At 31.1% G+C, this 57,671-nt stretch carries 52 protein-coding genes and 2 riboswitches (1 of these 54 cut by a window edge); of the genes, 44 read left to right on the top strand and 8 right to left on the bottom strand.

Features of this window, described 5'->3' with window-relative positions:
* Positions 1 to 125: 125 nt before the first annotated feature.
* Positions 126 to 230: riboswitch (glycine riboswitch) on the top strand.
* A 113-nt stretch (positions 231 to 343) separates the two neighbouring features.
* Positions 344 to 453, top strand: a riboswitch (glycine riboswitch).
* Positions 454 to 550: 97 nt separating this feature from the next.
* The 10 genes from JOC70_RS15025 to JOC70_RS15070 all read left to right on the top strand — a co-directional run bounded on the left by JOC70_RS15025 (position 551) and on the right by JOC70_RS15070 (position 12,287).
* Positions 551 to 1,603 (top strand): DMT family transporter, encoded by a 1,053-nt coding sequence (locus tag JOC70_RS15025; protein WP_204599710.1) that lies wholly within the window; start codon positions 551 to 553, stop codon positions 1,601 to 1,603.
* Between the two features lie 243 nt (positions 1,604 to 1,846).
* The gene (locus tag JOC70_RS15030; RefSeq protein ID WP_204599711.1) at positions 1,847 to 2,563 is read left to right on the top strand and encodes a polyphosphate polymerase domain-containing protein; all 717 of its coding nucleotides are present in this window, start codon (positions 1,847 to 1,849) and stop codon (positions 2,561 to 2,563) included.
* 56 nt (positions 2,564 to 2,619) lie between these two features.
* The gene (locus JOC70_RS15035; protein WP_204599712.1) at positions 2,620 to 3,300 is read left to right on the top strand and encodes a DUF4956 domain-containing protein; all 681 of its coding nucleotides are present in this window, start codon (positions 2,620 to 2,622) and stop codon (positions 3,298 to 3,300) included.
* 13 nt (positions 3,301 to 3,313) lie between these two features.
* A complete protein-coding gene (locus tag JOC70_RS15040) occupies positions 3,314 to 4,906 on the top strand; it encodes a CotH kinase family protein (protein ID WP_204599713.1) in 1,593 nt (530 codons plus the stop codon).
* Positions 4,907 to 4,957: 51 nt separating this feature from the next.
* On the top strand, positions 4,958 to 5,185 hold the full coding sequence (locus JOC70_RS15045; RefSeq protein ID WP_204599714.1) for a hypothetical protein: 228 nt from the start codon (positions 4,958 to 4,960) through the stop codon (positions 5,183 to 5,185).
* Positions 5,186 to 5,212: 27 nt separating this feature from the next.
* Entirely contained in the window at positions 5,213 to 6,655 is a 1,443-nt protein-coding gene (locus tag JOC70_RS15050) for an MBOAT family O-acyltransferase (protein WP_204599715.1), read from the top strand.
* A 19-nt stretch (positions 6,656 to 6,674) separates the two neighbouring features.
* Entirely contained in the window at positions 6,675 to 7,907 is a 1,233-nt protein-coding gene (locus JOC70_RS15055) for an alginate O-acetyltransferase AlgX-related protein (protein ID WP_204599716.1), read from the top strand.
* Between the two features lie 30 nt (positions 7,908 to 7,937).
* On the top strand, positions 7,938 to 8,786 hold the full coding sequence (locus tag JOC70_RS15060; RefSeq protein ID WP_204599717.1) for an MBL fold metallo-hydrolase: 849 nt from the start codon (positions 7,938 to 7,940) through the stop codon (positions 8,784 to 8,786).
* Positions 8,787 to 8,887: 101 nt separating this feature from the next.
* Entirely contained in the window at positions 8,888 to 11,191 is a 2,304-nt protein-coding gene (locus JOC70_RS15065) for a glycosyltransferase family 2 protein (RefSeq protein WP_423880683.1), read from the top strand.
* Positions 11,094 to 12,287 (top strand): glycoside hydrolase family 5 protein, encoded by a 1,194-nt coding sequence (locus JOC70_RS15070; protein WP_204599718.1) that lies wholly within the window; start codon positions 11,094 to 11,096, stop codon positions 12,285 to 12,287. The genes JOC70_RS15065 and JOC70_RS15070 overlap by 98 nt, the downstream gene beginning before the upstream one ends.
* Positions 12,288 to 12,550: 263 nt before the next feature.
* Here the strand turns inward: JOC70_RS15070 and JOC70_RS15075 are convergent, their stop codons facing one another.
* Positions 12,551 to 13,003, bottom strand: coding sequence for a staygreen family protein (locus JOC70_RS15075; protein WP_204599719.1), 453 nt, complete (start codon positions 13,001 to 13,003; stop codon positions 12,551 to 12,553).
* 192 nt (positions 13,004 to 13,195) lie between these two features.
* On the opposite strand from JOC70_RS15075, the gene JOC70_RS15080 reads away from it, so the two are divergent.
* Positions 13,196 to 13,990 carry a site-2 protease family protein gene (locus JOC70_RS15080; RefSeq protein WP_204599720.1) on the top strand — a complete coding sequence of 265 codons (795 nt, stop codon included), beginning with the start codon at positions 13,196 to 13,198 and terminating at the stop codon, positions 13,988 to 13,990.
* Between the two features lie 82 nt (positions 13,991 to 14,072).
* On the opposite strand, the gene JOC70_RS15085 is transcribed toward JOC70_RS15080, so the two are convergent.
* Positions 14,073 to 15,425 carry a M14 family zinc carboxypeptidase gene (locus tag JOC70_RS15085; RefSeq protein ID WP_204599721.1) on the bottom strand — a complete coding sequence of 451 codons (1,353 nt, stop codon included), beginning with the start codon at positions 15,423 to 15,425 and terminating at the stop codon, positions 14,073 to 14,075.
* A 299-nt stretch (positions 15,426 to 15,724) separates the two neighbouring features.
* Here JOC70_RS15085 and JOC70_RS15090 point away from each other — a divergent pair, with 299 nt between their 5' ends.
* Positions 15,725 to 16,930 (top strand): DUF401 family protein, encoded by a 1,206-nt coding sequence (locus JOC70_RS15090; protein WP_204599722.1) that lies wholly within the window; start codon positions 15,725 to 15,727, stop codon positions 16,928 to 16,930.
* A gap of 102 nt (positions 16,931 to 17,032) precedes the next feature.
* Positions 17,033 to 17,572, top strand: a complete 540-nt coding sequence (locus tag JOC70_RS15095) for a peroxiredoxin-like family protein (RefSeq protein ID WP_204599723.1) — start codon at positions 17,033 to 17,035, stop codon at positions 17,570 to 17,572.
* An 83-nt stretch (positions 17,573 to 17,655) separates the two neighbouring features.
* On the opposite strand, the gene JOC70_RS15100 is transcribed toward JOC70_RS15095, so the two are convergent.
* A complete protein-coding gene (locus JOC70_RS15100) occupies positions 17,656 to 18,198 on the bottom strand; it encodes a MarR family winged helix-turn-helix transcriptional regulator (RefSeq protein WP_204599724.1) in 543 nt (180 codons plus the stop codon).
* Positions 18,199 to 18,474: 276 nt separating this feature from the next.
* Between JOC70_RS15100 and JOC70_RS15105 the strand changes: the two genes are divergently transcribed.
* From JOC70_RS15105 to JOC70_RS15135, 7 genes are all read left to right on the top strand, one after another.
* The gene (locus JOC70_RS15105; protein ID WP_204599725.1) at positions 18,475 to 19,662 is read left to right on the top strand and encodes a MalY/PatB family protein; all 1,188 of its coding nucleotides are present in this window, start codon (positions 18,475 to 18,477) and stop codon (positions 19,660 to 19,662) included.
* Between the two features lie 74 nt (positions 19,663 to 19,736).
* A complete protein-coding gene (locus JOC70_RS15110) occupies positions 19,737 to 21,077 on the top strand; it encodes an APC family permease (RefSeq protein ID WP_204599726.1) in 1,341 nt (446 codons plus the stop codon).
* A gap of 227 nt (positions 21,078 to 21,304) precedes the next feature.
* On the top strand, positions 21,305 to 21,772 hold the full coding sequence (locus tag JOC70_RS15115) for a hypothetical protein (RefSeq protein ID WP_204599727.1): 468 nt from the start codon (positions 21,305 to 21,307) through the stop codon (positions 21,770 to 21,772).
* Positions 21,773 to 22,063: 291 nt separating this feature from the next.
* Complete coding sequence (locus tag JOC70_RS15120) at positions 22,064 to 23,251, top strand: MalY/PatB family protein (RefSeq protein WP_204599728.1); 1,188 nt, start codon at positions 22,064 to 22,066, stop codon at positions 23,249 to 23,251.
* A 54-nt stretch (positions 23,252 to 23,305) separates the two neighbouring features.
* Positions 23,306 to 23,647 carry a hypothetical protein gene (locus JOC70_RS15125; protein ID WP_204599729.1) on the top strand — a complete coding sequence of 114 codons (342 nt, stop codon included), beginning with the start codon at positions 23,306 to 23,308 and terminating at the stop codon, positions 23,645 to 23,647.
* Positions 23,648 to 23,858: 211 nt separating this feature from the next.
* Entirely contained in the window at positions 23,859 to 24,206 is a 348-nt protein-coding gene (locus JOC70_RS15130; protein WP_204599730.1) for a PadR family transcriptional regulator, read from the top strand.
* Positions 24,190 to 24,849 carry a DUF2812 domain-containing protein gene (locus JOC70_RS15135; protein ID WP_204599731.1) on the top strand — a complete coding sequence of 220 codons (660 nt, stop codon included), beginning with the start codon at positions 24,190 to 24,192 and terminating at the stop codon, positions 24,847 to 24,849. Before JOC70_RS15130 ends, JOC70_RS15135 begins: the two co-directional genes overlap by 17 nt.
* Positions 24,850 to 24,953: 104 nt before the next feature.
* Here JOC70_RS15135 and nudC read toward each other — a convergent pair whose 3' ends face one another.
* Positions 24,954 to 25,742, bottom strand: a complete 789-nt coding sequence (gene nudC, locus JOC70_RS15140; protein ID WP_204599732.1) for an NAD(+) diphosphatase — start codon at positions 25,740 to 25,742, stop codon at positions 24,954 to 24,956.
* Between the two features lie 235 nt (positions 25,743 to 25,977).
* Entirely contained in the window at positions 25,978 to 27,411 is a 1,434-nt protein-coding gene (locus JOC70_RS15145; RefSeq protein WP_204599733.1) for a PdaC/SigV domain-containing protein, read from the bottom strand.
* Between the two features lie 254 nt (positions 27,412 to 27,665).
* Here JOC70_RS15145 and uvsE point away from each other — a divergent pair, with 254 nt between their 5' ends.
* The 6 genes from uvsE to JOC70_RS15175 all read left to right on the top strand — a co-directional run bounded on the left by uvsE (position 27,666) and on the right by JOC70_RS15175 (position 34,601).
* Positions 27,666 to 28,910 (top strand): UV DNA damage repair endonuclease UvsE, encoded by a 1,245-nt coding sequence (gene uvsE, locus JOC70_RS15150; RefSeq protein ID WP_243429151.1) that lies wholly within the window; start codon positions 27,666 to 27,668, stop codon positions 28,908 to 28,910.
* 131 nt (positions 28,911 to 29,041) lie between these two features.
* Positions 29,042 to 29,695: a YczE/YyaS/YitT family protein gene (locus tag JOC70_RS15155; RefSeq protein ID WP_204599734.1), complete on the top strand. Its 654-nt coding sequence runs from the start codon at positions 29,042 to 29,044 to the stop codon at positions 29,693 to 29,695.
* Between the two features lie 123 nt (positions 29,696 to 29,818).
* Positions 29,819 to 30,244, top strand: a complete 426-nt coding sequence (locus JOC70_RS15160; protein ID WP_204599735.1) for an N-acetyltransferase — start codon at positions 29,819 to 29,821, stop codon at positions 30,242 to 30,244.
* Positions 30,245 to 30,555: 311 nt separating this feature from the next.
* Positions 30,556 to 31,683 carry an ABC transporter substrate-binding protein gene (locus tag JOC70_RS15165; RefSeq protein WP_204599736.1) on the top strand — a complete coding sequence of 376 codons (1,128 nt, stop codon included), beginning with the start codon at positions 30,556 to 30,558 and terminating at the stop codon, positions 31,681 to 31,683.
* A 3-nt stretch (positions 31,684 to 31,686) separates the two neighbouring features.
* Positions 31,687 to 33,984 (top strand): ATP-binding protein, encoded by a 2,298-nt coding sequence (locus JOC70_RS15170; RefSeq protein WP_204599737.1) that lies wholly within the window; start codon positions 31,687 to 31,689, stop codon positions 33,982 to 33,984.
* 26 nt (positions 33,985 to 34,010) lie between these two features.
* On the top strand, positions 34,011 to 34,601 hold the full coding sequence (locus tag JOC70_RS15175) for a class I SAM-dependent methyltransferase (protein WP_243429152.1): 591 nt from the start codon (positions 34,011 to 34,013) through the stop codon (positions 34,599 to 34,601).
* 87 nt (positions 34,602 to 34,688) lie between these two features.
* Here the strand turns inward: JOC70_RS15175 and JOC70_RS15180 are convergent, their stop codons facing one another.
* The gene (locus tag JOC70_RS15180) at positions 34,689 to 36,230 is read right to left on the bottom strand and encodes a hypothetical protein (protein WP_204599738.1); all 1,542 of its coding nucleotides are present in this window, start codon (positions 36,228 to 36,230) and stop codon (positions 34,689 to 34,691) included.
* A gap of 311 nt (positions 36,231 to 36,541) precedes the next feature.
* A complete protein-coding gene (locus JOC70_RS15185) occupies positions 36,542 to 38,083 on the bottom strand; it encodes a hypothetical protein (RefSeq protein WP_204599739.1) in 1,542 nt (513 codons plus the stop codon).
* A 293-nt stretch (positions 38,084 to 38,376) separates the two neighbouring features.
* Between JOC70_RS15185 and JOC70_RS15190 the strand changes: the two genes are divergently transcribed.
* The 6 genes from JOC70_RS15190 to JOC70_RS15215 all read left to right on the top strand — a co-directional run bounded on the left by JOC70_RS15190 (position 38,377) and on the right by JOC70_RS15215 (position 42,666).
* Positions 38,377 to 38,814 carry a LytTR family DNA-binding domain-containing protein gene (locus tag JOC70_RS15190; RefSeq protein WP_204599740.1) on the top strand — a complete coding sequence of 146 codons (438 nt, stop codon included), beginning with the start codon at positions 38,377 to 38,379 and terminating at the stop codon, positions 38,812 to 38,814.
* Between the two features lie 13 nt (positions 38,815 to 38,827).
* Positions 38,828 to 39,280, top strand: a complete 453-nt coding sequence (locus JOC70_RS15195) for a DUF3021 family protein (protein WP_204599741.1) — start codon at positions 38,828 to 38,830, stop codon at positions 39,278 to 39,280.
* Positions 39,277 to 40,152, top strand: a complete 876-nt coding sequence (locus JOC70_RS15200; RefSeq protein WP_341534911.1) for an ABC transporter ATP-binding protein — start codon at positions 39,277 to 39,279, stop codon at positions 40,150 to 40,152. The genes JOC70_RS15195 and JOC70_RS15200 overlap by 4 nt, the downstream gene beginning before the upstream one ends.
* A 13-nt stretch (positions 40,153 to 40,165) precedes the next feature.
* Positions 40,166 to 40,981: an ABC transporter permease subunit gene (locus tag JOC70_RS15205; protein WP_204599742.1), complete on the top strand. Its 816-nt coding sequence runs from the start codon at positions 40,166 to 40,168 to the stop codon at positions 40,979 to 40,981.
* A 182-nt stretch (positions 40,982 to 41,163) separates the two neighbouring features.
* The gene (locus JOC70_RS15210; RefSeq protein ID WP_243429153.1) at positions 41,164 to 42,447 is read left to right on the top strand and encodes a ComEC/Rec2 family competence protein; all 1,284 of its coding nucleotides are present in this window, start codon (positions 41,164 to 41,166) and stop codon (positions 42,445 to 42,447) included.
* Between the two features lie 15 nt (positions 42,448 to 42,462).
* The gene (locus JOC70_RS15215) at positions 42,463 to 42,666 is read left to right on the top strand and encodes a DUF3006 domain-containing protein (RefSeq protein ID WP_204599743.1); all 204 of its coding nucleotides are present in this window, start codon (positions 42,463 to 42,465) and stop codon (positions 42,664 to 42,666) included.
* A gap of 86 nt (positions 42,667 to 42,752) precedes the next feature.
* On the opposite strand, the gene JOC70_RS15220 is transcribed toward JOC70_RS15215, so the two are convergent.
* On the bottom strand, positions 42,753 to 43,307 hold the full coding sequence (locus JOC70_RS15220; RefSeq protein ID WP_204599744.1) for an MORN repeat-containing protein: 555 nt from the start codon (positions 43,305 to 43,307) through the stop codon (positions 42,753 to 42,755).
* A gap of 837 nt (positions 43,308 to 44,144) precedes the next feature.
* On the opposite strand from JOC70_RS15220, the gene JOC70_RS15225 reads away from it, so the two are divergent.
* From JOC70_RS15225 to JOC70_RS15280, 12 genes are all read left to right on the top strand, one after another.
* Positions 44,145 to 45,815 carry a ribonuclease J gene (locus JOC70_RS15225; protein WP_204599745.1) on the top strand — a complete coding sequence of 557 codons (1,671 nt, stop codon included), beginning with the start codon at positions 44,145 to 44,147 and terminating at the stop codon, positions 45,813 to 45,815.
* A 315-nt stretch (positions 45,816 to 46,130) separates the two neighbouring features.
* Positions 46,131 to 46,814 carry a FadR/GntR family transcriptional regulator gene (locus tag JOC70_RS15230; protein WP_204599746.1) on the top strand — a complete coding sequence of 228 codons (684 nt, stop codon included), beginning with the start codon at positions 46,131 to 46,133 and terminating at the stop codon, positions 46,812 to 46,814.
* Between the two features lie 24 nt (positions 46,815 to 46,838).
* A complete protein-coding gene (locus tag JOC70_RS15235; protein ID WP_341534912.1) occupies positions 46,839 to 48,203 on the top strand; it encodes an acyclic terpene utilization AtuA family protein in 1,365 nt (454 codons plus the stop codon).
* On the top strand, positions 48,203 to 48,514 hold the full coding sequence (locus JOC70_RS15240) for a DUF4387 domain-containing protein (protein ID WP_207755324.1): 312 nt from the start codon (positions 48,203 to 48,205) through the stop codon (positions 48,512 to 48,514). The genes JOC70_RS15235 and JOC70_RS15240 overlap by 1 nt, the downstream gene beginning before the upstream one ends.
* Before the next feature lie 13 nt (positions 48,515 to 48,527).
* A complete protein-coding gene (locus JOC70_RS15245; protein WP_204599748.1) occupies positions 48,528 to 49,490 on the top strand; it encodes an ABC transporter permease in 963 nt (320 codons plus the stop codon).
* 3 nt (positions 49,491 to 49,493) lie between these two features.
* Positions 49,494 to 50,390 carry a carbohydrate ABC transporter permease gene (locus JOC70_RS15250; protein ID WP_204599749.1) on the top strand — a complete coding sequence of 299 codons (897 nt, stop codon included), beginning with the start codon at positions 49,494 to 49,496 and terminating at the stop codon, positions 50,388 to 50,390.
* A 22-nt stretch (positions 50,391 to 50,412) separates the two neighbouring features.
* The gene (locus tag JOC70_RS15255) at positions 50,413 to 51,912 is read left to right on the top strand and encodes an extracellular solute-binding protein (RefSeq protein ID WP_204599750.1); all 1,500 of its coding nucleotides are present in this window, start codon (positions 50,413 to 50,415) and stop codon (positions 51,910 to 51,912) included.
* 57 nt (positions 51,913 to 51,969) lie between these two features.
* Positions 51,970 to 54,072, top strand: a complete 2,103-nt coding sequence (locus tag JOC70_RS15260) for an ADP-ribosylglycohydrolase family protein (protein ID WP_207755325.1) — start codon at positions 51,970 to 51,972, stop codon at positions 54,070 to 54,072.
* Positions 54,073 to 54,085: 13 nt separating this feature from the next.
* Complete coding sequence (locus JOC70_RS15265) at positions 54,086 to 54,853, top strand: alpha/beta hydrolase (protein WP_204599751.1); 768 nt, start codon at positions 54,086 to 54,088, stop codon at positions 54,851 to 54,853.
* Positions 54,854 to 54,874: 21 nt separating this feature from the next.
* Complete coding sequence (locus tag JOC70_RS15270; RefSeq protein WP_204599752.1) at positions 54,875 to 55,861, top strand: ADP-ribosylglycohydrolase family protein; 987 nt, start codon at positions 54,875 to 54,877, stop codon at positions 55,859 to 55,861.
* Positions 55,862 to 56,088: 227 nt separating this feature from the next.
* Entirely contained in the window at positions 56,089 to 56,565 is a 477-nt protein-coding gene (locus tag JOC70_RS15275; RefSeq protein WP_204599753.1) for a hypothetical protein, read from the top strand.
* A 64-nt stretch (positions 56,566 to 56,629) separates the two neighbouring features.
* Positions 56,630 to 57,671, top strand: partial view of a sensor histidine kinase gene (locus tag JOC70_RS15280; RefSeq protein WP_204599754.1) — the 5' portion only. 824 nt of this gene lie beyond the right edge of the window; the window shows 1,042 of its 1,866 coding nt (coding positions 1-1,042); it begins with the start codon at positions 56,630 to 56,632; the stop codon falls past the right edge of the window.

Genomic DNA, 57,671 nt, shown 5'->3' on the forward strand with positions numbered 1-57,671 from the left:
ACCAATAAGAAGAGTAAAAGCTTGAAAATGAAATGTAAATATAATGAAGAACATGCAAACATTGTTGACAATTATATGTTTTTATTTTAGAATGTAAATGATATACAAAGTGAATAATTTACTAGTTGAAGGATATAAGAGACGACTTTAAAAGTGGCCGAAGGGACAAGCTTTATTTTATCCCAATGAAATAAAGTGAAATTCTCAGGCAAAAGGATTATACCTGGATAGACTCTGGATACAAACAGAGAGAGCAAACTTGGGGTTTGTTCTCTCTTTATTTTTTTATTTTTTTACGAGAATAGCTATTCCAATATATAAAACTAAATATACACTGTACTAGGTGAAGGGTATAAGAGAGAGCTTAAAGTTTTAGGCCGCCGAAGGGACAAACTTTATTTTATCCCAATGAAATAAAGTGAAATTCTCAGGCAAAAGGATTATATCTGGATAGACTCTGGACTAAACAGAGAGAGCAAACTTGGGGTTTGTTCTCTCTTCATTTTTTTTCTTAAATTACATTAAAAGACTCACAGAGAGGAGATATCTTATGGGAGATTCTAATAATATTAAAAAAGGTTATTTTTATGCATTACTTGCAGGAGCTTCTTGGGGTGCTATGGGAATTTTTCTGAAGAACTTAGCTGATTTTGGGTTTGATTCTATGACGATATCATCTTTTAGGCCCACTGTTGCAGTAATAGCTTATATTATTATCAACTTAATAAAAGATCCAAAGTGTTTTAAAACAGATTTAAAAGGACTATTGCTATTTGCTATTTACGGTGTATTTGCCTTAGATGGAATGTTTATAGCTTCTACTTATGCAGTTAAGTATACAGGAGTTGCTACTGCTTCAGTTCTATTGTTTATTAACCCTATTATTGTAGTAGTTTTATCCTACTTTATATTCAAGGAGAAATTTACAGTTAAAAAATTTATAGCTTTAATATTAGCTATAGTAGGGTGCTGCTTAGTAGTAAAAGCATATGATAGTAGTGCTTTTAAAGTAAATTTAATAGGTATTATATGGGGAGTAACTTCTGGCTTTGCAGTTGCACTTCAAAATATTTTAGGTAAAATAGGTATAAAAAAATATTCATATAAAACTCATTTAATATATTCATTTTTATTTGGAGCAATATTCTTATGGTTCTTTGCACCACCATGGACATTAGTAACATCGGTTAAGGACACATCTTCATTAGGCAACATTATTGGACTTGGGGTTGTGTCTACTCTTGTACCAAATTGTTCAATTGTTAAATCACTTCAATACATTGAATCAGGTAAAGCAAGTATTGTAGCAAGTGTAGAACCTGTAATAGCCTCAATATTAGCATTTATAATATTTGGTGAATTATTTGAAATTCCTCAGTTAATAGGTATAGTTTTGATTATGTCTTCAATAATTCTAATTCAGCTAAAGGAGAAATTGCAAAATGATGAGGAAGAAAAGATATCTTTGAGTATAAGGAATACTACAAATGATAGGACGATTGAGGATATGGATAATGAAATAAAAGATAATCCTAATACTAAGGTAAAATTAAAAAGACCAAGTGAAAAATTCAAAGGTCAAATAGTATTTACTAGAGAATGAGAGAGTTAGCACTCTTTCATTCTTTTTGTTTTTATATGGATTTAGATGATGTTTTTAATAGACAAAATAGTAAAAATGTGTTATATTATGGCGTGGTGAACAAATAAAGATATAACAATAGTAGATGACTATTAGTAAATATTAAAAAGTCAAATATTATTACGATACTGGTGTATTTGTTTTGAGAATAAGATATTAATCCCATAACTCCAAATGTATATTTAGGAAGGGTGCGTTGAGAAAATGAAGGAAATGATAGATGTATTTAGAAAGGAAAAGAAATATATTATATCCCAAATAGCATCTAGTAAGTTGTATCAATTGCTTTCGCAGGTTCTACATGAAGATGTACATAATTCTTCTAATGGTGGTTATATGGTAAGGTCATTATATTTTGATACAATAGATAATACTGATTATACAGAAAAAGAAGAAGGCTATGAATATCGAAAAAAAGTAAGGCTGCGTATTTATTCTCCAAGCGAGAATACTGCGAAACTGGAATTGAAAGAGAAAATGGGAGATAGCCAGCGCAAACGCTCACTTACAATTTCAAAGGAAGATGCATTGATGTTAATAGCAGGAAGATATGAATGCTTATTAGCTTACAAAAGTCCTTTTGCAGAAGAAATGTATTTTCTTATGGTGCAGCAGCTTTATATGGCAAAATGCATTGTTGAATACAACCGAACTGCATTTTACGTACCAGAAAATGATATACGCATTACCCTTGATGCTCGTATTGCAGCAACCGAAAATAATTTAGATTTATTTGATGAAAATATAAATTTATATCCAGTTAGCAATTTTGATGATGTAACATTAGAAGTAAAATATAATGGATTTTTATTAAGTTATGTTAGAGATTTATTGGCAACATGTAATAAAATGGCTACTTCAAACAGTAAATATTGTTTAGCTAGAAGTGTTAGCCAATGTAATGGTGGGTTATTTACGTAAAGATAGTTCTTAAGTCAATAATATAATAATTTATGCATTTAAGTATGGAGGAAACTATGAAAGAACAATTGTTTGATTACTTAGTTACAAATACCGGGGCGTTAACATTAGAAGGAGTTTTATTTAATTTTTTAATGGCAGTTGTGCTAAGTGCTGTTATATATATATCTTATCGTTTTTCACATTCCGGTGCATTATATAGTGCACGTTTTAATGTGTCTTTAGTTATGCTTACGCTAATCACAACTTTGGTTATGAACGTAATTGGAAATAATATAGCCCTATCATTAGGAATGGTTGGTGCTCTATCTATTGTGCGTTTCCGTACAGCTATCAAAGATCCAAGAGATACAGCATATATCTTTTGGTGCATTGCTGTTGGAATATGCTGTGGTGTTTCAGAATTTATGATTGCTGGAGTTGGATCAGCAGTAATATTTTTATTTTTATTAGCGTTTGGAATGGTTAAAACTAATGAACGCTATCTACTTGTTATTCGTGGGCAACGTAAGTGTGAAGAATATATCGAAAAAATTGTAAATGCTCAATATAAAGGTAAAGCACGTTTAAGAGTAAAGAACACTTCGCCTGAAACAGTAGAGTATATATACGAGCTTTCTCAAGTAATAATTAATGCTGTAAATAAAAATGAAGAATCTATTACGGACAAGCTATATAAAGACGAAGGTATTGCGAATGTTAATATTGTATGCCAAAATGATGAGATAAATCGATAAAGGATGGTTCAAAATGACAAATAAACGCATTATCAGTTTAATAGTAATTATAGTAAGTCTTATTATCGTTTTTAGTATAACTATTTATAATAATAAAAACGCTGAGGTAAAAAGCACTAATTCTTATAGCCAACCATTGGTTAGTGCTGAACACGAAGATAATGCACTTGTATCTTTGAATAAAGATTTTACAATAAAAAAAGATTTCTCTTCTCATTTACCAATAGTCATTATTGATACTAAAGGCATAGAACCACCGATAAATACAAAATTTAATCCAAAAACATTCCTTTTTGAACCAATTAAAGGAATTGAGCCCTATGTAGATGGTACTATACAAGTGATAGATAATGGGAAAAGGAACCACTTAACAGATAAGTCATTCATTAAAAGCAAAATAAAAATCAAACGACGTGGAAATACATCAATGCAATATGCTAAGCCTCAATATTTAGTGAAGTTAGTAACAGAAACTGGACAAGATAATGAACTACCATTACTAGGTATGGGTGAAGATAATGAGTGGATTATCAATGGTACTATGACTGATAAAAGCATGATGCGCAATTATTTGTCTTATCGTATTGCATCACAGTTTATGCCGTATACACAGGATAGCAAGTATTGCGAAGTGGTGACAAAAGAAAAGGGTACCTATACCTATCAGGGAGTTTATCTTTTACAAGAAAGCGTTAAACAAGGCCCAGATAGAGTAAATATTTCTAAATATAAGCCTACAGAACATTATAATAGTTATATGGTTCGCAGAGACAGATATGATGAGGAGTCTATTATGCTTAACACATATGCTACTGAAAAAAAGCTTAGTAAAGGTTATCTCGGATTACGTTATCCTAGTAAACACAGTGTAACTCCAGAAATGATAGATTACATTGAAAAGGATATAAGCAAAATAGAGAGAATACTATATTCAAATAGTTTTTCGGAATTTTCTACTTATCCTAAATATATCAATGTTGACTCTTTTATTGATTATTTTCTGGTCAATGAATTTTTTGGAAATTATGATGCAGGTAATAATTCTACTTATATGTACAAGGATTTAGGAGGAAAACTTTGTATTGGGCCGGTATGGGACTATGATGGTGCTGTAGACAATTATACCGAACAACCTATGCATATCGAAGTGATGGCTTTTCAAACATCACCATGGTTTGATAGACTTATAACAGACAAAGCATTTGTATTAAAACTTGAAAAACGCTATTCAGAACTCAGAAGAAAGTATCTTTCTGAAGAAAATATTATGATCACTATTGAACAAATCCAAGCATATATTGGCCCAGCTAAGGAACGTGAGTGGTTTCGTTGGAATGAGATTAGGAAAAAGCAAAATAGTTATGAATTAAAATCCTATGTAGATATAGACAATGACGTGATTTATCGCAAAACTTCTAATTATGATCAAGAGATATATAAGCTAAAAACAATTTTAAGAAAGCATGGAAATATAATTCTCAAAAGGTTAGAAATTTTAGAAGGGAGTACAATATGGGAAACAAATTGGAGCAGTCGAAAGAATGTAATGTTGTTATTGGTTATTGCATTGTTCTGTGTTCCAATAATTTATGTATCTAGGAGCTAATATCGTAGTATGAACCTATTAATAAATAGGACAAGGAGGAGGTTTATAACTATGAATAAATTTACAATTATCAATATGGTATTCTTTTTTTCATTAATTATTTCCTTTCATACCCACAGTGTTTTTGCAGCAGATATACCCAAAAAACTTGAGGAAGTTAAATACTTCTTGCAAGTTGTAGATACACCTTTTTGGATATGGTTCTTTAGAATATCCTTTTGTGTTTGTTTATTAAGTATAATAATAAGTTTTTTTTATTATCAAAATAAAGAAAACTGAAAGTATTTGTTGTGTAGGAGAAGGTAAATGTTATTTTCAAGTATAATATTTTTATTTTATTTTTTACCGATTGTAATACTGGGTTACTATTCGCTAAGCATTTCAAGATTGGCACAGAATATTTGGTTGTTTATTTCTAGTATTTTCTTTTATGCATGGGGCGAGCCGATTTATGTGCTGATTATGTTATCTTCAATTTTATTAAACTCATTATTTGGAATTTTTATTCAAAAAAGTTGTGAGAATGAGAAAAGAGCGAAAATATTACTTGTTGCGGCTTGTTGTATAGACATTGGCATATTATTTGTATTCAAGTACTTAAATTTTATGATAGGAAATATTAATGACATATCTGGGCGTCAGTTATTGCCTACTACAACAATAGAGTTGCCTATAGGAATTTCATTTTTTACTTTTCAAGCATTATCATATGTTATTGATGTTTATACAGGAAAGACAAAAGTTGAAAAAAATCCATTTTATGTTGGATTATATATAGCATTTTTTCCACAGTTAATTGCAGGTCCTATTATTCAATATAATGATATTGCCGATCAAATCAGAAATCGTACTTCTACTTGGAGAAAGTTTTCAGTAGGATCATGCCGATTTGTAACAGGATTAGGGAAAAAAATGTTGCTAGCCAATAATTTTGCAGCAATGGCAGATAGCATTTTTAACTGGTCAACAATTGGGCAACAATCCTATGAAGTGCCAGTGATGCTTGCTTGGCTGGGGGCAATTGCCTATACATTGCAGATCTTTTTTGACTTCTCTGCATATTCTGATATGGCAATTGGACTAGGCTTGATGTTTGGATTTAAGTTTGAGGAAAACTTTAATTATCCGTATATTTCAAGGTCTATCACAGAATTTTGGCGAAGATGGCATATTTCATTATCAACTTGGTTCAGAGAATATGTATATTTCCCACTGGGTGGTTCAAGAGTTGAAAGTAAAGATAAAATGGTTCGTAATCTATTTATTGTATGGCTATTAACAGGTATTTGGCATGGAGCAAATTGGACATTTATATTTTGGGGAATGTGGAATTTTATCTTCATATTAGCAGAACGTTTTTTACGATATCACGAGAATAATCAGCATCCAATTTTAATGAGCATATACACAATGATTATAGTAACATTTGGCTGGGTAGCTTTTAAAGCAAATGATTTATACCAAGCGGGGAGATATTATCTTAACATGTTTGGACTTAATAATAATGGATTTTATAGTGATTTAGCACTTGTATTTATAAAGGAAAATTTTTTATGGCTGGCTCTAGGAGTTTTATTATGTACACCAATTGCAAGAAAGATGAACTTGCTACTAGCAGAACGAAAGATGTCTGTGATTGGTACTGTATATACTATTGCTTATCCAATTGTAATGATTGGTTTATTTATTATATGTGTTGTTTACTTAGCAAGAGGTACATATAATCCGTTTATCTACTTTAATTTTTAGGTTGCAAGGAGGCATAAATATGAAACAGTTCTTTATGAAAAAGTATATATTTGCAGGAATATTTGTTTTTATATTATTTGCTTTCGGCATTGCCAATTTTATATATCAATTTGATGAGATGAATGAAACTTTTGTAAAGTATGGCAAAATAAATAATCAAAGTGATGTAAAAAAATTAATTAGTAAAGTAGAAGAAACGGCCAATGAGGAATTGTTATGTAAAATTAATTTTATTGAAACTTACGCTTATATTCAAAAGTTGTTGGGCAAAAGCGAAATAGATAATTTTACCTATGGAAAAGATAAAAAAGGATTTTTAAATTATGCAAGCTTTTATAGAGAAGATGATCCTAATTTAAAAGAATATGCAAAACGAATTCGAAGATTAAAAAAAAGTCTTGAAAGGAAAGGTACTAAAGTTTTATTTATTAATCCACCGGAAAAGTATGTACCAAATATCTCAGTATTTGATAAAGGTTTTCCAATCAATAATACAAATGAAATTCAAGATGAATTTTTGCTTTATCTTCACAATAATGGTGTGGAAACATTGGATTTACGTAAAACAATATTAGAATCAGGACTACCTTATGAAAAACTTTTCTATAAAACGGACCATCACTGGACAGTTGAAGCAGCTTTTCTTGCGTTTCGTGCTTTAGTGAATGACATGGAAAGTCGCTATGGCGCAAAACTAGACCCAAAGGGATTTTATCGTGATTTAAATAATTATAATAAATACTACTATCATCAAAGTATGCTTGGTTCTATGGGACGAAATTCAGGAATTAATTATAGTGGGTTAGATGATTTTACACTTATTACACCTAAATTTAAAACAAATTTAGTTTGGGAAGCCGAAGATCTTGATGGGGATAAAAAGCACAAAGAAGGTAATTTTGAAGAGTCAATATTACAGTTAGATCTTTTATCTTCTTCTAAAATTTATTCTGTTTCTAAGTATGATACATATATTGAAACCATTAATCCATGGGATAAAATAACGAATAAAAACAATCCCCATGGGCCTAAAATTTTATGTGTACGAGATTCTTATTTTTCACCAACTCTTTCTTTCTTGGCACCATTATGTAGTGAAATACATATGATTTGGCCATTGGCAACTTCAAATAGGGTAGATGTTGAAAAGTATATAGAGAAATATAAATTTGACTATGTATTTATAGAATTATACCCCCATAATATTAAAGAGGAAGCCTTTCCTTATTTTAAAAGTGAAAAGAAAGAATAAAAATAATACTAAGAAGTGGAAGGTTTACGGATGTACAAAAAAATAATAAATATTTTTGGATGGATTATTCTTTTAACAATTATTTCTTATGGATACTGGAGTGTTCATCTGAAAAATGAAAAAAAAATCGCGCAAGGCACACCAGTAGAAGTTTCATTTTTAGAGCTTAAAGAAGATGCAGACTGTATACTCATACAACAAGGTGAAATCAATGTGTTGATTGATACAGGGGAGAAACAAGATGCACAGAAGATTGTGAATTATCTGCAAAAGAAAAACGTATCTTGTATTGAGTATTTAATTCTAACACATCCAGACTTAGATCATATTGGTGGTGCAATGGATGTTATAGATAATTTTAAAGTGAAAAATATTATCCAATCTTATTATCCAAAAGGCAATAAAGAGTTGGAAAAGTTGAATGAAAAAATTAAAATACAGGGCATCCCTATAATATACCCAACATTAACTCGCAGGTTTTCAATTGGAGAGATGAATATACTTGTATATCCGCCGTTAGAAAAATATTACATAAAGGATAATAACTATTCACTAGTTACTTTGATTAAACATGGTAAAGTAAATATGCTGTTTGCAGGAGATGCGGAGAAAAAAAGGCTTGAAGAAATGATGCTTATTAATTGGCAAAATATTGACCTTTATAAAATACCTCATCACGGTCGAGCCAATATTAATTCAGAACGATTTATTAGAATTCTGAACCCAGCTTATGCGGTAGTTACTTCAAAAAATGCCGATGAAATAATAAAGGAAACTTGTAAAGATATTAACACTCAAGTATTTTATACAGGATCAGGGGACAAGGTATTCTATAGTAATGGAGATGTTTTAAATTTTGGTCATATCTTAAGTAAGTGAACAATGTGGGAAAAATTAGTATAATTTCGCATGTTCTACAAAACTAAATAATCACTATATTTTTAGTTTTATTTTCATTGTTATAAGATAAGGATTAAGGAGTGGAGAAGTTGAGTTTAGGAAAATATAAGAACAGAGTATGGATGGTGCTTAACAGTGTGCTTACGTGTGTTTATCTTTTTTGGAGAATTTTCTACACTATACCCACTGAATATGGCCTAGTATCATTAATTGCGGGCATAGCTTTAATTACTGTAGAAGTGCTAGGTGCATTAGAAGCAGCTGTGCATTATTTTAATATGCATAAGGTTGAAAACGTCCCATTGCCAAGTGTCCCCTTGGATATGTATCCTGATGTGGATATATTTATAGCAACATACAGTGAACCTAATGATATATTGTTGAAAACTGTAAATGGATGCTTGTATATGGACTACCCTGATAAGAGTAAAGTTCATATATATTTATGTGACGATAGCAGAAGACCTGAAGTACGTAAACTTGCAAAGGATATGGGCATCAATTACATAGATAGGGAAGATAACAAGGGGGCTAAGGCTGGAAATTTAAATCATGCTATGTTGGTGACATCATCACCGTTGATTGTAACTTTAGATGCTGATATGATTCCAAAACATGATTTTCTAATGAAGACAGTACCTTATTTTGTTGATGCAGAAGTTAAGAACAATAATCGTAAAGAAGAAGATAAAATTAAAATTGGATTTGTACAAACACCACAAAGCTTTTATAATCCAGATTTGTTTCAATTTAACTTGTTCTCAGAAAATAGAATTCCAAATGAGCAAGATTACTTTTATAAGGATATTCAAGTTTCAAGAAATAAAAGCAATAGTGTTATCTATGGAGGATCTAATACAGTATTATCAAGAGCTGCATTGGATGATATTGGTGGATTCTATACTCAATCTATCACGGAAGACTTTGCAACAGGTATTCTATTGCAGAAAAAAGGATATATTTGCTATGCAGTTAATGAAGTTTTAGCTTCAGGACTATCAGCAACGGATCTTAACAGTTTAATTCAGCAACGTGTACGTTGGGCAAGGGGTGTAATAGCAACAGGTAAAAAAATGCACATCATATTTACTCCTAATTTGACCTTAGGTCAAAAAATTAATTATATGGCTTCAATTTGGTATTGGTATGCACCAATAAAACGATTAATATATATCATGTCACCAATTCTTTTTGCTACATTTGGTTATGTTGTGTTAAAGTGTACTTTATTAGAAGTTTTAATATTTTGGCTGCCCATGTATATAACTAGTAATATCTCATTGAAAATGCTTAGTGGAAACATTAGAACCACAAAGTGGACTAGTATATATGAGACACTTATGTTTCCGTATATGTTATTTCCAGTTCTCCTCGAGACTTTTGGTATAACTTTAAAGAAATTTCAAGTTACTAAAAAAGGTCAAGTTCAAAATGAGAAAGGTAAGAACATAGGATATATGATTCCTTTCCTAGTTCTAATTGTATTGTCAATCATAGGTATTATCAATTGTATCTGCACAATTTTTGACAGTGGATCATTAAATCCAATTGTTGTTTTGTTCTGGTTAGCTACAAATCTATTCTGCTTAGTTATGTCTCTTTTCTTTGTACAAGGAAGAGAGTATATGCGTAAGAGCGAAAGAGTTAATGCAAGAATAGATTGTGAAATACAGGATAGATTTATGAGCCGTATATGTAAAACAAAAGATTTTTCTGAAACAGGTATTTCAATTATATTAAATGATCCTGTAAATATTGACGATGAACATGATGTTAGCATTCAATTAAAAACAGATAGATACAATGCAAAGATGAAAGCAAGAATAGTTCATGTTGAAGAAATCAAAGATGGCTGGAAATACGCATTTTATATAACTGATATGTGTAATTCCTATAGAGAATATCTTCAAATAATATACGATAGGGTTCCAACATTGCCTTTAAATTTATCTGAGTCTCTTAGCAGCTTTGATGATTTAAGATTAAATGTTTCTAAAAGAACAAAGGAAACTTTTTACGAGAATAGACGACTTCCTAGAATCAATATGAATGTAGATGTTAAAACTGAAAAAGGTGACTTTGTGAATGTTATAAATTATAACTATAAATATATTGCATTAAATATAAAAGATAAACCTGAAAATCTGTTACTGATACCAGTAGATGGTTTAGAATTAGATTGTGAATATGAACGAACAGTAAGAGAAAATATTGAGCTATATGCAGTAAAAAATTACAACGAAATTCACACAAATAATGGAAAACAGAAATTATTAGAGAAATGGATTGAAGAGACTAGGACTACTAAATCAGAGAAAATGGAGGCAAGAAATGATACAAAAGTATCGAAGACAAATGAACTCAAAGAAATGGATTTTCTCTAAGACACAGTGCATAAAATTTCTTATATTAATTCTTACGTTATCTGTGATTTGTTTTAGCATATATGCTTATAGCAAGCCATCAGGTATTCAATTCGTAAAAAAGATGAAAGTTGGTTGGAATCTTGGGAATTCTTTAGATACCTATGGTGTGGGGATCATAAATGGAGATCCTGAAATCTATGAGATTTTTTGGGGGAATCCAGTTACTACTAAAGCTATCATTGATGAAATTAAAATTGGTGGGTTTAATACAATTAGAATTCCTGTTACATGGTATGAACATATGGATGAGAAAGGTGTAATTGATGAAAAGTGGATGAATAGAGTGCAGGAAGTTGTTGATTACGTTATTGAAAATGATATGTATGCAATTGTAGATATTCATCATGACAAATGGTTTGTGCCAACTTATGAAAATCAAGATAATGCAAAAAAAATTTTATGTTCAACGTGGGCTCAAATTGCACAAAGATTTGCAAATTATGATGAACATTTAATATTTGAAGCGATGAATGAGCCAAGGCTAATTGGTACTGAGTTTGAGTGGAATGCTGGGAATAAAGAAGCAAGAGAAGTGTTAAACAATTTAAATGCTGCCTTCGTAAAAACGATACGCGAAGCTGGAATTGAAAATAAAAAACGTTACCTAATGATAGCCCCGTACTGCAATTCAGCTGATGACGAAGCTTTAGGAGACTTTATAGTGCCAAGAGATGATCGTATAATTGTTTCAATTCATGAATATGTTCCCTATAAATTTGCCATGAAGGAAGGTGGCACCAAGAGTTGGAATAAAAAGAATAAGAAAGATACAGCAGACATAGATAAGACTATGAATAATCTTCATTATAATTTTATTAGTAAAGGTATACCGGTAATTATTAGCGAGTTTGGTGCGGCAAACAAAGAGAATCTTGAAGATCGTATGGAGTGGGCTAATTATTATGTTTACGCTGCAACAAAAAAGAATATTATGTGTATTTGGTGGGACAATGGGGGTAGTGAATATAAAACAGGTAAGTATGAATTGTTTGATAGACATAATTTAAACTGGGAATACCCACAAATTGTTGATATACTTAAACAAGTTAAGTAAACAAACTGCATTATTTATTCTCTGTTATTTTAAATGGAACGAGTTTTGCAAAGGTAATTGCTAAAACTTGTTCCATTTAGGCATTTATCTATTATGTTATTGAAGTTAATATCTAGATATAAGTAACTACACATTGATGGTGTTCAATGAAATTCCATGATAACTTAAGTGTGTAAAAATAAATTATTCATTGGATAAAGTTTTCTCAAGTCTGGAGTTTGAGAGTAGATTCAATATTGCGAATTATAATTATACAAACATATTTAACTTATATGATAATTTGAAAAAGTACCCCAATCTTCTACTTTATTAAATTGAGGATTAGATGACATAAAGTGGACTATTATTGGAGCGTTGTCTAATTCGGGATATGCATTAAAGAATACTCTATCACCATATCTAATAGCTTCTAAGGCAAGGGGTAACTCGCGTCTAAATACGTAATTTCTTACAGCTGTAACCATTGGACAAAATTCTCCATCTACATATAAATACACGTGAAAAAAGTAGCAATCTGCTTTTCTAATCCATTCACCAAGCACTTCATCTCTCATAGCATTAATTTTCTCATAAGCATATTTTAATCCAATAGTCAAAAAAAGTTCTGCAGTTATATCAGAATGAGTAAGCGTATAGCGCCTAGGTATAATAGGTGCTGTAGCAGTGACTCCATCTTTAAATTCCACTGAAAGCTTTTCAGGGTTTAATCTGCTCATATAATACCTTCTTGTATATATTTATTATAAGAGTATTATATGATGGTTACAGCTATTATGTTAGTAAGCTACGGATAATTAAATCTTAGAACATCTAAATGATGATCTATGATAAGGGGAATAAAACAAGATTAGGTATAGTATAAATTATATAATGAGTATTAAAATTTAGACATAATAGGAGTAGTAACAATGGAGATTTTTGTATTTTTTGTGTTGATGTATATTTCTGTATTTTTACATGAACTTGGGCACTTCCTGTCAAGTAAAATATTTAATATTAAAGTGTATGAGTTTAGCGTTGGGCTAGGCTCTGTCTTTTGTAGATTTAATCTCCAGGAAACTAATTTTTATCTTAAAAATTTGCCATTGGGTGGATATATAAGTTATTCTGACGATGATGTATTCAAGCTAAGCATCGTTAAGGAATGGATTATTATATTATCAGGAGTTTTAATGAATTTTTTAACATGCATTGTTTCTTTATCACTTGCTTATAATAAGAACATTTTCTACATGATGAAAATGTTTTTTATAAAAATTCTCCTTCCATTTTCTTCTGCAATGCTTAATTTTTTAGATTATGCTGGATTAGATAATAATTTAAATAACGCTTTAAGTTCAATACCTAAGCTATCCTCTTTTAATGACTTATACTTTATATTAGCTTGCATCAATTTATCTTTAGTTATCTCTAATTTATTACCAATTCCTATTCTAGATGGCGGTCAGATAATAATGAGTATAATTAGAAGAGTAAGCTATAAACTAGGAACATCAAAGCAATATATAGATTTATTAGGGAATATTATCTACTTCATATGTTGGGTACTTCTTTTACTACCTTTGCTTATTAATAAATTTTTATCTTCTGAAAACCAAGTTATATTTATTCTTTATATAATAATGGGAATTTTATTTTTAGGGATTATATTAGTATTTAAGCAAACAGAGATTTGCAAAAAAGTTTTGAAAAGAACCTACTAGCAGTAACTTAAATGAAACCTCTGAATAATATTAATTCAGAGGTTTTCACAAAATAATATATGACTTTTTATTTAATTAATTTCTACCAGCCATTTCCCCATAATAGATAACCTGGAACTTCTGAACCTGGTCCATAGGGCTCGCTGTATATCATAGTAAGTATGGAGTCCTTTGCTCCTTCTACCATTTTACTCTGTTCTGATGGAGCAACTCCTACCATTTGAGCTTTTGAAGTGTTTTTAAACCATACATCCTTAACTCCATTCCATTCGCCTTTATATACCCATTGATCTGCTGGTAATTCATTTTCCCATGTGCATTGTTCATCAATTGTACCATTTGGATTTGATTTTCCACCAGCATAAACTTCGATAGTGTAGGAATGTATACCAAGCCTTCCATATGTCCAATCTATCATTTCTGCAGAAGTAGGATAATCATCATAGGATTGTTTTGCATAAAATTTTCTACCAGTAGTTTTTTCAAGTGCGTTTTTCATATCAAGGGACACTTTTTCCATAAACTCAGCATCCTTTGGTTTTTCGGAGGTATTACACCAAGGTGTTAATACACATTGTATACCTGTGTGAAGGGTTGCTAAAGCATGAATTTTCTTTGTCATTAAGAAATTTTGGACAGCCTTCACTTCAGGTTCTGCAGCAGGGTTAGATCCTGCTCTTGTATATGCATTCCCACCTAGTACTGGATTTGCATCCACATCTAAGTAATTCCATAAATAATCAAATGTTCTATTTAGGTCAATATTACTTTGTTTTGGATCGTCGCCAAATACTCCGTTTTTATCCCAATCAGGGCTCTCCATACCAATTTTTTTTCTATCCTTTATAGCTGAATTTTTAGCACCTACGTATATATCAGCTATTATTCCATCTCCATCTGTGTCTTTATAGGGATCGCTAAAGACTATATTATTACCATTACGATCTGTTGGTCTTAAGTTTTCTCTGATTGGATATATAAATGATTGGGCATATCCATCAGGGTTCATAACAGGCACAATATATATTACATAATTATCTAAGATATTTTTTACTTTTTTATCAGAATCATAATTAGTAGCTAGCCACCAAGCTGTGTAAGATGCACTTTCAGCGGATTCCTGCTCGTTTCCATGAATATTTCCAATTACAGCAATACCGGTTTTATCTTTTTCATTCTTTGTATTGCTGGTTAACTCAATAGCATTTATCTTTCTTTCTCTCCAGGTATGGCCAATTGGATAAGTTTTTGCTATCTTAGGATATTGATCAGATAAATTTTTTAGTAGGCTTTCGTGAAAGTCTATAGTGTGTCTTTGATCCCAATTAATGCTTTTTAGGTTAGTTGCCGCTTCTTTATTACTTTGGGCAGATACATAACCGCAAGGCGCAATTAATAATAGAGCAGTTAAAAATAATGAAGTGAATTTTTTCATAATCATCCCCCTTAAAATTGTAAGTTATATATTATTTTGTGATTGATAGGATTTTGTTAATTTAATCTTTCTTTAAATTATATTCAACATTATTGTAAAATATTTACATAAAATATATTATAGTTTATAAGTCTATATTTTTATTATTAAGAATAGAAATATGAATTTTGTTTAGCAGCAAAAATTTTATATTATATACATAAAATTAAAAATATATTTATATATATTAATACAATTAATAATTAAGCACCTTAATAATTGATCTGGAAGTTACTAAGTAAAGGGGGATAAAGGATATCATGGATATAATAAAGCTAGTTTTAATTTTTACCTGTATTATTGGAGTCATCAAATTTAATAAACCCTTGTATGCATCAATATTAGCAGGTATTGCAGCTACTATTATTCTTTATAAAATAAGTCCATTACAATCTACTAAACTTATGGCAGTTGGTGGATTTAGTAAACAAACAATTTACCTTGTGCTAGCCTTTTATTCAATTACCTTTTTGCAAAGGATGTTAGAAAAAAGAGGACATTTAATGTTAGCCGAGAGATCTTTAAGTAACTTATTTAATAATAGAAGGGTAAATGCTATGGTTGCTCCTTTTGTAATTGGATTATTGCCATCTGCTGGTGCAGTACTCATTGCAGCCCCCATTGTTGATAACGCTTGTGAAAATTATGTGACTAAGGAAGAAAGGACGTTCATAAGCAGTTATTTCAGACACATTTCAGAATCATTTTTGCCAACCTATTCATCTATATTACTAGCATTAAATCTCACTGGTGTTGATATGACTGCATTTGTGTTAGGAATGCTTCCTATGGTAGCAGTATTATTTTTACTAGGGTATTTTTTCTATGTTAGAAAAATTCCTAAAGATACTGGACTTATGAAATCAAATGATAAACTTCAAGATATTAAGAATTTAGTAATTAGTCTTTGGACCATAGCACTAACTATAGCTATCATTTTAATATTAAAGATATCGGTTCATATAGCTGTGATTCCAGTTATTGTATTTTCTATTATCTTAAATAAATTCAGCTTTAAAGAAATAAAGCCAATGTTTATATCGGCAATAGAAACTAAGTTAATCTTTAACACTATGGTAGTTATGATATTTAAAGAGGTCTTAACTTTTACAGGAGTAATTGAAAGATTACCTAACTATTTTTCTGCATTACCAATACCATCAGCAGTTATTTTCGCATTAATAGTTTTCTTTGGAACATTGGTAGCAGGATCTCAAGCCATGATAGCTTTAGCGCTTCCTCTAGCATATGCAACTATACCAAATGGGGGAGTAGCATTAATGTTATGTCTTATGTGTATGAATTATATAGCTATGCAAATTTCACCATCTCATGTATGTTTGGCTATAGTTACAGAGCATTATGGTACTTCATTTATAGATTTAGTAAAAAAAACTATGCCTATAGTACTTTCTTTTGTTGTAATTAGTTCTTTATATAGCTACTTAGTATATCTTATATTTTAAATATTGAGAGAGTAAGTGTTTCTGCCTACAAAAGCTAATATTATATCTTTATTTATAGATATTAATATATAAATTGATTTCATTAGGAGGGAAAAAGGGGAAATGAGTGAAAAATTATCAATTGGTATGAAAGCGCCGGATTTTAACTTTATTACAGCATGGAATGCAGAAAATAACTTTTATAAAAATATAAGTGGAAAGAAAAATATATTGATTTTTTTAAGGTATTATGGCTGTACGGCATGTCAATTGCAAATTTTAAAGCTTGTTAAAAATTATGAAAGGTTCAAGGAGAAAGATATTCAATTATTTGTAGTATTACAAAGCGCACCTGAAACTATAAGAGAGCAAGATAATAAAGGAGAAATGCCATTTACTATAATTTGTGATCCTTCACAAGAATTATATAAGCTGTATAATACTTCGGCAGCAAAGAATATGTTAGGACTAGGTTCTCTTAATTTATTAAAAAAAGTAGAAGAAGCTAAAAAACTAGGACTAGCTCATGGTAAATATGAAGGAAACGAACTTCAGCTTCCAGCTACTTTTGTAATGGATGAAGAAGGTATAATTAAGTTTGTGCATTATGGGCAGGATGCTGGGGATGTGCCAGATATAGATGAGTTACTTAAATTGATATAATACTGAAAATAATAGATTTTTCTATAATAAAACGCAGCCTCTATATTTGTATAATACATAATCTTAGAAGTTGCGTTTTAATTCTATTTATGTTTATTTTCTTTTAATAATTTCGTATATTCGTTCATAATATCATGAAAAATACACAAATCCTGGACGGTGAATTTTTTTAATAAATGTTTGTTAGTTTCAACTATGTTTATATTATCATACTTCTTATGTGCAATACTAAAAGCTTTTGCTTTTTCAGATGGATAAAGAAGAAAAATTTTAGCATCTTCTTTCGAATTCACTCTATAAATCAAATCTTTTTTTATTAATTTTCGAACTGTTTGTGATATAGCACTAGTTGTTCTATCCCAAGTCCTTGATAGCTCTGTTACTGTAATTCCAGGATTATCGGCAATGTCAGTGAGTACATGGGCTTCCATCATGGAAAGTTCTTCGTTAGTACCATAATCTCGTTTGGTATTAATATAATCAGTGTAAGCTAAAACAAAATTGTATAATACATTAGCATTTTTGCTAAGCGTTTCAAAAATTTCATTAACCTCTTCAATATTTTGATTATCTATTATATCATTTTCAATATTTAAAATTTCTTTAGATATCTTATTTTCTTTCATTATAGTACCTCCAGATATATGTAAACTCATTATACTATAATATGTAAATATTTACAAATTACAACTAAAACTATAAAAAATATTTTAAATATATCACAAAATAGTTTTTTGATTATTCATAAAATTACGATAAGTATTATATATATATAATATAAAGTACTTAATAATTAAGTAGCTTAATAACTAAAATGTTTTAAAAGCAAAATAGCAGTAGCATATAATATCTTAAATTTAAGATATTAATATATAAATTTTAATCCTTAAGGGAGGAAAAAAATGAAGTATGATTTTAAAACATTAGTATCAAGAAAGGGTACTGGAGCTGCAAAGTGGGAACAAATGTATGGTTGGAATGCCGATGTTAAGGATGGGGTAGTGCCATTATCAGTAGCAGATATGGAACTTAAAAATCCACCAGAAGTAATTGAAGGCTTGAGAGAATTTTTAAATCATGCTGTTTTAGGTTATGCAATAGCATATGATGAATTTTATGATGCAGTTATAGCTTGGCAAAGGACAAGGCATAATTGGGATATTAAAAAAGAATGGATTGTAAATACACCTGGGGTTGTAAGTGCGTTTTTCGCAGCGGTTAGAGCTTTTACCAATCCTGGAGACGGCGTAATTATTTTCAAACCAGTATATTATCCATTTGCTATGGCAATTGAAAAAAATGAAAGGGAATTAATTAACTGTCCATTAATTAATACCGATGGATATTATACAATTGATTATGATAAATTTGATGAATTGGCAAAGGAATCGAAAAATAAGCTGCTTATTTTCTGTAGCCCACATAATCCAGTAGGAAGGGTATGGAAAAGGGAAGAACTAGAAAAGGTAGCTGAAATAGCAATTAAAAATGACTTGATTGTTGTATCAGATGAAATTTGGAATGACTTAATAATGCCAGGATACGAGCACACTGTAATGGCTGCAGTAAATGAAGAATTAAACGACAGGCTTATAACTTGCACAGCTCCATCCAAGAGTTTTAACCTTGCAGGAATGGGAACTTCAAATATTATCATTTCAAATGAAAAATTAAGAGAAACATTTAAAAAAGCAGTTGATGTTGTACATGGGGGAACAATTAATATACTAGGATATAAATGCTGTGAGTTAGCTTATACAAAATGTGGTGAGTGGCTAGAAGAAGTAATAGAGTTGATTGATACAAATCAAAAGGTCGTTAAAAAGTTCTTTGAAGACAATTTTCCTAAGATAAAGGCACCATTGATAGAAGGAACTTACCTACAATGGATGGACTTTAATGCATTAGGTATGACAAATAAAGAATTAGAAGAATTTATGCATATGGAAGCTGAATTTTTCCTAGATGAAGGTTATATATTTGGGGAAGAGGGAAATGGATATGAAAGGATAAACTTAGCGGCACCAACTGACGTAATTGAAAGAGCCCTAGAGAGACTTGGACAAGCGTTGAAAAAGATCTATAAATAATAAACCAACTTAAATCCTATTGTATAAAAGTTACCAATTTATATTAATAAAATAAATATTGGGGGGAAATAAAGATGTCGAAACAAACATCGACTAAAGATCTTAACCGTACTTTAGGCTTTTGGGATTTAATGGGTGCATCTATAGGACAAATTATTGGGGCAGGTATTATGTCATTAACAGGAGTAGCCATAGGCATGACAGGAAGAGCTGTTCCTATAGCATTTGTACTTTCGGCAATAATGGTGTTAATTTCATATTATCCATTAACATTGATAAATACTGTTGCTAGATTTAGAGGTGGGGCATATTCAGTAATAGGATCTTTATTAGGGGAAAAATGGACCGGAGCTTATACAATAATATATATACTTACCAATGTATCCTTATCTATGTATTGTTTATCTTTCGCAGATTATGCAATGCCTTTCTTGCCAATGTTGCCTAGAAAATTATTAGCAGTGGGAATACTTGTATTACTGTATGTTCTAAATATGAAGGGCATAGATAAATTCTCTAAATTTCAAAATGTTATAGTTGTTACATTAGTTTTAGCATTAACTACTTTTTCTGTATTTGGGATAACTAAGTTAGAACCTAATTATTTAAATGAAGCGACCTTTATGACAGGTGGAATGCTTGGACTACTCAGAGCATCTGCACTTTTAACTTTTGCAACAGGTGGCGCAGCAATAATTGCTAACTTGTCCGGAGAAGCTAAAAACCCAACAAAAGATATTCCAAGAGTTATGATTGCTTCCACAATAGGAGTTGCAGTTTTGTATGCATTCATGGCTACAATTGCTGCAGGAGTACTACCGGTTGAACAAGTAGCTAACAAGCCTTTAACAATGGTTGCAGGTAAAACTTTACCTAAGTCACTTTACGTGTTTTTTATAATAGGTGGAGCCTGGTTTGCGCTAATATCGACTCTTAACTCACAATTAGCATCAGCAACAAAACCAATTATGCAGGCGTGTAATGATGGTTGGTTCCCAAATAAATTAGCAACATTGCATCCCAAATATAAAACCCCAATAATTTTATTAACATTCTTTTTTATGGTAGGATTTTTACCAATTGTATTTAACTTAGATATAAGTATTTTATCTAAAATTACAACTACCGTAGGAAGCGTACTTAACTCAATGGTAGCATTATGTTTATTAAACGTTAGTAAAGTAATGCCAGAAGCATGGGAAAAGTCACCTCTAAAAGTATCTAGATTTGTGACTAAAATGTTGGTTACAGTTGCAGTTTTAATTTATGCACTGCAAGCTGTTTTACTAGGTTCAAGTCTTTCTTTACCATTACTTCTTGGAAATATTTCAGTTATAGTTTTTGCATTTATATTTGCTCAAGTTAGATATGCTAGTGGTAAAGTTAAATGCGAAAGAAGTTATGAAGTAGAATAAACTTTTAGATAATATTAAAAAAGAAGCAGCAGATTAGGTTGCTTCTTTTTACTTACAAATAATCAAATTACATGTTATAATTATCATTGCTTTAGCATGTTGAAAGAAAAATTAATGTATACTACGAATCTTATTAAAGTTTTTATTTGAATTTATATTTAAAAGTCTTTTAATTGAATTCTCATAGACATTATTTCACAACAGCAATAATTTTTTGAGGTGATACTATGGCATATAATATTATTGATTTGCTTAATAAGGCTATAAGCGTTTCAATTAGAAAAAGAGAAATTTATGAAAATATAAAGCGAAAAGAATACAATGTTCCATCAATGGAAATAATACCAAAGATTTTAATAAAGAAAATTGATAATACTATTGAGTATTATGAAGCTTTAAAAAAGGAAATAGGAAATGAGAGTTTTGAGGAGATTGATATTAGAATATATGATAGAATTTCCTTTTTAATAAATGAATTTAGTAAAAAAATATATGAGCCAGAAATTAATAATGTTAGGGAGTTTTTAGAGTTTTCACTTGGTCTAGAAAAAGATACATATTCTTTGATTATTGATATACAAGGAAGGTTTACAGAGAATACCAGTGATGTACATACAAAAACATATAAAATTTTATCAGCTATGATTAGTAATAAAGCTGATTTTGTGGCAACACTTGAAAAGATTCTAAAATAAAATATAAAGCTTTTTAAAACATTGTATTATTCAAAAGTTGAATTTTACGATGTTTTTACTTTTTAATAAGATTATTAAATAAGATTTAAATGTAATTTTTTTGAATTTATGGATAAAATATATGAATGAAATTTAATATATGGTAAAATGACTTTGTGATTGTTCTTAAAATTTCCATACATTCGTAAAGTGCTTAACAAATAAGATGTTTTAAAAATAAATAACATTTAATATAAAATATCTTAATTTAAGGTATTAATATATAAATTAAAATTTTTAAGGGGGAAAGAGATGAAGTATGATTTTAAAACATTGGCACCAAGAAAAGGCACTGGTTCTGAAAAGTGGGAACAAATGTATGCTTGGAATCCGCATGTTACAGATGATGTAGTTCCATTTTCAGTGGCAGATATGGAACTTAAGAGTCCACCAGAGATAATTAATGAGCTGAAGAAATTTTTAGATAATGCTATTCTTGGATATACAATGCCTTATGATGGATTTTATAATGCCGTTATAGCTTGGCAAAAAACTAGACATAATTGGAATATAAGGAAAGAATGGATTGTAAATACCCCTGGAGTTGTAGATGCATTTTATGCGGCGGTGAGAGCTTTTACTAACCCTGGTGATGGTGTAATTATATTCAAGCCGGTATATTACCCATTTTCAATGGCTATTGCTGACAATGAAAGAGAACTTGTTAATTGCCCGCTCATTAACACCAATGGATATTACACAATTGATTATAATAAATTTGATGAGCTAGCTAAAGATCCTAAAAATAAGCTCCTTATTTTTTGCAGCCCACATAACCCAGTTGGAAGAGTATGGAACAAGGGAGAATTAGAAAAAGTAGCTGAAATAGCTATTAAAAATGATTTGATTGTAGTATCTGATGAAATTTGGAACGATTTAATTATGCCTGGATATAATCATAATGTATTTGCAACAATAAGCGAGGAGCTAAATGATAGACTTATCACCTGCACAGCTCCATCTAAGACATTTAATTTAGCAGGGCTCGCAATTTCAAATATTATCATATCAAATGAAAAGTTAAGAAATGAATTTAAAAAAGCAATTAAAGTTGTTCATGGAGGGACCGTAAATATATTAGGATATAAGGCATGTGAAATAGGTTATACAAAATGTGAAGGCTGGCTTGAAGAACTGATCAAACTAATTGATATAAATCAAAAGATTGTTAAAAAGTTCTTTGATGATAATTTTCCTAAAATAAAAGCTCCATTGATAGAAGGAACTTATTTACAATGGATTGACTTTAATGCACTAAAAATGGCAAATAAGTTATTAGAAAAATTTATGCATATGGAAGCAGAGCTATTTCTAGACGAAGGATATATCTTTGGTGAAGAGGGAAGCGGATATGAAAGAATAAATTTAGCAGCACCAACTCATGTAATTGAAAAGGCCCTTGAAAGACTTGAAAAAGCCTTAAAAAAGGTTTATAGGTAATAAAGGGAAAAAAGCTTTTATGCAGAAGTTATATAGCGAGGGGATGTGAAATTTATGGATAAGTACAAAATACCATTGGGGACTTTAGTTGAGGTAGAGCATATTGACTTAGAAGCGGATAAAAAGAATCATGGAGTAAGGCTTTATGTTGTAGCACATCATAAAGATGCAAAAGGAATACCAGTATATTCTCTAGGGCTAAAAGGAGAAACAAATGCTTTAAAAATGTATAATGGATATTACGAGGAAAATTTGAGAGTTATTGATAAAATATCTGTTGAGTTAACTAAGGATGAAATAAGGGATATAGTTCAGTGGGGAGAGACCTGTGAAGAAGAAGGTTGGCTCATTGAAAAGGAAGTAAATTTAAAAGATAGGTTAAGCAAAATTATTTAATAGATATTGGATTCAAGTCTAGCAGTGTATAATACTGCTAGATTTTTCATTTACTACTTGACGCGTACTACGCGTGGCGATATAATGGACTTATACTACGGAAGACGTAATAAGAAGAGAATTAGTATGAAGAAGCAATAAGTCTATGTATGATAGGGTTATTTTTATAAGAAATTCCTTGAATATCAAGTCACTTTAGGAGGTGTAAGAATTGAAAGATAAAATACAAGACTCTCCATTGACGGAGACCGCGTTACTGGTTTTATTATCTATGTACCAACCCAATCATGGTTATGGTGTGATGCAATTTGTAGAGGAAAAGACGAAGGGGAGAGTTGTTTTTGGACCAGGCACATTATATGGTGCTATTAATAACCTAGTAAAGAAAAAATGGATTACTCCTTGCCCTGAGGTAAAAGGAGAACGAAAGAAAGAGTATATTATTACTGATTTAGGTAAAGTACAGGTAAATATGGAATTAGAGAGGCTGAAGGAAATTTACAATATAGGAATGGAAATCACAAGTGTGGGAGGTGTAAATAATGATAAACAAGTTTAAGATTTTTATAAATCCAATTGAAGGACAAGAAAAATGGCTGAATGAAAAAGCGAAAGAAGGATTTAGGTTATCAAAGGCAGGTAGGTTCATTTATAAATTTGAAAAAAGCGAGCCTATGAAATACCAGTATGCAGTGGATTACGTTGGAAATAAGACTATTGCAGAGCGTAAAGAATATGAGAACTTTTTAGGTGAAGTGGAAATTAAATATTTTCAAAAACCGCTGAACCTTGGACAATTTTCGTTGGGGAGAGTCAAGTATCGGCCATACGCAAATCCAGGTGGAAAGATGGCAACATCTCAAGGAATGATTAATAGAGAACTTCTCATTTTAGAAAAAAGAAATAACGGGAAGCCTTTTGACATATATAGCAATGTAAGGGATAAAATTATGTCTTTAAGAGAAAGAAGGAAGCCGTATATTTATCTATTTACTTTTATGCTTCTTATGGAGCTGCATATCAGTTATATTGATAAATCATTAATCAATATCTCTTACTGGAGTAATGGAAATATCAGTGTTCTAGATAATACAGCTTTATCAATTTTGGCAGGAGTAATAGGGATCATCTCTGTCATAAGGATAATGCAATTATCTCTATCAATAAAGACACTAAAAGCAAGGGGAAATATTCATGAATGAAAAAGGCTTTGATTAGTGCCACCCACATGGCAAGTGGCAAGTGAAAACTCCAGAAGTTTATAAAAATAGGTTTCTGGAGTTTTTGTTTTATAGTTAATACCGTTTTATTCCATGGGTCTGGCCCCATAATTCACAAACCAATCTATAAGCCTTCTAGCAATACTGCCTCCTAAAGGAAGATTAGGAAATTCGTCTACACTATAAAAAGAAGCATCATCAATTTCAATACCATCAACTGTTACATCACCTCCGCCATATTCACAAGTGAAGGCTACCATTAAGGAATCAGGAAAAGGCCAAGGCTGGCTGCCAAAATACTTTATATTTTTAACGTTTAGGCCTATTTCCTCAAAAACTTCCCGCCGAACACAATCTTCAAAGGTTTCCCCAGGTTCTATAAAACCGGCTATTACGCTGTACATGTCTTTAGGGAAATTAGTATTATGTGCAAGCAGTAACTTATTATCCTTAATGACAGCTGTTATTATAGCGGGAGATATTCTAGGATAATTAATAAAACCACATTTAGGACAAATTTTCGCTATTTCATCTTCTTTATTCTTTACTAAGGTTCCGCATTTGCTGCAGTACTTATATGTACTGTTCCATGTTATAAGATGAAAGGCTTTTGCAGCTAAATTAAAAAAGGCGTTATCCATTAGACTTATAAGTATACGCAATTTATAAAATTTAAATTCACAAGTTTTACTCAAGGATGTATGCACTTCGCCAAAAAGAAAATCTTTATTATCTTTTGATGTTAGAAAACATAAATTATTTAAAGTTACACCTAAGGTTTTCAAATCATTATCATTAGGCATTAATACATGTCCATCTTCTATCTTAGCTAGTAATTTATCATCATTAAAAACAAAATGTAATTTATTATTCATAATTAAATACCTTTTCTTACTCTATATTTGTTGTGTTCTATAATATCAGTATAAATATTACAACAAATATAATCAATTCTTTATGAAATAATAATGGTATAAAAGATATAGTAAATTAAGTTTAACAAGAAAACTACAGAAGTTTATTAAGGATAAAATTCTGTAGTTTTTATAGGGAGATATTAAAGTAAGCTGCATAGATATTATTGCTGAGAGAGTACTTTATACAGTGAAATTAAATCTCTAAAAATTCTGTTTTTATATTATCCATAATTTTAGATATTGGAATTTTAAATTCAGGGATTCCCTCATCATAAGTACCGATTTCACATAATGGGAAATAGACTACAATATTTCCGGGGGCAATATAAAATGACTGTGTATCTGAAATACCCTTAAAATTTTTATGATTAGCATAGTCGTCTTTGTAGATGCCTCCATTTTGTTCTATATCTTTTTTCATTTGCTGTGCAGCATCTTGAATTTGTGTTTTTATTTCTTTATTTATCACATCTTTGTAGTTTGAGTCATCTTTAAATAAATCCTTTAAAGTTATTTCTTCTCCAGTATTAATATTGATATTTTTAGTTATCTTTTCATAATTTTCGCGAGCGCCACCTGTATACTCATGATAATTAACTGAAATGCTTAGTAAATTATTATCGTTATAATTTTCATTGAAATGTGTATATGCATATAATCCAGTATCATTTTTCGTTGATTCCTTTTCGCGCTCCCTGGTGATTTTCTCTATCTTGTCACTAAATTTCATTATATCTTTTTCAAAGCTGATATTTAATTTGCTTTGCAAGTTTGTATCCCTGAGTCCGTGTACTATTGGAATCCTTAAATCAGATGTAGTATTTCTTATTATTTTTTCTTTAACTTTTACTTGAGGATATTCTACATCAATATCTTTTTTTACACCTTTTTCAAAAGAAGAGAAAGGAATTTTGAACTCTTGAATGCCTGCTGCATAGGGTGCAATTTCGTAATGCCCATAACATACAACAATATTATTATCTTTAACATAGAAGGATTGAGTGTTTGAAATAAAATTCACTGTATTAAGAGCATCTTCAAAATATCCAGCTTCTTTTGATGCCATTTGCTTCTTTATTTCTTTACTTATTATCTCCTTATAATTTTCCCCTTCATAGAAAAAATCCTTTAATGTAGCTTCATTTCCAGTATCTAAATCTATATTAAAATTATTTTGTAATGTAGAACCATGTGCACCGCCTGTATATTGATAATAAATAACTGAAATACTTAATAAGTTATTTTGAGTAGCATGAACTTTATAATCTACAAAAGCAGCATAGGGGAGCATTGCCCATTCATTTTCTTTAGAATCTTTTAAAGCAAGCTGTGACGTTTCTTCCAAATCTAGTTTAAATGCTGTTATTTCCTCTTCTAACATATCATTTATTTTCTTTTGTATAGATTTGTCCTGAATCCCATCCACTACTGGAATTTTTATATTTACATCTATTGCGTCATTTTTATACTTAATTTCTTTAGTTTTAACAGTTATATTAGTTTTAACATCTGTAGGTGTATTCTTATCATTAAATTGAATTGCTGTAGGATTTTCTTCAGCTAATGCATAGGATCCATTCCCAAGTTCTAAAATACAAATAAGCCCTAAACACAGTATTTTTTTCATTTTAATATATTCCTTTCTTTTAATGTTTTAATATATTTTATACTTATAAGTATATACTTGTTTATCCAGTAATTGGTTACAATAAAAATACAAAAATACCATAGGTTAGAACATAGTTGGCAGAAGTGTGAAAAAAATAATTAGGAAGAATGAATAATTAATGATTATAATAGAAATAAGATAAAACAAAATGAAAGACTCAAATGGTTATTAAGTAAACTACTGAAAGATTTAAAGAAAGTTGGTGAAATTAATTGATTAATAATAGAATTGGATATGCATGCACTCCAACTTCTCTGCCATATAAAACTTCAAGAAGCTTTATGTTAAAAAATTATAATGAAGATATCTTTAATGAATGCGTTAGAGAAAATATAAATGATCTAATAAGTATATTAAGATGGAATAAAGAAAATGAAATTTATATGTTTAGAATAAGTTCTGATATTATACCCTTTGGTAGCCATTCTATTAACGAATTAAAATGGTGGGATACTCATAGAGAAGCACTCAGAGAATGTGGCATATTTATAAGGGAAAATAATATTAGGGTTTCAATGCATCCAGGACAATATACGGTTTTAAATTCTCCAAATGAAGAAGTAGTTAAAAAGAGTATTGCAGATTTAGAGTATCATTGTAGATTTTTAGATAGTATGGAAGTTGATTACTCCAATAAAATTGTACTTCATGTTGGAGGAGTATATGGAGATAAACATTCTGCAATAGAAAGATTTAAGCATAATTTTTATAGATTATCATATTCCATGAGGAAAAGACTCATAGTTGAAAATGATGATAAAAGTTATAACATAGAGGATGTGCTAGATATTTGTAATGCACTCAGTATTCCAGCGGTTTTTGATAATCTTCACCATAAGCTTAATAGCTGCTCATTAGAAATAGAAGATATTTTAAATGCTGTGAAAAGCACATGGAAAGCTGAGGATGGGAGGGTGAAACTTCATTATTCAGATCAGGATATTGATAAGAAAGGTGGGGCTCATTCTAAATTTGTTATTACTAAAAACTTTTTAAGCTACATGGAAAGTATTAAAAATTTAAATGCAGATGTGATGCTTGAAGTTAAGGATAAGGAAGTATCAGCTATAAAATGTACATATGCTCTTAAGGAAGATTTGGCCATATCAGAGAGAACAAAGCAGTGGGCAAAATACAAATACTCCTTAATGGAAAAGAATTATTCTTACTATAAAAAGTGCAGCAGCTTAGTAAATTCTATGGTGCATATGAAAGAGGTTTACATGTATATTGACCAGTGCCTACAAGAGTCTTTTGATGAAGGGAATTTTATAAATACAGCAGAACATGTATATGGGTATATAAAGGATAAGGTAACAATAAAAGAAAAAGGAAATTACAATGAACTTTTAAAAAATCCTACCGGAAATAAGGATAAGATAAAGAGTTTATTGCAAAAACTGTGCAAAAAATATAAAGCAGAGTATATAAACAATTCTTATTACTTTATTTATTAGCTTCAGTAAATATATTATAAAGAATTGTATATCGGAAGCAGATTAATAAAATGAGGGAATAAAATTTAACAAAAGTACAAAAGTATGTTAAGATACAAATGAAAAAGAGTTAGTTAACGGAAGGAAATATTATGTATAAGGTATTAGAAATTATAATGAAAATGACATTGGGATTTGCATTATGCGCATGTGGAACCGTAATGGCAATTAATTCAAATTTAGGATTAAGTCCATGGGATGTATTCCATCAAGGCTTAACAAATTTAACTAGTTTAACTATGGGTCAGGCCAGCATTATAGTTGGAGTAGCTATAGTGATACTCACAAGTATACTAGGACTTAAGGTAGGAATTGGAACTATATCTAATATATTAATGATTGGATATTTTATAGATTTTATAATGTATAGAAATCTTATTCCTGTTTGTAATAATATATATTCAGGTATATTTATGATGATAGTAGGAATGTTTTTAATAGCTATAGGTAGTTACTTATATGTAGCATGTGGAATGGGATGCGGTCCTAGAGACGGACTTATGATTGTGCTAGCAAAGATTACAGGTAAGCCTGTAGGAATTATAAGAGCATCTATAGAAATTGCAGCATTAACTGTTGGATGGTTTTTAGGTGGATTTGTTGGAATTGGAACATTAATTAATGCATTTGGGATAGGGTATTTTGTTCAAATAGTTTTTAAGATATTTAAGTTTGATGTAAAGTCATTAAAACATAAAAATATGAAGCAAGGTTTTATATTTGTGAAAGAGTGCATAACTCATTAAAATAATAAGAGAAAGTAAAGATTAATTATAATCATTTTTTCTACTTAAATTTAGTTTATTGTATATTAGAATTACGCTAAAAAGATGATTGGAAATAATACTAGGGACTAGAGGTGAAAGTTTATGATTAGAGAATTAGAAGCAAATGATATAAATAAAGTTATGGAAATATGGAAGCATGCTACTATAGAGGCACATAGCTTTATAAAGAAGGAATACTGGTTAGACAAGTATAACGAGGTTAAGGATGTATATATACCTATGTCTAAAACATTTATTTATGAAGAAAGTAATGGTACAAAAGGTTTTATAAGCATTTTAAATGATGACTTTATAGGAGCATTATTTGTGGACGTATCTAGCCAAGGAAAGGGAATTGGCAGCCAACTAGTTGAGTTTGCAAAGAAAAGATACCATACATTAAGTTTAGCTGTATATGAAAGCAATAAAAAGGCAGTGGAATTTTATAAAAATGTAGGTTTTGTTTTATATGAAGAAAAAATAGATGAAGTTACTAATGAAAAAGAATTAATTATGGGATGGAAATAGTAGGGAAACTACAGGAGTTTATGCAGAATAAATTGCTGTAGTTTTTATTTTATAATAAAACTAAAAAGAGTGTATGTTTTTAGAGATTTTTGTCGCGCAATTTTGTTAATAAAATAGAGGTTTTTCTATAAAAATAGAGAATTATATAAAAAATAAGTATATGGTAAGATATAGTAATAAAAGCAGAAATAAGCTAGAAACAAGCTATCTTTGGTAATCTTAAGAGCGTTAATAAAGCAATTAAGGGGGTATTAAAAATTAATACTAATAGACTAAAAATAAACAAATATTCATTGAGATGGTTTATTCCAATGTTTTTATTAGTTGTAATATTAGGCTGCTTTTTTGTAAATAGGACCACTAACAAACCAATAATTATTGGATTTGCTTCTCAATTGACAGGAAGACAAGCTGAGCTTGGAGTTGAAGAACGTAATGGGGTACAACTGGCGGTAGAGAAAATTAATTGTTCTGGTGGAATTGCTGGGCAGAAAATTCAATTAATTACTCGGGATGATTTTGGGATACCCGAGAAGGCTAAGGTAGTTGATGGCGAATTAATTAAGGAAGGGGCTGTTGCTATCATAGGGCATACAACAAGTGAACAAACCTTATCAGGCTTAAAGGTAACAAACCCTGCTAATGTGGTAATGATAGGTCCAACTGTTTCTACTGCTGAACTAAGCAATTTAGATGATTATTTTTTTCGGGTGCATCCATCATTTGAAGATGGTTCTCAAATTTTCTCAAGATACATTTACCATAAAATGGACATAGCTCAGCTAGCAATTATTTATGATATAGATAACTATGCATACTCTAAGAGATATTGTAAAAACTTTGGTGATAAGTTCCAAACATTAGGTGGAAATATAACTGGTGAAGCTGATTTTTCGTCCGTAGCTAAACCAGATTTTCTTCCACTATTGTCAAAGTTACGTGAAGCTAAGGCAGATGGATTGCTTATTATAGCTTCAGATATTGATACAGCCTTTATTGCTCAAAGAGCTCGACTTATGGGATGGAAGGTTCCACTATTTACATCATCCTGGGCTGCAACAGATAAACTAATTAAAAATGGTGGGAAGGCAGTTGAAGGGCTAATAATTGAGCAAGCCTATGGATTAAGCAGTCAAACATCAACTTTTAATGATTTTAAGCTTTGCTATGAAGATAGGTTTGGAAATGTACCATCATACGGAGCAACTCTTGCTTATGATGCTGCTATGATATTAGCAGCAGCTCTTAAAAAGACTGAAGGAAAAGCTAAGGGATTAAAGCAGGCATTAATAAACATTAATGATTTTCAAGGTGTTATGGGCACATTCTCTTTTAATCAATTTGGTGATGTTAAGCGTCCTCTTTATTTAAGTACAATTCGTAACGGAAAATTTATTAATATAGATATGTTGACTTACAGCGGTCATGGGGGTGAGTAGATAATGGAGTGTACCAAAGAGTCACCGTGCCTTCGGCAAGTAGTTTTACATTTACTACTTTATCGTTTGTTTATTCCATTAGTGTTGGTAGGGGTGATTGCTAATTTAGGTATGGCTTATTCAGCTGAACAAAATCTTATAAAACAACAGAAACAAGTAATACAGTCAGTAGTTGATACAGTAGGGTATCATATTGACCAAGGCGGAAGAATATTAGATGCTGTTGCTAGAGTAGCTGAAACATCAGGAGAGGCAAACTTATCAATTTTTATGGAAAGCACTTGGAAAGCCTACGGCTATTTTGAAACCATATATTATCTCGATGAAGGTAATAAAATTAAGCTAATGATGCCTTCCGATTATCGGTATACAGGTTTAGATATGTCTAATATACTAAGCTTTAAAAAAAGTGGAGGTAACAAAGATATTACCATTTCTCTACCATTTATTTCCCCACGTACAGGTGAACCAACGGTTTATTTAAATAGAGCCCTTTCAAATGGAGGATATGTGATTGGAGAATTGAATCTAGGGTTGTTTCAACAGGACATTTTAAGCATATCAGATAAATCAAATAAAGATTTTGTATTTATTATGGATGGAACAGGTAAGCTATTAGCGCACCCATCTTCTGATATGGTTAAACAGCAAATTAATTTCAGTAATCTAGGGATGTATCAGAGCATACTAACTGGAAAAACTAATGATTTTTATATGTATAATGGACGAAGATTTATTGGTAGTGCTGCAAAACTTGAAGGAACTGGATGGATCATTGTAGATCAAGTTCCATTGTCTGTTTTTTTTAGTACATATGCGTTAACCTTGGGGCTAACATTATTGGCCTCAGTAATTATTTGGCTGATTTTGGTGAGAAATTTGGGTAAAGAGCTTCAGCGATATGTGGTTACTCCTTTAGAGCATCTTAGTAGAGGAACAAATGCATTAACAGCCGGAGATTTTAGTCAATATAATTCAATAGAATCTATTCCAACTGCATTTAATGAGTTAAATAAACTTGCAGCAGATTTTAAGTTCATGAATTACAACCTACAAGTGCGAGAAAATTCGCTTCAAGAAAGTGAAAAGCGTTACAGAGGGCTCTTTAATAGGGTTCCAATCGGACTTTTCAGTGTTACCATAAGCGGTGAAATATTGAATGTTAATCCAATGGTTGTATTTATATTGGGATATCCAAGTAAAGAAGAATTATTTAAAATGAATATTAACAACTTACTATATAAACCTTCAATGGATAATACAAAAGAGGAAGCTGTAATTGGAGATATATGGAATGAAAAAAGCTTTGAAACACAGCTTAAACACTATGATGGAACAATTATCTGGGTGCAGATAAATGTAAACATTGTTTGTGATGCTAAAGATGAAAAGATGTACTTAGAAGGAAGTATTCAAGACATTACCCAACGTAAACACACAGAAAATATGATTAAGAAGCAGCAAGAACTCTTGCTTAAAGCAGAAATAGAAAAGCGAGAAATACTAGAAAAAGCCCTTGTTATGAAAGATCAGTTCATATCTTTAATCAGTCATGAATTTAAAACTCCTTTAAATGTTATTTATTCAGCTATTCAATTGATTGAGTGCATATATTTTAATCAGATATCAGATCGTGTTAAAGAACTTATTGGAAGTATAAAGACAAATACATTTAGGCAGCTCAGACTTGCAAATAATTTATTAGATATTACAAAGTTAAATTCAGGGCATTTTAAATTAAACATGAAAAACATTGATATAGTATTCTTAATTGAAGCTATTACTGAGTCAGTAGAGTTATATGCAAACCAAAAGAATATTGAAATATCTTTTGACTCAAATATGATAACTAAGATTATTAGTATTGATGAGGAAAAAGTTGAAAGGATTATATTAAATATTCTTTCAAATGCTATAAAATTTACGAACAATGGTGGAAGAGTGGATGTTATACTTAGTGAAAATAGTGAATTAGACTTAGTAGAGATTAAAATAATAGACACAGGTATAGGAATTCCAAAGGATAAGCAGGAATTAATATTTGAGCGATTTGGACAAGTTGATAGCAACTTATCTAGACAAGCAGAAGGAACAGGAATTGGATTATCACTTGTAAAATCATTAGTTGATATTTTAGAAGGAGCAATAGAAGTTAAAAGTGAATTAGGCGTTGGCAGCACTTTTATTATAAAATTACCTGTAAAGGAAGGAATAGTGGATGATGAAGTTGAAGCTTGTTTAGACTTTGACAATAGGCTAGTAAATGAAATTAAAGTTGAATTTTCTGATATTTATTTATAAGGTTTTAATTAATTGAGAATAGTTTTATGATAAAGGGAGGTAGTCATGCATTTATTGGAGATAAAGAGTACTGGGAGGAAAAGTTTGCATGTAGAGGAGATAAACCCTTAAGCCCAGAAAAATCACTGGTTGAAAACATTAAATACTTTAAAGATGGTTCTGTTTTGGATGTTGCCTGTGGAGATGGTAGAAATGGATTATTCCTTATGGAAAATGGCTTTAAAGTAACAGGAGTTGATTTCAGCAGTAAAGCACTTGAGCGATTTAAAATATTTGCTGAAAGAAAAAAATATGTCCTTAATACAAAGCAAATTGATTTAAGCCAAGGGAGTTCACTTAAGGATATTGGTATATTCGATAATATTTTAATTAACCATTATAAATTAAGTAGTGAGCAACTTGCAGATACAGAAAATCATATAACAGATGAAGGCATTTTATTTATATGTGGTTTTGGGCATAAGCACAAGGTTGATCATAAGATAAAAAAAGAAGATTTAATTCAAGAAGCGGATTTTATAAATATTAAAAAGTTGTTTCACTTAATTAAGTACATTGAAAATGAGGAAACGGGGGATTTTTTGTTACCTATATTTTTCGCAGGAAAGTATAAATAAAAGTTTATGATATTCCATTTAATAAACAAAAACCCTTCTATGCAATGAAGGGTTTTTTAGTATGTAAAAAATACTTGAATTAATTTATTATCGAAATATTAGAGCATACGTAACACCTACAACACCAATAGCAGCTAGGGTGTATACTATTTTAGCAGGCATTACCCCGTCATTTTCAACAGACTTACCAAACATACCAAAAACAAATGGATGAACTAAAAATGGCATTGCGAAGATAAATGGAATCATAGCTGCTGCTTGTGCCCCGAACATACCTCCTTGAACTGCTGCAAACAATCCAAAGTGGGATAAAGCTGATGAAGCCGCCATAGATGCATCGCTTATTGGCATGCCGCTAAGGCTTAACATTAAAAAGCTTGAGAATACTGCAACTACCTGTAATCCAAAGGAGAATTGCATTAAGCCTTTAACTTCGCTAGCTTCTTCACCTTTTGCATTTCTAAGTGTTTTTAAGGATACAATTGTTAACCCAAGACCAATAATAACTAGTGGAACAACCCAGCCAACTAATAAAGAACCACGTTCTGCACTTGCCGCTAGTATAGAAAATACAAATACATGTCCGAAGAAAGGAATATTTATCATTATTGGTGCTCTAGATGCAGCATCTGGACCTAAGTCACCAGCAGTACAAGCTCCAGTTAATCCTGAGTGAGAAAGCGCTCCTGCCATACCAGGTGCAAGATTACGTACGTGATTAGCCTTACCAAATAATATAAGTATTGATAAACCACCAAACATCCAAAATAACTGTCCAGAAAGACCATAGGTTAAAACGGCTCTCATCTCAGTAAGCTTTAATGCTTCAAGAATTTGTGAACCGCCTACTATAAAGTTAGCAGCAAGCACTATTGGAATCCCAGCAAAAAGTAATGATCTAAGTGTTGGTCCGAACTTCCAATTAGAAAGTATTGCACCCAAACCAGCAGACATAATCATAGCAAAAAAGATTTGGGGTAATGCAATAATTGGTTTAATCCACCGAGCAATGTTCGCTGAAATAATTAATATTATAAGAATAGCAAGAATTTCATATATACCTTTTCTTATATACTCTGATTTATTTTTTACTGTTGCTTTATAATCAATTAAAATTATTGATCCAGCTATACCAATATAAGCTAAGATTGGATAAAAACCTTTAAGCGGATCACCTACCGATGCCCCTATAATTAATCTATAAACTCCCTCGATGCCAAGAAGTATAAAAAAGGATCTTAGGATAAATACAAGTTGTGTACGTCTAGTTCCAAGAATAATCTCCTCATCGGATGGTATAAACATATCTTCGCTTTCTAATTTTTCGTGGGAGAGTATTTTTTTTAGCTCTTGGCCTCCGACAAAAAAGGAAGCAATTAGTGCAGTTATTGTTACCTTACTCATTAAATTTACTATAGGAAACTCATCTAAACCAGGTGTAGCGATATTACCATTAACTAATGCTAATCCCATTCCTAATCCAAAAATTACTATGATTAGAATTGGAGAGTACTTTGTTCCAGCTACAACAGTACGAGCAATTAAAACAATAGGAATTAATAATAATAGTGTCAACCAAAGCTGATTGAGCATTTGTACATGTACAACTTGTTCAACTAATTGTTCCATAGTACCTCCTTAACATATAAACATTTTAATTATTTTTATATAATAGTAATATTAGCATAAAGAACGAAAATTATGTAAATTATTAATGTGTATAAGTGATAGAAGAAATTACCGAGAAGAAGCCACAGAAAATTATACAAACTTTTGTGGATTAAGTAGTTGCGGAAATAACTAATCTTAAATTAGAGATGATAACCATACTATGTACACAAAAGGCCTATATTATAATTAGTATATATCCTAATAAGAAAAAACCCTTCAATTAATGAAGGGTTCTTTTGCATAAATTATAAAATAAATATGCGATTTTATTATGAAAATATTAATGCATACGCAAGACCTAAGGTTCCTAGGGAAGCTAATGTGTATACTATTTTAGCAGGCATTACGCCATCATTTTCAACAGACTTACCAAATATACCGAAAACAAATGGATGAACTAAGAATGGCATAGCAAAGATAAATGGAATCATAGCTGCTGCCTGTTCCCCAAACATACCCCCCTGAACTGCTGCAAACAATCCAAAGTGAGATAGAGCTGATGAAGCTGCCATAGATGCATCGCTTATTGGCATACCGCTAAGGCTTAACATTAAAAAGCTTGAGAATACTGCAACTACCTGTAATCCAAAGGAGAATTGCATTAAACCTTTAACTTCGATAGCTTCCTCACCTTTTGCGTTTCTAAGTGTTTTTAAAGATACTACTGTTAACCCAAGACCAATAATAACTAATGGTACAACCCAACCAACTAACAAGGAACCACGTTCCGCACTTGCTGCTAGTATTGAGAATACGAATACATGTCCAAAGAATGGAATGTTTATCATTATTGGAGCTCTAGATGCTGCATCTGGTCCTAAATCACCAGCAGTACAAGCTCCAGTCAATCCTGAGTGAGAAAGTGCTCCTGCCATACCAGGTGCAAGGTTACGTACATGATTAGCTTTACCAAATAATATAAGTATTGATAAACCACCAAACATCCAAAATAACTGTCCAGAAAGACCATAAGTTAAAACTGCTCTCATTTCAGTAAGCTTTAGTGCTTCAAGAATCTGTGAACCACCTACTATAAAGTTAGCCGCAAGCACTACTGGTATTCCAGCAAAAATTAATGATCTAAGTGTTGGACCAAATTTCCAGTTAGATAATATCGCACCTAAACCTGCAGATAGAATCATAGCAAAGAAAATCTGAGGTAATGCAATGATTGGTTTAATCCACTGTGCTACATTAGCTGATATAACCAATATTAAAATAATAACAATAATTTCAAATACACCTTTTCTTATATAATGTGATCTATCTGATATTGTTGCTTTGTAATCGATTAAAATAATTGAACCGCATATACCAATGTAAGCTATAATTGGATAAAATTTTGCAAGCTGATCATTTGCCGGTACTCCCAAAATTAATTTGTTAACACCTTCGATACCAAGAAGTATGAAGAAAGATCTTATAATAAATACAAGTTGTGTACGCTTAGTTCCAAGAATAATTTCCTCATCGGATGGTACAACCATGTCTTCACTTTCTAATTTTTCATGGGATAGTATTTTTTTAAGTTCTTGTCCTCCAACAAAGAAGGATGCAATTAATGCAATTATAGTTACCTTACTCATTAAATTTACTATCGGAAATTCAGATAAGCCAGGTGTAGCAACGTTACCTTTAACTAGTGCTAATCCCATACCCAATCCGAAAATTACTATGATTAGGATTGGAGAGTATCTCGTTCCGGCTACAACAGTACGAGCAATTAAAACAATAGGAATTAATAATAATAGCGTTAGCCAAAGCTGATTAAGCATTTGTACGTTTACAATTTGTTCAACTAATTGTTCCATATAGTGCCTCCTTATTCTACAAATAATATTGTGAGATTCATACTAAATAATAGTAGCATGGGAAGCGAAAAATGTCTACATTTGTCACGCTAAAAATTATGAACAAATTGAAAATTAAATAAAATGAATAAAATTATTTAACTGTAATAAAATGAAAATATTTACTTTATATACAGATGCTTGTTTGCAACTTAGTAGCTATATAATGCAACTTAGTATTATACATATTTACTTAATAAGTTGAGTTGTTTATAGTTAAAATATAAATAATGCTTTTTACAGGTGGTGTTAGGTTGAAGATTACAATAGATGAATCCTCTAACAATTCAGAAGTAGAAATAATAATTAAATGTAAGGCAGTTGACGATGAAATTCATAGGATAATGTCTATGATTAAAAACTCTGAAGAAAAAATTCTTGGGATAATGTATGGTGAAACTTATTTCATAGAGCCAGAGAATATTTTTTATTTTGAAAGTGTGGATAAGAGGACATTTATGTATACAAAGTCACAGGTGCTTGAAACACACTTAAGGTTATATGAGGTTGAGAAAAAACTGACAAAATATGATTTTTTTAGAGCGAGTAAGTCAACTATAATTAATATTTCAAAGATTAAAAGACTATCACCAAAATTTAATGGAAAGCTGGAGGTACTTTTAGAAAATGATGAAAGGCTTATTATTTCAAGACAATATATGAGGATTATAAAAGAAATTTTAGGATTATAAAGGAGGGGTTACATTGAAAAAGTTTGTAGAATTTACTGTTCAATTTAAATTTGTGTGGGGATTATTTTTTACAGCAGCAATGTTATTATATACCACAATAAGTATGATTTTAGGTGCTAAATCTATGGAGTTTGTTGTTGTGTGGCAATTTGTTTTAATAACTCTTATTATTACTTTCTTTCATTATCTTATTTTTGGTGAACTAATATTAAGTACTACTAAAACTAAATATAAAGTAATGATACATTCTATATTGTGCTATGTTACATTATTCATATGGGGTAAATCCCTTAATTGGGTAAGCATTTCAAATATTATCTCTGTGATGATATTTACTTTGGGATATATTACTTTATACTCACTATGCATGCTTTCATTTTATATTTATTATAAGTCAACTGGAGAAGAATTGAATAATAAGTTAACAGCATATAAACAAAATTTAAATAAGGAGAAAAGCCAATGATGAATATAATTGAAATCGAAAATTTGACAAAGTCATATGGTAAAATTCGTGGCATAGAAAATGTAAGACTGCAGGTTAAACAAGGAGAAATATTTGGTTTTATAGGACCTAATGGTGCTGGTAAATCTACTACCATCAAGGTATTATTAAATCTCATTTTTCCAACATCGGGGGAGGCAAGAATTTTTGGATTAAATTGTGTTACTGAAGGAACTAAAATTAAAGAAAGCATAGGATATGTTCCAAGTGAAGTTAGATATTATGACAATATGAAGGTTTCTGAGCTTATCCATTATGCTGAATCCTTTCACAAAAATGTGGATAGTGATTATGTAGCAGAGTTATGCAAAAATTTTGATGTTGAACTTGATAAAAACATTTCTGAACTTTCACTTGGAAATAGGAAGAAGGTTGCCATCGTTCAAGCCATGCTTCATAAGCCAGAACTTTTAATTTTAGATGAACCTACTAATGGGTTAGATCCTTTAATTCAGCAAAAGCTTTTTAATACTTTATTATCTTTAAAGGGAAAAGGTACAACTATATTTTTATCAAGTCACAACCTTACAGAAGTGGAAGCGTTTTGTGATAAAGTTGCTATCATAAAGGAAGGTAAAATAGTAGATGTTAAAGATATATCTAGTTTTACTAACAGAAAGGTAAAAAGAGTCACTCTAAAGCTTTCAGAAAATATTGAAGATGAAATTAGAAAAATTGGTGGAGAAATCTTAGATAAAGGTAAGGAAAGTTTGGTTTTTCACTACAATGGGAATATAAATAAGCTTATTTCCGTAATAATAAAATACAATTTAAAGGATATCACAATAGAAGAGAAGAAACTATCGGAAGTATTCATGAGTTACTATAAATAAGGAGGGAAAACAAATGAATGTATTTAAGATGGAAGTAAAAAAGGGCATGAGACCCTTGAGTATATGGAGCATTGTTTGTGTGCTTTTGACTATTTTATTTATGTCCATGTTTCCTTCAATGAAGGATAGTGGGATGAAGGAAATAGTAAATACAAAAATGGATGCTATGCCGCAGGCAATATTAGAGGCTTTTAATTTAAAGAGCATGCCTGATTTTACAAAGTTAAATGAATATTTTGCATACGTTTTTCAATATATAGTGATAGCAGGAAGCATTTACGCAGGTATGTTGGGAGCAAAATCGCTCATCAAAGAAGAAAGTGAAGGAACTATAGAATTTCTTTATGCACAGCCAATAAGCAGGAATAAAATCGTTACAATGAAAATTTTGTCTTCGCTGGCTTTATTTTATATATTTGTTGTCATAATGGCTGTTACTTCAACTATAATATCGCTAATTGTAAAACCATCTGATTTAAAAATAATAAGCTTGATTACAGATATGAAAATACTTTTTTCAGCATTCCTGTTAGTAGGGTTAGTATTTATGGCTGTAGGATTTCTGCTTTCTTCCTTAATTTCACATCTAAGACTTGTAATGCCTATATTCATGGGGCTTTTCTTTACAACGTATCTTTTAGGTATGTTCTCTAATATGATAGATCAGCTTAAATTTCTAAAGTATTTTTCACCCTTTCATTATGCAGTACCATTAGAAATTATTAAAGATGGATTTGATGGAATAAGTATAGCTTTGGCACTGGTGATAATTTTTCTATCTATTTCATGTACGTACATCACGTATAGAAAGAAAGATTTTAGAATATAAGTACTTTGTGCTGATAACAATAAAATATATCTAAAGACTGTGTCAGAATATATAAATATTTAATATGACATAGTCTTTTAATTTTATAACTTAAGGAAGCGTTTACTATAAACTAATAATTGAAAAGGAGCACTACTACTATGTATAATATAATCTAGATAAAACAACAAGGAGGAGATTTTTTGAAAGAAACAATTAAGAGGATACTAAACTTAGATTTTAGATTTAGGGCAGGCGCTAAGTATATTAAGGTATCCATGGCAGCATGTATATCAGTATTTTTAATTATGGGAATGGCTACGGGTTGCACATCTACATCAGGAGATGATAAGGCAACAATAGCTCCAGTTGAAACTCAAGATACTAAAAAGTCTCAGGATGTATCTAAGGAGTCTACGACGTCAGTAAATGGAGAGCTTAAAGTTCACTTCATAGACGTAGGACAGGCTGATTCTATATTAGTCCAGCAGGGAAGTTCTGCAATGCTTATTGATGCAGGAAATAATGCTGATAATCAGACAGTTAAAAGTTATTTAGATAGGCAAGGAATTAATGAGCTTAAGTACTTTATTGGTACACATAAGGATGAAGATCATATTGGAAGCGCAGATTACATAATAAATTCATTTAAGGTAGGAAAGGTATATTTTCCAAAGCAGACAGCAACTACAAAGACCTTTGAAGATTTTGTAAGAGTTGTTAAGGGGAAAGGACTTAAGCTTACTGTTCCAACAGTAGGTGAAAGCTTTAAATTAGGAGATGCTACTGTTACTATACTTGCTCCAAATAGCTCTAGTTATCAGGATGCTAACGATTATTCAATAGTAGTTAAAGTATCTTATGGAAGTACTTCGTTTTTACTAACTGGAGATGCTGAAAGTGTAAGTGAAAGCGAAATGGTAAGTAAGGGCTTAGATTTAAGAGCTACAGTACTTAAAGTAGGACACCATGGAAGTAAATCATCAACTAGTCAAAGCTTCTTAAATAAAGTAAATCCTAAGTATGCGGTTATTTCAGTAGGTAAAGATAATGACTATGGACATCCTAAACAAGAAGTGATGAACAGATTAAAAGCAAAAAATATACCTGTTTATAGAACTGATGAAAGAGGAACTATAGTAGCTACAAGTAACGGAAGTGAAGTTAAATTTAGTACGAACCCTGGTAGCTATAATGGTGCAGCTTCAAGTTCAAGCTCATCAAGCTCTACAGGAAATAGTACAACTACAAAAACTCAAGTTGTACCAGCAGCCGTTGCTCCAAAGTCCACTGTACCAACTACACCAAAAACAACTACATCAGCAAACAATAATGCTAGGATAGTATATCATACTCCTTCAGGGAAATCCTATCATTATGACAAAAATTGTAGAACACTCTCGAGAAGTAAAACGATATTACAATTTACCTTAGATGAAGCTATTAACTCAAGTTATTCAGACCCATGTGATGTTTGTACTTACTAGGAGGTTTAAAAAGCTATGAAAGTAATAATTGATAGATTTGAAGAGGATTTTGCGGTATGTGAAAGAGAAAATAAAACTATGCTAGATATACCAAAGGAAATTTTGCCTGAAGAAGCTAAAGAGGGCGATGTGCTCAATATAAATATTAGCATTGATACTGAAGAAACAGAAAGTAGAAAAAAGCTTATTCAAGAATTGACTAAAGATATTTGGTCATAAGAAGTGCCACCCACGTGGCAAGTGGCAAGTACTAATATGAAAACATACCTAGATTTATATGAATTAAATCTAGGTATGTTTTCTTGTTAATCTACAAATTCATTATTTTTGAAGTTTCCTATGTTAACTTTACCATCAGCAAATATGTACATTCCTTGTCCCTCTCGTACATCATTTTTCCACGTACCTACATATTTATCGCCGTCAGACCAGGTGTGAATGCCGTAACCATGCCTTAAGTCATTTGACCACTCACCGGCATAAACGTCTCCGTCTGGCCAAGAGCAAACACCTTCACCAGATCGTGTACCATTTTCCCAATTACCTACATATACTTCTCCATCTGGCCAGGTATAAATTCCATGGCCGTGTTTATCATCATTTTTCCATTGACCTATATATTTTTCACCACATGACCAGGTAAAAGTGCCTTGACCATCCATTTGATCATTCTTCCATTGACCTGTATATATGCTACCATCTTTGTAAAAATAAGTTCCTTCTCCATGCATTCTACCATCTTTGCGGTCGCCAACATAAGAGCCGCCATGGACATGAGCTGTATGCTCTGGTGCAGCAATTTCTACATTTGTCATTTTCAACTTCTTAAGATTGGAATTATTTATTGTGATTTTTTTCATATTCAAATTTCTCCTTATATTCCTTAATTTCATTTTTATTATGCCACAAGTAAAATTAAATTTCATGTTTTTATGCAATTATTTTGTTGAAATATTTATTTTTGGATATTTTCTTCTTTAGTTTTATTAAATTTTTATTATTTATACATAAATTATTTATAGCCATTTTTATTCGAACTTGATTATTTGTAAATTATAGTATATAATAACATAAATTATAGTGTGATAAATAATATGATGAATCTAAGTGAAATAAGCAGTATATAAGGATTAGCGAAGCTACTGTAGCTAATTTATATATGCGAATGTAGGTATGAAAAAAGATGAATGAATATAAGTTGCCTCAATTGATTAGGCAAATGTTTTATATTTATCCAAGTTTTTTCATGGGCAATGGACCATAAAAACAAGTTCAACTATATTAACATAATATGGAAGTTATTAGTGAATTTATTATTTGTACAGTGACACTAAATTAAATTTTGCTCTTTTGCAACGTTGAATAATTATTTTTGATATGAAAAAATCAAATTAAAAAGTCAGGCTAAGGGTAGATGTAGGCTTTAATAAATTATTAATGAAATGCACGGAGAAAATTATTATAGAAAAATTTATTACTTTAGTGAACTGTTAACCGGATTTTAGATGAAAGATATTGAAAGTTAAAAATAAGTATGAATAAAAGTAAGTCCATAAAATTTAAAAGAAATAATAACTAGTGTTCCTAATTATTATAAAGGCACTTGTTTTGTAATATTGTTAATGAAATAAACTTAAGAATTTAATGGTGAAGAGCCTGGAAGTAGGGCACGTTTTCTTTGCCGGATAGGAGATTAAATGATAGCGAAAAACAAACCCAAAGTAAAGGTGATCGCATTAGGCGGTCTAGGAGAGATTGGAAAGAATATTACAGCTATAGAATATGATAATGAAATAATTGTTATTGACTGTGGTTTAGCTTTTCCTGATTCAGAAATGTATGGTATAGATTTAGTTATACCAGATATAACGTATTTACTCAATAATAGAGAGAAAGTAAAGGGTTTTGTGTTAACCCATGGCCATGAAGATCATATAGGTGGTCTTCCATATGTTTTGCAAGAGTTAAATGTACCAGTTTATGGTACAAGATTAACATTAGGTCTAGTAAAAAGCAAATTAGAAGAACATAATATGATTTCTGATTGTACACTTATTGAAGTTAAACCAGGCGAAGAGGTTAAAACTGAACATTTTAAAGTTGAATTTATACGAACTTGCCATAGTATTGCAGATGCCTGTGCATTAGCAATACAAACTCCAGAAGGCATCATAGTTCATACTGGAGATTTTAAAATAGATTATACGCCTATTGATGGAGAAGTAATAAATCTTCACCGTTTTGCAAAGCTCGGAAGTCAAAAGGTATTATTATTAATGGCAGATAGTACAAATGTTGAACGTCCAGGCTATACAGTTTCAGAAAAGATTATAGGGGAAAACCTAACAAAGATTTTTGGTACTGCAAAAGGTAGAGTAATTGTTGCTTCCTTTGCATCCAATATTAATAGAATCCAACAAATTATTAATTCATCCTTGTTTTACGGAAGAAAAGTTGCATTTAGTGGAAGAAGCATGGAGAAAATTTCTAAAATAGCTATAGAATTAGGTTATATGCAATTACCTGAAGATCAACTTATAAGTGTAGATGATATTAATAAATATCCTGCTGATAAAATAACAATTATAACAACAGGAAGTCAAGGAGAGCCAATGGCTGCACTTTCAAGAATTGCATATGGAACTCATAGAAAGATAAGTATTGATAGAGGTGACTTGGTAATTATTTCGGCTTCACCAATTCCTGGAAATGAAAAGCCTATATCCAAACTCATAGACGAGCTTTTTAAGAAGGGGGCAGAAGTAATTTATAATGCCTTAGAAGAAGTTCATGTTTCAGGCCACGCTTGTCAAGAAGAGTTAAAGCTGATTCATACGTTAATTAAGCCTAAATTTTTCATGCCTGTTCATGGTGAATATAGGCATTTGAGACAGCATGGATTGCTAGCTGAAAGCTTAGGTATGGATTCGAAAAATATATTTCTTTTAGAAACTGGACAGACACTAGAACTAAGTAGAAATAGTGCTAAAAGATCAGGAAGAGTTACTTCAGGCGCAGTTATGATAGATGGCCTTGGTATAGGTGATGTAGGAAATATAGTACTAAGGGATAGAAAGCACTTATCGCAGGATGGTATATTAACCGTAGTAGTAACAATAGATAAAGCCTCATCTACTGTACTTTCAGGACCAGATATTATTACAAGAGGATTTGTTTATGTAAAAGAATCTGGAAATTTATTAAATGAAGCAACTGAAGTAGTAAAAGCTGAATTAGATAAATGTATGGAGAAAAAGGTTACTGAATGGTTAGTAATAAAATCTAGTATAAAATACTCGTTAGGACAGTTTTTATACAATAAAACAAGAAGAAAACCTATAATTCTTCCAATAATTATGGAAATATAAATATCATTAGATATAGTTAATATAATAAGAATTAAATTACCCCGTAAATATTTTTTATATTTACGGGGTAATTTTTTATTTAAAAAATTAAGGTAGAACCCTAGAGTGGGTCATAAGATGGGGGTATTCTAAGTATAAAAAACATAAATAGGGAATAAATTAAAGTATAGGGAATATATTGAATTAAATAAATGTTTGTGCTATATTATTTTTGTAAATATTTTCTAAAAAAGTTTTTATTTATTTTTTTTAAATTCAATTGTTGAACAATTAAACAATTGTACAATAAGTCATTTTATTATTGGAGGTAATATTTTGTTTACACAACTAAAATCTAAAAAATTGTCAGAACGGGTATCTCAACAAATAATAAGTCTTATTGAATCAGGTGAATTAAAACCAGGAGATAAACTACCTGCGGAAAATATATTTGCTGAAAAGCTAGGCGTAAGCAGAGGAATACTTAGAGAAGCTCTAACATTACTGCAGTTCCAAGGTATCATTAGTAGAAAGCCTAAAGATGGAACTTATATTAGAGAATTATCTAAATATAATTCTATTGGCGAATCAATTTTAAAATCTTTGAAAGAAGCCTCTTATCAAGATTTAATTGAGGTTAGAGAATCTTTAGAGCAAAGGGCAGTGGAACTATCTATAGAAAGGGCAAGTGATGAGCAAATAAGGGAAATAGAAACTTATCTAAACAACATAAATGTTAATGATGCGCAGGATAATATAACGGATTATGATTTTCATTTAAAGCTTGCAGAGTTGTCTAAAAATGTATTACTTATTAATTTTATAGAAAGTTATTATGGACTCATTAAAGAGCTTGGGAAAATGAGCAGTAAGAATCAAGAACGTAGACAAGTAATAGTAGAAGAGCATAAAGCAATCATCGATTTAATAATTAAAAGAGATGCATACGGAGCAAAGGCAGCAGTTACATATCACCTAAGAAAAGTTAAAGAATCAATACAAACTTCTGATATAAAATAAACTATGGAATTGGGGGGGAGTAAAGTGAAAGATCAAATTAAAATATTATCACCCTGTGCAATTTTAGGATATGGATTTTCGATTGAATCCTTTGCAAATGGAATGAAGGAAAACCCAGATGCTGTAGTTGTGGATGCAGGTTCAACAGACGCAGGTCCTCATAAGCTTGGTGCTGGTGTTGCTATAGTTAGTAGACTCGCATGCAAAAAAGATTTATCAGTTTTAATTAAGGAAAGTAGAAGATATAAGATTCCACTTGTAATAGGTTCTGCAGGGGGATCAGGGGCTAAAGTTCACACTGAATGGACTATTGATATAATAAATGAAATTTTACAGGAAGAAAATATTAAGTGTAAGCTTGCTATAATTTGGGCAGATATTCCGAAAGATAGGATTAATGCAGCAATAAAGGAAAGCAAAGTTGAAGGTATGTCAAAAAATATACCAGTGCTTACTGAAGATATAGTAGATGAAACTAATAATATAGTAGCACAGATGGGAGTGGAGCCAATCCTTGAAGCTTTAGAAAATAAGGCAGATATAATTATATGCGGCAGGGCCTATGACCCAGCACCTTTTGCTGCTATTGGAATATATAATGGATTTGATAAAGCTTTATCCTATCATCTCGGTAAAATACTAGAATGCGGCGCACTATGTGCTGAGCCTGGTTCCGCAAAGGATTGTATTATGGGGGTATTAAACAAGGATAGCTTTGAAGTATATCCTATTAACAAAGCTAGAAGATGTACTCCAATAAGTGTAGCGGCGCACACATTTTATGAGAAGGACCATCCTTATATTTTAAAAGGCCCAGGAATAGTATTAAACCTAGAAGATTGCGAATTTGAAGCTGTAAGTGAAAATAGAGTAAGGGTAAAAGGCAGCAGAATAGCAAAAACTCCTGTTTATAAAATTAAACTAGAAGGTGCTAGACAGAAGGCATTTAGAACTTTTGTAATGGCAGGCGTAAGGGATCCGATTTTAATAGACAAAATTGAAGAGGTTCAAAATGACGTTGTGAAAAGCGTTAAAGAATATTTTTCAGAAATACCAGCTGAAGATTACACCATAAACTTTTATAACTATGGCAAGAATGGAGTAATGGGTGAATTAGAGCCTATTAACGATACTCCACATGAAATAGGAGTGCTCTTTGAGGTGCTGGCAAAGACTCAAAATCAGGCATCAACTATATGCAGCTCAGTACGTTCAACCTTTATGCACTATGGATATGAGGGTAGGAAGTCAACATCTGGGAATCTGGCATTTCCTTTTGCACCTAGCGATGTGGAATTTGGTATTGTATATGAGTTTTCAGTTTATCATCTAATGGAAGTAAAAGACGGTAAGGAAATGTTTCCTATAGAGTACAGGGAGGTGCAATAATGGATAGGTTAGTTGATATTGCAAAGGTTCTTAGAAGCAAAAATAGTGGACCCTTTGAAATAACGTTAGATATTCTATTCGATACTACAGAGAAATATGAAAGATTAGTAAAATCAGGGAAAATAAATAAGGAGTTAATAGCCTCTTTATATAAAATTCCTACTGATGATATTACTAATTTAGTATTCTTCAAAAAGGGGCTGGGAATAAAAATAACATTTAATAGGAAAACGTCTTCAGGAACCTGTGGAGACAGAGATGTTTATGGTGCACAGCAGCATGCTCCTCTTTTTGATATTTTAATACCATGAAAGGAGGGTGACTATGGAGTTAAAACCATCAACAATAGAAACACATGATAAGATAAAAACTAAACAGCTAAAGCCTTCAGTAAAATCAAAACTTAAGAAGATAAAGGAAGATAGAGCTCTTTATCTAATACTTCTTCCAACACTCATTTACTTTATTATTTTTAGGCTCTGGCCAATTTTCAATATGAAGCTTGCTTTTTATGATTATAGGTCACTAGGTCCATGGAAATGGGCAGGACTTAAATACTTTAAGCTTATTTTTAAATCACCATTATTTGAAGTAATTGTAAAAAACACATTAATTATAAGCTTTATGAAATATGTAATATTATTCCCATTTATAGTGTTGTTTGCAATATTACTTACAGAGCTTAAAAGCAATGTATTTAGAAAATATGTACAAGTGGTTTCTTTTTTACCACATTTTCTGTCTTGGGTAGTTATTGCCGGAATATGGATATCATTTTTATCACCATCATCAGGAGCAATAAATCAAATATTAGGGATATTTAATATATCACCTATAGACTTCATGACAGATAAGGAAAAGATAAGATGGGTGTTATTATTTTCTGAAGCATGGAGAAGTATAGGATGGGACTCAATAATATATTTCACAGCAATAATTTCCATAAGCCCAAATATATTTGAGGCTGCTGAAATAGATGGTGCAAATAGGCTTGATATAATAAGGTATATAGTACTTCCAGCTCTAGTTGTGCCAATGGTTACAATGTTCATCTTAAATTTAGGATTCTTTTTAAATGCTGGATTTGATCAGGTGTTTAACTTTACTAATGATTCTGTGAACAGTGTAATTGACATACTTGATACCTACATTTATAGGTTAGGCCTTGTAAATGGTCAATATTCACTAGCTACAGCAGTAGGTGTTCTTAAGGGTATTATAGGCGTATTACTAGTTTTAATAACACATTTTATCAGTAAAAAATTAACAGGTGAGGGGGTATGGTAGTAAATGAAGTATAAAAGTAAACTTAAAAAGCTTAGTATATATCAGATCACTTTAATGATGTTTCTATTTATTCTAACACTTACTATGATAATCCCCTTGCTTAACATACTTGCAGTATCGCTTTCAGATCCATCAGTATCACCTACTATGTCTGGATTAAACATAATACCTAAAAAGCTTAATTTTATTAACTATAAAATAGTGCTGAGCCATCCTGTATTACTGCCAGCTCTTTTTAATTCAGTGTTTATTACAGTGGTTGGAACTTTTATAAATATAGTATTAACTACTACAGCAGCTTATGTTTTAACAAGGCCAGGCCTCATATTAAAAAAAACTTTAATGGTATTTTTAATATTTATGATGTTATTTGATCCAGGACTCGTGCCTGAATATCTGGTAATTAAGGATATAGGTTTAATAGGAAGTCAGTGGTCTGTAATACTAGTATCTGCTGTAAATGTTTATTACTTAATAATAATGATGCGATATTTTAATGAAGTACCAAAGGAGATGTTTGAAGCAGCTCAAATAGATGGATGTGGGCACATTAAAATGCTGTTTAAAATAGTATTTCCTCTTGCCAAAGCTGGAGTAGCAACTATAACAATGTTTTATGCAGTAATTAGATGGAATGAGTATTTTAAGGCAAGCATTTATATAGGAAATGCTTCAAAAACCACTTTACAGGTAATATTAAGGCAGTTTATTGTACTAAACGATACCGTTTCTATTGTAGGAGCTCAAAACATATTAAATTACAACAGCTTAGCTCAACTAGATTTCAATGCTTTAAAATATGCCACAATTATTGTGGCAATAATACCGATTCTAATTCTCTATCCAATTGTCCTTAAGTACTATGCTAAGGATGTTATGGGTGGAGGAGTTAAAGAATAGATAATTTTAAGGGGGATTTATAATGAAAAAGACATTGACTTTAGTTCTGACAGCAGCTCTTATGGCATCAGTATTTACTGGATGCGGAAAAAGCAGTACAGCTTCCACTGAAGTAAAAGATAATGGGAAAACTATTTCGGCTCCTAAGGAAATAGGAAGTTCAGACAAGCCGGTTAAAGTTAGTATCATCATAAAGGATGTAAGTCCAAAGGAAGAAGATGTAAAAAGACTTGAAGAAAAAATGGAAAAGGGAATGGCAGCAGAGAAAAAATATATAGATGTAGAATTTCTAGAAGCTCCAACAGGAACCTATAAAGATGCAGTACCATTAGCTTTTAGAACAGGACAAATTTCTCCAGATTTAATATATTTTCAAGGTGGGGATCAGCCTATAGCCAATGAAGGATTACTTGAAGACTTAACGCCATATATTGAAAATTCAACTAACGTAAAGAATCTTATGGAAGGACATAATAGGGTGAAAATGAAAAACTATCCATATTTATTATGGCTTTCACCAGCAAAAGTAAACACTCCTGTGATGAGAAAAGATTTATTTGATAAACTAGATGGTTCTAAACCATTAATTGAAAATCCTACTCCAGAAAATTACCATAAAATGTTTAAGGAGCTTGTTTCCAAGGGACTAGTTAAATATGCTATCACTGCTGATGGTGACCTTACAAGACTAGATACTGTATTTAATCATGCCTTCGGAGTTACATCTACAGCTATGAAAGTAGATGGGAAATGGATGTTCTCAAAAGCAACTAAATTTGAAAAGGATAAACTAGAATTTTATGCTGCTTTATATAAGGAAGGTTTAATAGATAAAGAGTATATAACTAAAAAATGGGATACTATGGAAAAATCCTTCTATGAAGGGGACGCAGCATTTGTTGCAGCAACTGCAGGAACAGTTATAAATATATATAATAATAAAATGACTCAAACAAAGGGAGCAGGAGCAGAGCTTATTGTTCTTCCACCTGCAAAAGGAGTTTCCCAGGCTTATCAATCTATAGATGTAACTAAGGAATCAAGAGGATTTGCTATGAATGCAAAATCAAAGGTCAAGGATGCGGCATGGGCAGTACTTGAGTTTATGGCAGGTCCAGAAGGAAGAAAGTTAGATAGGTTAGGAATTGAGGGTGTTAATTATAAGATTCAGGGAGATAAAATAGTTTATACTGAAAAGTTCTCTGAATGGTGGCCACGTTTCTGGGAAACTATTAATAAGTTTGATCCTAAGCCAGCATTAGAAAAGCCAATTATGGCTGAACCTGCTATGAAATCTTTAGAAATGGCAAAGCAGTATTACAAAGAAGATATTAATATTTTAATTCCTGAAGAATATTTACCACAATGGGATGGTATGAACGCTCTTTATAAGGAATATGCTGCAGATATAATAAGAGGGGTTAAGCCTATAAGTGCTTTTGATGAGTTTGTTACTAAATGGAATGCAGCTGGCGGTAATGATTTGAATAAGTATCTTGAAGAGCAATTTGCAAACAAATAATGAAATAATCAAGATAAGCGGCGCTAAAGTGCTGCTTATCTTGTAAAGGAGGGCAAAATGATACCAGAAAATTATCTTGAAAAAACTTATGCAGGTTTTCTAGGGATGAACATAGGGATAAGACTTGGTGCACCAGTGGAACCAACTATATGGACATATGAAAGAATAGAGAAAACCTATGGAAATATAACTAATTACGTAAAAGATTTCATTAATTTTGCAGCAGATGATGATGTTAATGGTCCTGTATTTTTCTTGAGAGCTCTAAATGATGAGCAAATTCATGATGAACTTTTGCCGATGCATGTAGGAAATGCTTGGCTTAATTATGCTAGAGAAGGAGTAGGTATGTTTTGGTGGGGTGGTTACGGTACAAGTACAGAACATACAGCATACTTGAATTTAAAAAACGGAATTCCAGCACCAAAATCAGGTTCTATAGAGCAAAATGGAGTAATACTAGCGGAACAAATAGGTGGACAAATATTTGTAGATACTTGGGGACTTGTACTTCCAAATAATATTCACAAAGCTGCAAGTTTTGCAAGAACAGCAGCTAGTGTGTCTCATGATGGTGATGGTATAAATGGAGCGGCATTTATAGCTGCATGTATTTCTAGAGCATATGTGACCAGTGATGTTGAGGAAATTATAAGTGCTGGACTTTCTGTTATCCCAGAAGATTGTACTTATGCAAAGGTTACAAAAGCGGTAATAGATTTTTATAAAAATCACCTTGATGATTTTAGAGCATGCAGAAAATATCTAGAAGAGAACTGGGGATATGATAAGTATAGAGGAGTATGTCACATTATACCTAATGCTGGGGTTTGTGTTCTCTCACTTCTTTATGGAAAAGGCGATTTTAATAGAACTGTTGAAATAGCTACAATGTGTGGATGGGATACAGATTGCAATGCAGGTAATGTAGGAACTATTATGGGAGTTGCATGCGGATTATCAGGAATTGCACCACATTATAGAAAACCGATAAATGACGGTATAGTTTTATCGGGAATTTCAGGATATTTAAATATTTTAGATGTTCCAAGCTATACAAAGGAGTTATGCCTACTTGGATATAAACTTGCAGGAGAAGAGGCACAAGAGGAGCTTGAGGAAAGCTTTAAAGAAGGGGAAATTTATTTTGATTTTGAACTTAGTGGAGCTACTCATAATATGAGGGTTTCAGATCCGTTTTATTGCAGCATTAAACATACCACAGATAAAGCTTGTAAGGGAACAGGATCTCTCGAAGTGCTATTTGACAGGATGGAAAGAGGTAAAAAGTGCAAAATATTTTATAAGCCATTTTATAGAAGACAAGATTTTAGTGATGAAAGATATAGCCCTGTATTTTCTCCAACGGCTTATCCAGGACAAACTGTTTCTATGATGGTATATGCAGAAAGATGGAATGGAGAAAGCATATATATTTCACCATATGTAAGAAATACTTCCACAAAGGAAGATATAACAATAAGTGGAATGGTTATTAAGGAAGAAGGATGGCAAGAAATTAAATTCACAATTCCAGATATGAATGGTGCAGTTATAGATGAAATAGGAATAATTCTAGAGGGAAACTCACCTTCGAAAAACAAAGATCTTGGTAGATTATTTATTGATGAATTTAAGATATATGGTAAAGCTTCTTATACTATAAATATAAAGAAGCAAAAACAAGAATTTGGATCCATTACTCCTTTTTCACACAATCATGGGGCATGGAGCATAGAAGGAGATTACATGCAAGCAATTACTGTTGACCATGCAGAGGCCATGACGGGAAATTACTTTATGAAAGACGTTTCTGTAAAGGGAGAAATAATACCTGAAAATGGGTATAGTCATTTAATATCTGCAAGGGTTCAAGGAACCATCAGAGGATATTATGCTGGGTTTGATGGAAAAGATAAGGTTTCTATTTTATTAAATAATAAGTCTATGAAAACACTAGCGTCATCAGAATTTAAATGGGAATATGGGAAAAAATATGATTTAGAACTTAAAGTACAAGGAAAGACTATTTCCCTTTCAATAGATGATAAAAATTTACTAACTGTTGAAGATGAAATTTTAAGTTATGGGATGGCAGGTTATGCAAAATACTCACTTGGAAGAACACTTTTTGGAAATTTAACAGTTAAAGAACTTTAAAAGGAGAAAATGTATGGCAGTAATAAATTTTGAATTTGCATCTAAAGCATTGTTTCAAACTGCTAGGGCTAAAGTTTTTATTCCAGACAATATACTACAAAGAGGAAATATGAAAGATGCATCGGTTGTGTACCTTCTTCATGGGAAAGGTGATAACGAAAAGTCCTGGGGAATAGAAAGCAACGCATATAAATATGCAAAGCAATACGAAGTTATAATGATAATGCCCTTCGCGGCAAATAGTTTTTATACGAATATGGCTCATGGTGATAAATATTGGGATTTTATAGCTGAAGAACTTCCAAAGGTTTTAGAGAATTCTCTTAGAATATCTAGTTCTAAAGAAAAAACTTTTGTGTGTGGATATTCCATGGGAGGTTATGGAGCTTTAAAGCTTGGATTAACTTATCCAGAAAGATATAGTGCAGTTGGAACTTTATCAGGAAGCTTAAGAAGTATGAAAGAAAATAAATCAAAAATAGGTAGCGGAGAACGCCCGGATTTATTTCTTGCCTTTGGTGATTGTGGGGAAAAGGCAAAAAAAGAAAGTGATATATATTATTTAACAAGTAAAGCATTAAAAGAAGGAAAAAACATTCCTAAACTTTATATTTATTGTGGGAAGAATGACAGTTTATATGATGTAAATATTAGATATAAGAATTTTGCTATAAATAATGACATAGATTTAATTTTTAAGGATGATGATGGCAATCACAGCTTTGAATATTGGGACGAGCAGTTAAATATATTTCTAGAAGTTATTAGTAGCTTAAAATAAAAAAGTGAAGGGATTGATTATATGTTGAGTAAAAATGATTTAATAAATAATAGGGAACTTGCTTACGATAAAGCACTAGGAGCAATTGCAGGATTATCAATAGGGGACTCCTTTGGAGATGCATCAAGAAAGACGGATAATCAATTAAGTTATGGAATAACTACAGATTTTAACCAAGAGGCTTCCTGGAGTACAGACGATACTGAATTTGCACTTTTAACTGCAAAAATATTAATAGACTGTGCTGGAAATCTTACTACGGATGAAGTGGTAAAGGGCTGGATGGAAAATGTGGTAACTCAAGACGAATTCCCAAGGGGTGGTGCCAGCGAAATAGAGGCAGCAAGAAACTTAAGAAAAGGAGTTAAACCTCCATACTCAGGCAAATATAATTCCTATCATAACAGTGACGGTGGGGCAATGAGAATTGCACCTATAGGTATTATCTGCGCTGGGGATCCTAAAAAAGCCGCAGAACTAGCGGAAATAGATGCTAGTATAAGCCATTTTAGAGAAGGCGTATGGGGAGCTCAAGCTGTAGCAGCAGCTGTTTCTATTGCAATGGTTGATGGAACAATAGATGAAATAATAGAAGCTGCATTATCTGTTATTCCTGAAGATTCATGGTTATATTATTCAACGAAAAAGGCGTTAAAAATTGTTGATGAAGCTCACGGTGAGATGATGGATGCATGGATGCCTTTACATGATGAGCTTTGGACGAGTTATAAGGCAAGCGTTCCAGAAGCAATTGCAGAAGCATTTGGAGTTCTTAAACTAGTAAATAAGGATTTCAGAACTGGAGTAGTAGCAGCCGGAAATTTCGGTAGGGATGCAGATACCATTGGAGCCATTGTTGGTGCAATACTCGGAGCAAAATATGGAGGTTCTCAAATGCCTGAGAGATGGATTGAAAAAACAAGATATCCTTCAGGTACATGCCTTGCATTTACAAAAGGAATGGATACAAAAGAAATAGGAAAGAAACTTAGTGATTTAATTAAATAATTTAGGGAAGATGACCTAGGGGAAGAAATTCTTCTAGGTTTTTTGATAATACATTGGTTTTGTGAATTTTTGAGAAGGAAATTTACAAATTATATCGAATAATATGAAATATAGATAATGCGTGATAAAAGTATAGATATTTGTATAAATAATTATTTGTTTTATATAAATAACTATTCATTTTAAATAAATGACTGAAAAGATATATAAGGAAGTGATATAGAAAAATGTTTAAACTGGACTGGATGGAAATTTTTTTAAGAGGCATTCCTGAAACATTATTAATTATTTGGGGAATATATGTAATAACTAAGACGTCAACTAATATGAAAAATTACATGTTTTCTAGTATGATAATGGTAATAGCTACTTATCTTACAAGAATGCTTCCTATATATATGGGAGTGCATACGTTCATTGTTATTTTCTTTTCTATATGTATAATGGCTATCACTGGTATACCAGTAGTGAAATCAATATATGGTGTTTTGCTTATGTTCTTAATAGTTTCATTAAGTGAGTTTTTAAATGTGGTAATATTAAATTTACTAAACATTAATACAAATATTGAAGTTATAAATCCTATTACTAAATCTGTACTAGGTGTTCCTTCATTGATTATTACATACTTATTTATTATAGTGATTCGTTATTTTATAACAATTAAGAAAGAGATAAATATTTTTGAAGATAAAAATTACTGATTTACTCAATTAGTGATTTTTATATTTTAATAAAGGTTTTGTTTTTATTTAAGGAGGTCAACTTATGAAATATACCATTAATGAAAATGAAAACAGTATTTTTAAGATGTTAGCTATTATAAAGATTGCAATTATAGTATTTATCAGTATAATTGTATATATTAATATACCTAGTTATTGGTCGATTTTGAGAATAAAAAATAATGGCCAATTCAATTTATACACTACAGCATTTTTTTTATGTACTATGATACTAATCTATGTAAGTTGGACAATAACTAATTTAAAAGTAAAATTATCAATAAGTATATTTAACATTTCATGGTTAATTGAAAACATTTTCTTTTTATCAATTATATCTTTACCAATATACCTATTTTCAGCTTATGATAATGAATATAAGTACTTGTTCTTATTATTAATAGTATTTTCAGTTATTCAATATGGGTTAAATTATGGAGTTATTACTGCATTTTTTTCTTCTATATTTATTCTTGGAGTAGACTTATTATATGCTCCGTCTGTTAGTGGTGTTAATATGCATTTTCAAAAAGATTTAGTAATGATAGGTATTTTTATTTTTGTTGCGTGGGTTCTAGGATATTACGTGGAATTAGAGAATGAAAATAAAATAAAAAAGGAAAATGAGTTGCAACTACTAAGTACTAAATTAATGGAAAAAAATACAGAGAGACGTATTATTGAGGAATCATTAATAAAAAACCAAGTATGCTACGATATTTTGTTTGAAAATTCCCAAAATGGTATTATTGTTCATGCTGATGGCAAAATTTTATATGCAAATGAGAGTGCAGCTAGGTTATTGGGATATAACAATCCTTTGAAGTTAAATAATAAATCAATTTATGATTATTGCTTGGAAAAAGATATAATGTCTGCAAAAAGAAATTATTCAAATATAATTAAAAACAAGCTTTCTAGGGTTATATATGAAGCAAATATACTAAATTGTACTGGCAAATCTATCGCTGTTCGTAACACATCCTCTTTCTTTATATATGAGGGTAAAGCGTCAGTGATGACCTTTTTACTTGACATAACATCAGAAAAGCAAATAGAAACATTGAAACATGATGTAGAAAAGA

This window comes from Clostridium pascui (genome assembly GCF_016908015.1).
Taxonomy (GTDB): Bacteria; Bacillota; Clostridia; order Clostridiales; family Clostridiaceae; genus Clostridium_AK; species Clostridium_AK pascui.

Excerpts from the sequence above, each read along its gene's own strand:
- JOC70_RS15025 (WP_204599710.1), top strand. The coding sequence starts at position 551 with ATGGGAGATTCTAATAATATTAAAAAAGGTTATTTTTATGCATTACTT.
- JOC70_RS15030 (WP_204599711.1), top strand. The coding sequence starts at position 1,847 with ATGAAGGAAATGATAGATGTATTTAGAAAGGAAAAGAAATATATTATA.
- JOC70_RS15035 (WP_204599712.1), top strand. The coding sequence starts at position 2,620 with ATGAAAGAACAATTGTTTGATTACTTAGTTACAAATACCGGGGCGTTA.
- JOC70_RS15040 (WP_204599713.1), top strand. The coding sequence starts at position 3,314 with ATGACAAATAAACGCATTATCAGTTTAATAGTAATTATAGTAAGTCTT.
- JOC70_RS15045 (WP_204599714.1), top strand. The coding sequence starts at position 4,958 with ATGAATAAATTTACAATTATCAATATGGTATTCTTTTTTTCATTAATT.
- JOC70_RS15050 (WP_204599715.1), top strand. The coding sequence starts at position 5,213 with ATGTTATTTTCAAGTATAATATTTTTATTTTATTTTTTACCGATTGTA.
- JOC70_RS15055 (WP_204599716.1), top strand. The coding sequence starts at position 6,675 with ATGAAACAGTTCTTTATGAAAAAGTATATATTTGCAGGAATATTTGTT.
- JOC70_RS15060 (WP_204599717.1), top strand. The coding sequence starts at position 7,938 with ATGTACAAAAAAATAATAAATATTTTTGGATGGATTATTCTTTTAACA.
- JOC70_RS15075 (WP_204599719.1), bottom strand. The coding sequence starts at position 13,003 with ATGAGCAGATTAAACCCTGAAAAGCTTTCAGTGGAATTTAAAGATGGA.
- JOC70_RS15080 (WP_204599720.1), top strand. The coding sequence starts at position 13,196 with ATGGAGATTTTTGTATTTTTTGTGTTGATGTATATTTCTGTATTTTTA.
- JOC70_RS15085 (WP_204599721.1), bottom strand. The coding sequence starts at position 15,425 with ATGAAAAAATTCACTTCATTATTTTTAACTGCTCTATTATTAATTGCG.
- JOC70_RS15090 (WP_204599722.1), top strand. The coding sequence starts at position 15,725 with ATGGATATAATAAAGCTAGTTTTAATTTTTACCTGTATTATTGGAGTC.
- JOC70_RS15095 (WP_204599723.1), top strand. The coding sequence starts at position 17,033 with ATGAGTGAAAAATTATCAATTGGTATGAAAGCGCCGGATTTTAACTTT.
- JOC70_RS15100 (WP_204599724.1), bottom strand. The coding sequence starts at position 18,198 with ATGAAAGAAAATAAGATATCTAAAGAAATTTTAAATATTGAAAATGAT.
- JOC70_RS15105 (WP_204599725.1), top strand. The coding sequence starts at position 18,475 with ATGAAGTATGATTTTAAAACATTAGTATCAAGAAAGGGTACTGGAGCT.
- JOC70_RS15110 (WP_204599726.1), top strand. The coding sequence starts at position 19,737 with ATGTCGAAACAAACATCGACTAAAGATCTTAACCGTACTTTAGGCTTT.
- JOC70_RS15115 (WP_204599727.1), top strand. The coding sequence starts at position 21,305 with ATGGCATATAATATTATTGATTTGCTTAATAAGGCTATAAGCGTTTCA.
- JOC70_RS15120 (WP_204599728.1), top strand. The coding sequence starts at position 22,064 with ATGAAGTATGATTTTAAAACATTGGCACCAAGAAAAGGCACTGGTTCT.
- JOC70_RS15125 (WP_204599729.1), top strand. The coding sequence starts at position 23,306 with ATGGATAAGTACAAAATACCATTGGGGACTTTAGTTGAGGTAGAGCAT.
- JOC70_RS15135 (WP_204599731.1), top strand. The coding sequence starts at position 24,190 with ATGATAAACAAGTTTAAGATTTTTATAAATCCAATTGAAGGACAAGAA.
- nudC (WP_204599732.1), bottom strand. The coding sequence starts at position 25,742 with ATGAATAATAAATTACATTTTGTTTTTAATGATGATAAATTACTAGCT.
- JOC70_RS15145 (WP_204599733.1), bottom strand. The coding sequence starts at position 27,411 with ATGAAAAAAATACTGTGTTTAGGGCTTATTTGTATTTTAGAACTTGGG.
- JOC70_RS15155 (WP_204599734.1), top strand. The coding sequence starts at position 29,042 with ATGTATAAGGTATTAGAAATTATAATGAAAATGACATTGGGATTTGCA.
- JOC70_RS15160 (WP_204599735.1), top strand. The coding sequence starts at position 29,819 with ATGATTAGAGAATTAGAAGCAAATGATATAAATAAAGTTATGGAAATA.
- JOC70_RS15165 (WP_204599736.1), top strand. The coding sequence starts at position 30,556 with ATGTTTTTATTAGTTGTAATATTAGGCTGCTTTTTTGTAAATAGGACC.
- JOC70_RS15170 (WP_204599737.1), top strand. The coding sequence starts at position 31,687 with ATGGAGTGTACCAAAGAGTCACCGTGCCTTCGGCAAGTAGTTTTACAT.
- JOC70_RS15175 (WP_243429152.1), top strand. The coding sequence starts at position 34,011 with ATGATAAAGGGAGGTAGTCATGCATTTATTGGAGATAAAGAGTACTGG.
- JOC70_RS15180 (WP_204599738.1), bottom strand. The coding sequence starts at position 36,230 with ATGGAACAATTAGTTGAACAAGTTGTACATGTACAAATGCTCAATCAG.
- JOC70_RS15185 (WP_204599739.1), bottom strand. The coding sequence starts at position 38,083 with ATGGAACAATTAGTTGAACAAATTGTAAACGTACAAATGCTTAATCAG.
- JOC70_RS15200 (WP_341534911.1), top strand. The coding sequence starts at position 39,277 with ATGATGAATATAATTGAAATCGAAAATTTGACAAAGTCATATGGTAAA.
- JOC70_RS15205 (WP_204599742.1), top strand. The coding sequence starts at position 40,166 with ATGAATGTATTTAAGATGGAAGTAAAAAAGGGCATGAGACCCTTGAGT.
- JOC70_RS15215 (WP_204599743.1), top strand. The coding sequence starts at position 42,463 with ATGAAAGTAATAATTGATAGATTTGAAGAGGATTTTGCGGTATGTGAA.
- JOC70_RS15220 (WP_204599744.1), bottom strand. The coding sequence starts at position 43,307 with ATGAAAAAAATCACAATAAATAATTCCAATCTTAAGAAGTTGAAAATG.
- JOC70_RS15225 (WP_204599745.1), top strand. The coding sequence starts at position 44,145 with ATGATAGCGAAAAACAAACCCAAAGTAAAGGTGATCGCATTAGGCGGT.
- JOC70_RS15240 (WP_207755324.1), top strand. The coding sequence starts at position 48,203 with ATGGATAGGTTAGTTGATATTGCAAAGGTTCTTAGAAGCAAAAATAGT.
- JOC70_RS15245 (WP_204599748.1), top strand. The coding sequence starts at position 48,528 with ATGGAGTTAAAACCATCAACAATAGAAACACATGATAAGATAAAAACT.
- JOC70_RS15250 (WP_204599749.1), top strand. The coding sequence starts at position 49,494 with ATGAAGTATAAAAGTAAACTTAAAAAGCTTAGTATATATCAGATCACT.
- JOC70_RS15255 (WP_204599750.1), top strand. The coding sequence starts at position 50,413 with ATGAAAAAGACATTGACTTTAGTTCTGACAGCAGCTCTTATGGCATCA.
- JOC70_RS15260 (WP_207755325.1), top strand. The coding sequence starts at position 51,970 with ATGATACCAGAAAATTATCTTGAAAAAACTTATGCAGGTTTTCTAGGG.
- JOC70_RS15265 (WP_204599751.1), top strand. The coding sequence starts at position 54,086 with ATGGCAGTAATAAATTTTGAATTTGCATCTAAAGCATTGTTTCAAACT.
- JOC70_RS15270 (WP_204599752.1), top strand. The coding sequence starts at position 54,875 with ATGTTGAGTAAAAATGATTTAATAAATAATAGGGAACTTGCTTACGAT.
- JOC70_RS15275 (WP_204599753.1), top strand. The coding sequence starts at position 56,089 with ATGTTTAAACTGGACTGGATGGAAATTTTTTTAAGAGGCATTCCTGAA.